Here is a 45074-nt window from a genome sequence, read left to right on the forward strand (position 1 = left end):
TGAGGGTGAGGCGAAGTGCCCGGCGATCACGGAGGGGTTCAGCGTCCGGGCCAGCGCCACCATGAGTAGCGCACAGCCGATCACCATGAACAGCGCGCGGTCCAGGCCGACCACTTCGGCCATCAGCCCGATCGTGGGTGCGCCGAACAAGAACGCCCCGTAGGCGATGGTGCTGACCACGGTGATGGCGCGGTTACCTCGCCCGGGCACCTCCCCGGCCGCGGAGAGGGCGGCGGGGAAGATCGTTGCGGTCCCCAGCCCCCACACCAGCCCACCGACGAGGGCCACGGGCAGGGAGGGCACCTGGGAGACCATCAGGATGCCGATGCTCGCCAGGATCCCGCCGCCCTGGACGACGCGCTGCCGGCCGAATCGGTTGATAGCGGGGCTTCCGAGCAGCCGCCCGGTCGTCATCGCCACGTTGAACACCATGAAGGCCAGAGCGCCGTAAGCCGGCGGGGCACCCTGCACATCGACGAGGAGCAGGGCGAGCCAGTCGTTGGCCGAACCCTCCGCCAGTGCGCCCCCCAGGCACACCACGCCGATGAGAATCTCCAGCCGGGTGACTCCGCGCCGTCCCGCAGTCCGTTCGCTCGCCTCGGACGGCTCCCTGCTGACCTCGCGGACCGGGGAAGGAGGCTGGCCCTGGAGGGTGGACGGCTCGTCGGGGCCTTCGGGCACGAAACGACGGACGGCGACCAGCCCGACGACCATGCCGCCCGCGGCGACGACCGGCAGCTGCACCAGGCCGATGCCGAGGTAGGCCGACAGCGCCCCCACGCCGGCGCCCGCCACGGTTCCGGCGGAGAACGCCGCGTGGAAGAACGGCATGAGCGAGCGGGACCGCACCTTCTCCACGTGGCTGCCCTGCACGTTCATGGCGACGTCCCAGACGCCGAAGGGCGCACCGGTGAGCACGAGCAGCCCACTGAGCATCCACGGTGAGCTCACCAGAGACAGCGAACCCCACCCCAGTGAGGCCAGCACGAGGGCGACACGGACGACCGCCCTGCTGCCGTAGCGGTCGACCAGCAGACCGGTGAAGGGCATGGCCAGCAACGAGCCCAGACCACCTCCGACCAGAGCCAGCCCCAGCTCTCCGATACTCGCCCCCACGGCGTCGCGCACTGCCGGGATCCGCGCCAACGCCTGCGACAGCACCAGTCCCGCTACCGCGAACACCACCATGACCGCGACGGGGGAGCCGCCAGCGGTCGTGGGTGCGGAAGCAGGTGCGGGGCGCACCGAGGCACCATGTCAGGTCCGAGGCACCGTGTCAGGTCCGAGGTCACGCTGAAAATCACTGGCTCACAGCCTGAGCCCAGGTCCATGCTTGTCCGGGTGGAGGACCAGACCGATACCCATCCCAAGACCAGCGGGCCCATCGAGACCACCGGACGACAGTGGCCCTACCGTCTCGTGGAGCTGACCGACGCCGACGCCCAACGCATGCTGGTGCTCGAGGAGCAGGTCTGGTTCGAGGTGACGCCAGGCGCCAGCGCCGCTGAGGTCATGGGGGCGTTCGACTATGCGCGCGGCCAGGGGGTCGAGGGCCCACCGGTGGCCACCCCCACGCCCGCGGGCACCGGGGTTCCCCCGCTGGTCGGCATGTACGGAGCCTTCGACATGCGTCTGACCGTGCCCGGGGCGTCCAGGCCGGTCCAGGTACCGACATCGGGGTTGAGCTGGGTCGCGGTTCATCCGGACCACCGCCGCCGCGGCATCCTGCGCGCCATGATGCGTGCCTACCTGCACCGGCTGCGCGACGAGGGGGCCGAGGCGGTCTCGGCGTTGTGGGCGGCGGATGTCGGCATCTACGGACGCTATGGCTACGGTCCGGCCTCCCTCCAGGTCAACCTCGTGTTCGGTGCCGGCGCCGAGCTCAACGTGCCGAACCGGGTCCGGTCGGCGGCGGACGACGTGGCGACGCACCTGATGAGCGCCGGGGACGATGAGACGGCCCGCGCGCTGCAGGCCGCGCACGAGCGCGCGGCGGCCGCCACCCTGGGTATCGCCGCACGGAACGCGCTCACCACGCGAGAGTTCTTCCGCGACTTCCCGGTGGCTCGCGGGGCCAGGGAGCGACGTCAGGTGCTGTTCGCCTCCCGGGACGGCCACCCCGTCGGCTACGCGACCCTGCAACGGGAGCAGAAGTGGGATGAGCACATGAACGCGACCGGCGAGATGATCGTCGGCGAGATGGCGGCGACGGACGCTCCGGCCCTGTACGCCTTGGCCCGGCGACTGCTCGACTTCGACCTCATCACCAAGGTCACCGTTCACGGGCGCAGCACCGACGACCCCCTGGTGTGGTGGGCCGGTGGTCCCCGAGCGGCCGCGACGCGGGTCCACGACGCGTTGTGGCTGCGCCTGGTCGACCTGCCGGCGGCGTTGGTGCAGCGCGGCTTCGCGGCGCCGACGGACGTGGTGCTCGAGGTGGCCGACGAGACCTGCCCCTGGAACGCCGGGCGGTGGCGGTTGACGGTGGACGACGCCGGAGCGGCGCGGTGCGTGCGCACCGAGGACCCGGCGGAGCTGAGCATGGGTGTCGAGGTGCTGGGCTCGAGCTACCTCGGCGGCCGGTCTCTTGCCTCGCAGGCAGCCGCCGGCACGGTGCTCGAGCACCGTGCCGGCGCGCTGCGCCGGCTCTCCCGGGCGATGCGCGCCGACGTCGAGCCCATGGGCACCAGCGGCTTCTGACGACGGCGGCGACCGACGTCGGCTCACCAGCGCAGCAGGTGGCGGCGAGCACCGGGACGTGTCGCCGCATCTGCACGCCCGTGGTGCCACGCGCCTCTAGCCTGGAGCAATGCCCCCCCTCCGCCGCACCGCCAGACGCCTGGCCCGGACGTTGCCGGAGCAACGCCGCCGGCAGCTTCGTCAAACCGCTCGCGCCGTCGAGCGGCGCCTTCCGCATCGGTCCCGGCAGGGCGTCACCTACGTCGTCTCACCCCACCCCGACGACGAGACGCTGCGCTTGTCGGGGTACCTCGGCCGCGTCCGCGAAGCCACCCGGCGCCGGCTGGTGCTGGTGGCCGTCACCGACGGCGGCGCCTCGGGCCGGGCGCGACGGATGGGCTGGTCACCGGAGTATGAGCAGGAGTTCCGCCGGGCCGAACAGGCTGCGGCCTGGTCGGCTTTGACCGGCGGCACCGGAGAGATCATCCGGCTGGGTCTGCGCGAAGGCGACCTCACCCCCGAGCGGGTCCGCGATGCGCTGGCGCCGCTCAACAGCAGGCGCGCATGGTTCTACGCCGCCGCGCACCAGGAGGACTACCACCCCGACCACCGAGCCGTGGCCGCCGGCCTGCGGCTACTGGAGCCGGCGCACGCGTACTTCTCGCTGTCCCCGCTGATGAAGGGTAAGGGCAGGGTCTACCGGCCACGCGAGAGCACCGCTGACTCGGTCTCGATCGCCGTGGCGGCGTACCGGCACTTCGGTCAGCTGTCCGTGCGCGCCGAGTTCCGCGCGCTGGCCGAGAAGGGATACCGCAGCAGGATCACCGAGCCGGCCCCTGAGACCGGAGTCATCCAGCACCCTCGGCCCCGGCGCCGGCGTCGGGCCCAAGCCGACGGCGCCGGAGGTGCACCGGGGTCAACCGCAGTCTTCGTGCTCGGCAACCAGAAGTCGGGGAGCACCGCGATCGGTGCCCTGCTGGCCGAGTGCATCGGTCAGACGTACGCCCACGACGTGCTCTATCGACACAAGCTGACGCTCAAGGACCTGCTCGAGGGCAACCCCGCGCTGCAGACCCTGGCGAACGAGCACCCCCGCTCCTTCGCCACGACCGTGCTCAAGGACAACGACTTCACCTTCCTGCATGCCTCGTTGGAGCGTGCCTTCCCCGACGCGAAGTACGTGTTCGTGGTGCGTGACCCGCGCCAGAACATCCGCAGCGTCCTGAACCGGTTGAAGCTGCCGGGGGACCTGGACGGCTTGTCGCCGGAACAGGAGGCACACCTGCGGGAGCGGCTTCCGGGGTGGCACACCATCCTCACCGGCTCGAGCTTCGGCGAGGGCGGAGGCCACTACATCGACGTTCTGGCCGACCGCTGGGTCCGGGCGAACAAGGTCTACCGCGAAGCTGCCGACCGGATGACCCTGGTGCGCTACGAGGATTTCGACGCGGCCAAGCGACCCGCCATCGAAGGGCTCGCCCTTGAGCTGGGATACCCGGTCCAACAGGACATCTCGGGCCAACAGGACCACCAGTACCAGCCGTTGGGCGACCGGTCCGTCACCCCGGAGGCGTTCTTCGGCCCGGAGAACCTGGAGCGGATCGAACGCCGCTGCTCAGCGGTGATGACCTCGTTCGGGTACCAGCCGACCGGCGATCCCGGCCCTTGACGGACCGGAGGCTGCTGGGCGGCGGTGGTCGCCCTCTGGTGCCTCCCTCACGGCATGCTCGCGTCGCCCCCGACCGCCCTCTGCCTCCAGGCTGTACGCACCCGGCGGTCCACCGCCGGGTCGACATGCACCTCGACGACCCGCAGACCCGCGTCGGCGGGCTGCAGCGCGGTGGCCAGCTCCTCAAGGCTGCCCGCCGCGACGTACGACACTCCATGCGCGGCGCACAACTGGCCGATGCGGGTGTGGGTGGCGGTGGCGAACAGCCTCTCGTAGTCCTCCGCGAGCTCCGGGCGACCGTACTCCAAGGTCGCGAAGATCCCCCCGCCGTTGTCGTTGCTGACCACGATGGTCAGGTCGCACCGGGGCTCCAGCGGGCCGATCATCAAGCCGTTGGCGTCGTGCTGGAAGGTCAGGTCCCCCATGAGGGCCACCACGCGACCGGACGAGGCCAGCGCAACCCCCGCCGCCGTGGAGACGGTGCCATCGATGCCGGCCAGGCCCCGGTTGCCGACCACGATGCGGCCGGCCCCTGCGCCCGGGTCCGCCAGGCTCACGTCGCGGGGCGCGTTCGACGAGCCCAGCACCAGGGTGTCCCCGTCGCTCATCGTGTTCAGCACGGTGGCGGCGACGGCGACTGAGGACACTTCGGACCCTGGTCCGCCGGCCAGGCGGGAGGCCAGGGCCCGACCCGCCTGCTGCCAGGCCTGCGCCCACCCGGGCTCGACCTGGGGGTGGCCATCCCGGATGAACTCGCTCCACGAGCGCACCCGGGAGGCCAGGTGCGTCGGGTCGGTCCACTGACGCGACGCGGTGACCTGCTCGTGCGTGACGTCGCTCCTCCGGCTCAGGTCGGTGACCTCGCGGTGCAGCGTGGGCCGGCCGACGGTGACGATCCGTTGCGGCGGCCACCGACGCATGAGCTCGGCGTCCGCCAGAAGCAGCGGACCGTGCGGCAGCACAGTGGTGCCGACGTCAGCGTCTGCTGGACGCGCCCCGAACGGCTCCGCGATGACCGGCCAGTCGTGGGCCGCGGCCAGCCGAAGGGCGGAGTCGGCCATCGCCGGGTCCGGCAGGTCACCCAGGACCATGAGCGTGCGGGTACGCGCGGGCTCCCGGTCGGTACTGAGCATGCGCGTCGGCGTCGGCGTCGGCGTCGGCTTTGGCACGCGGACCCAGGGCCGTCCCTCCCCGCGGCCTGCCAGCGCCTCGGGCCATTCGTCACCGGACTCGCCGCGCTCGACCGAGGGCGCCAACGGCTCGCGGAACGCGACGTTGAGATGGACCGGGCCCGGGTCCCCGTTCGCGCCCACCGCGGCCGCCCAGGCTCGACACACGGTGGTGCGCCACGATGCCTGCTCGCCTGCCCTTCCCTGGGCCGGGGGCTGGTCGTGCTCGAAACGCAGGGCCGCGGCGAAGATGCCCGGCTGCACCGTCGTCTGGTTCGCCCCGGTGCCCCGCAGCTCCGCCGGGCGGTCAGCCGACATCACCACCAGGGGCACCTGAGCGTGAGCCGCCTCCAACACGGCGGGATGCAGGTTGGCGACCGCAGTGCCCGAGGTGGTGATGAGCACCGCCGGCCGGCGGGAGACCTTGGCCAGTCCCAGGGCCAGGAAGCCGGCGCTGCGCTCGTCCACCCGCACGTGCAAGCGCACCCGGCCCGACCGTTCGGCAGCCCGCGCCGCGTAGGCCAGGGGTGCCGACCGCGACCCGGGGCACAGCACGACGTCGCGCACGCCGCACCGCAACGACTCGTCCACCAGCACGGTGGCCAGCGCGGTCGAGGGGTGCATCCCTCGATCCTGTCACCCGGCCCGGTGCGGGTGTGTCACGGTGGGGTCGTGCGCAGGCCCAACCACTGGCTCCTGGTCGCGCTGTTCGGTGGGTCGGGGACGCTGCACCTCGTGCGACCGCAGATCTTCGAGCCCATCATCCCGCCGGCGCTCAGCCCCTACGAGCGCGAGACGGTCGTCGGCTCCGGGATCGCCGAGCTCACCTGTGCGGCCGGGTTGGCCCTGCCGTGGACCCGGCGGCTCGCGGGGCTGGCCAGCGCCGGACTTCTGGTCGGGGTGCTCCCCTCGAACGTGCAGATGTCCCTGATGTGGGCGCGCCGACTGCAACGCCGTCCGGACCCCGCCACCGCCGCGATGTTCGCGGCGACCGTGGTCCGTGTGCCCCTGCAGTGGCCCCTGGTCATGATCGGCTGGCGCGCCTTCCGCTCGAGGGACGGCACACCCGTGGCTCGCCCACGCCGACTACGGTGAGCCCGTGTCCTCATCCTCGCCGCCGGCACCCGGGGCCGCCGGGCGCTCCTTGGCCGAGGACCTGCGAAGCCGCAGCGACGAGGAGCTCACCGGCCTGCTGATCGCGCGCCCCGACCTCGCACGACCGGCGCCGGGTGACCTGACGACGCTGGCCGCACGGGCGAACACCCGCGCCAGCACGGCACGCGCCCTGGACCGGCTCGACCTGGCCCACCTGCGCACCGTGGAGGCGGTGACGCTCGCCGCGCCGGCGAACGAGCAGCAGGTCGCGCGTCTGCTCGACGAGCGGGAGGGGTCGCCGCGTGTGACCGAGCTGCTCGAGGAGCTCCGGGCGCTGGCCCTGCTGTGGCGGGGCCCCGACGGACTGCACGTGGCGCGGGCTGCCGCCGAGGCCGTCGGCGACCCGGCCGGCCTCGGCCCCTGGCTGCCCGGCACCCCGGAGGGTGAGGACCTGCAGGTGCTCTTGGCTGATCTCGACCCCCAGTCCCGGTCGATCCTGGCCGCTCTCACCTGGGGGCCACCGACCGGTGTGCTCTCGGCTGACGACCACACGCCCCCCGGCTCGGTCGGCGCTGCCGGTCGGATGCTCCTGGAGGCAGGCCTGCTGCATCGCACCGACTCCTCCCACGTCGTGCTCCCACGTCAAGTGGGGCTGTGCCTGCGCGAGGGTCGGCTCTACCGCGACCCCAGCCTGCACCCCCCCGGTCTCGAAGAGACGAGCCCGCATGTCGACCCGGACGTGGCCGACGCCACGGTGGGCGGTCGTGCGGCGGAGCTGCTCGTGCTCGCCGCCGAGCTCGTCAACCTCTGGGGCTCCTCGCCACCCCGGGTCCTGCGCAGCGGCGGGGTCGCGGTGCGCGACCTGCGCGCGGTGGCCCGGCATCTGGAGGTCGACCTGGTGCAGGCGGCCTGGCTGGTCGAGGTGGCGCATGCCGCCGGTCTGTTCGCGCGTGGTGACACCACGGGAGGGCCACGAGGCGAGGCCGATGTGTGGATGCCGACCGGGGAGGCGGACGACTGGCTCGAGATGGCACCCGAGCAGGGGTGGCTGCGGCTGGCCGGGGCCTGGCTTCACATGCCCGCCGCGGCGTCGCTGGTCGGCGCCTCGGAGACGGGCCGCATCAACGCCCTGTCCACCCAGACGGGCTCACCGATGGCCCGGCAACGCCGGCTCGATGTGCTGGGCGTACTCGCCTCGCTGCCGGTCGGGTCCGCTCCCGACGACGAGGGCATTCTCGACCTGCTGCGGTGGCGCCACCCCCGGCGCCTGCGCCGGGCCGGTTCGGAGCGGCCCGAGAGCGCCGTGGACGTGATCCGGCGTGAGGCGGAGTGGGCTGCCCTCGTCGGCCGAGGCACGCTGAGCATCCCCGGACGGCATCTCATCGACGACCTGCATACCCACGCCGACCGCGAGACCGAGACCGGGGCCGCCGCGGCTCAGGCGATGGCCCGGCTCATTCCACCCGCGGTCGACCACGTGCTCGTGCAGGCGGACCTGACGGCGGTCGCACCAGGAAGGTTGGCGCCAGCGGCCCAGTCGCTCATGCGGCTGGTGGGGGACGTGGAGTCCCGAGGCGGCGCTACGGTGCACCGGATCTCCGAGGCCAGTGTCCGGCGCGCGCTGGATGCCGGGTGGTCGGCGGACCGCCTTCTCGCCGAGATCGCCCTGCTCAGCCGCACCGGCGTGCCTCAACCGCTGGAGTACCTGGTGCGAGACGTCGCCCGCCGACACGGCGTGGCCCGGGTCGGCTCCGCCGCCTCCTACGTCCGCTCGGACGACGAGGCCCTGCTCGACCGCGCGGCGTCCGACCGCGCCCTGGGCCTGCTGGCGTTGCGGCGGCTGGCCCCCACCGTCCTCGTCTCCCCGATGCCGGCGGCCACCGTCCTGGAGGTGCTGCGCGAGCAGGAGTACGCCCCCTTGGCCGAGGGGGTCGACGGGCAGGTTGCCCTGGCCGCGGGTCGGCACTACCGGACGACGCGTCGTCTCCCCGACCCCGTGCGCGTCACAGGCGTCGACGCCGAGGTCGCCGGCGCCGTCGTGGCCTCGATGCGTCGCGGCGAGCAGGAGCGCACGGCGCGGCCCCCGGAGGACCCGGATGGCCCGATCGTCTCGACCGACCCTGCGGTGACCGCGTCGGTGCTGCGCGAAGCCGCCGCGGGGGACCTGTCGGTCTGGGTCGGCTACGTCGACGAGGTGGGGAGCGTGCGACGCATGCTCATCCGGCCGCACCTCATCGAGGCGGGCCGGGTGCTGGCCACCGTCGGCGAGGCGAACCAGGCCCGGACGCTGCTGCTGCACCGGGTGACCGGTGCCCGCATCGCCGAGTAGGCGTCCCCACCACGCGCCGGTGCCCGCTGTCAGCGCCGGGCGAGGGGTCAGAAGATCCGGACCCGGTCGGCAGGCTCGAGCCACAGCGCGTCGCCCGGTGCCGACCCGAAGGCCTCGTGGAACGCGTCGACGTTACGCACCGTGTTCCCACGCAGGTCAGCCGGGGCGTGGGGGTCGGTCGCGATGAGGCGCCTGGCCTCTTCCACCCGTGCCTTGCTACGCCACACCTGAGCCCAGCCCAGGAAGAACCGCTGCTCCCCCGTCCAGCCGTCGACGACAGGAGCCCCATCTGCGGTCGCCAGCCGGTAGGCGGTGAAGGCCATCTCCAGCCCACACAGGTCGCCGATGTTCTCACCCACCGTCAGCCCGCCGTTGACGGTGATGTCCGGCACCTCGCGCGGAGACAGTCCCTCGAACTGTCGGATCAGCCGCTGAGCACGCTCCTCGAACGCGGTCCGGTCCTGCTCGGTCCACCAGTCGGTCAGCGACCCGTCTCCGGCGTAGCGGGACCCCTGGTCGTCGAAGCCGTGCCCGATCTCGTGCGCGATCACGCCACCGATCCCGCCGTAGTTGACCGCGTCGTCGGCGTCGACGGTGAAGAACGGGGGCTGCAGGATCGCCGCGGGGAACACGATCTCGTTGAGCATCGGGTGGTAGTAGGCGTTCACGGTCTGCGGCGTCATCAACCACTCCTCGCGGTCGATCGGTCCGCCGATCTTGCCCAGCTCGTAGTCGCTGTCGAAAGCGTGGCCCCGGCGGACGTTTCCCACCAGATCCGCCGGGTCGACGTCGTAGGCCCCGTAGTCGCGCCAGGTCGCCGGGTGTCCGATCTTGGGACGGAAGGCGTCGAGCTTCTCCACGGCGCGCTCGCGGGTCTGAGGTCCCATCCACTCCAGCTCGTTGATGCGCTGCCGGAAGGCCTCCACGACGTTGCCGACCAGGGCCTCCATCCGGGCCCGGGCGTGCGGTGGGTAGTGCTCGGCGACGTACATCCGACCGGCAGCCTCACCCAGCAGCTTCTCCACCAGGCCCACGCCCCGCTTCCAGCGCTGCCTGATCTCGGGCGTGCCGCTGAGCGCGGTGCCGTGGAAGGCGAAGTGCGCCTGCACGAAGGCCTCGGGCAGGTACGGCGCGGTGGCATCCAGCAACCGGACCGTCAGCCAGGCGCGCCAGTCGCCGACCGGTACCTCGGCGAGCGCGTCGCCGATGGCGCACAAGACGTCCGGCTGCCGGGCGACCACCACGTCGAAGGCGCCGTCCGGAGCACCCAGACCGGCAGCCCAGGCTGCCCAGTCCCACCCGGGAGCCCGCTGCGCGAGCTCGCTGGAGGTCAGCTTGGTGTACGACTTCACCGCATCGCGCGCCTCGACCCGGTCCCAGTGGTGTCCGGCGATGCGCTCCTCCACGGCGTAGACCCGCTCGACCGCACCCTCGCCCAGGTCCAGCCCGGCTTCTGCGATGGCCGTCGACGCGAGGTCCAGCAGCTGCCCCAGGTAGGCCCGATAGGCCTGGCGCGCCGCCTCGTGGGCCGCCTCGGTGTAGTACGACTCGTCCGGCAGGCCCAGACCGCCCTGGTGCAGGTACACGACGTAGTCCTCGGGACTGCCGGCGTCGGCGGTCACCCAGAGGTGAACGAGTCCGGTCGCCCCCTCCCGCTGGAGCCGGGCCGAGACCCGGCAGACCCCGCTGCTGTCGTCCACGGCCGCGATCGACCGCAGCGCCTCGACCACCGGGCTGGTGTCGAGGTTGTCGATGGCGGCCGTGTCCATGAAGCTGGCGTACAGCGCTCCCACCTTGCCCTCCGGGCTGTCCGCGCCGGGGTGGCCATCCGCGGCCCGCTCGATCAGCTCGCGGACGTTGGCTTCCGCGTTCTCCCGCAGCACGTCGAAAGCCCCGTACCGGCTCCGGTCCGACGGGATCTGCGTGGTCTCGACCCACGACCCGTTCACGTGACCGAAGAGGTCGTCCTGGGGACGGACGCCGGTCTTCATGCAGGAGCGGTCGATACCTGAGTCCATCCCCCCACCGTATGCGGTTTCCTCCGTGCCCGGTGCGGCACCGTCGGTGCTGTCGCACCGCATCGCGGGAGAGGGCTACCCACCTGTGTCGGCGAGCGCGCGGACCACCGCACTGGGGGAAGACCGGCCGAGGTGAGAGGACATCCACACGCTGGTCCGGACCAGGGCCTCCAGGTCGACTCCATGCTCGATACCGAGGCCCGTCAGCGCCCACACCAGGTCCTCGGTGGCGAGGTTACCGGTGGCCGACTGGGCATAGGGACAGCCCCCGAGGCCACCGGCGGAGGCGTCCACCGTGCTCACTCCGAGGTTCAGCGCAGCGAGGGTGTTGCTCAGTGCTTGGCCGTAGGTGTCGTGAAAGTGCACCGCGAGACGGTCCGCGCCCACCCCGACGCCGGCCAGCTCACCCAGCAGCGCCTCCACGTGCCCCGGCGTGCCGACCCCGATCGTGTCACCCAGACTCACCTGGTCACAGCCCAGGGCGAGCAGCTCCTCGCAGACCCGCGCGACCTGGGCCGTGGGCACGGGCCCTTCCCACGGGTCGCCGAAGCACATCGAGACGTAGCCACGCACCCACATGCCCTCCTGCCGCGCCCGTCGGACCACGGGGGCGAACATGGCCATCGACTCCGCCACCGAGCGGTTGAGGTTGCGCCGGGCGAAGGACTCGGTCGCGCTGGCGAAGATGGCCACCGCTCGCGCTCCGGCCGCCACCGCCCGGTCCAGCCCACGCTCGTTGGGCACCAGCACGACACGACCGGCAGGGTTCACCTCGGCCCCGAGCATCGCCAGCAGCTCCTCCGCGTCCCCGAGCTGGGGGACCCAGGAGCGTGGCACGAAGGAGGTCAGCTCCACGGTCTGCAGGCCGCAGGCCAGCAGCCGACCGACGAACTCCGCCTTGACCTCGACGGGAACCGTCACGGGCTCGTTCTGCAGGCCGTCCCTCGGCCCGACCTCGTAGACCACGACGCGCGAGGGCATCCCCTCGCGCGGCTCGACCATGGGCAGTGCCATGCGTTCACTGTGCCACCTTCGAGCCTGGACGCGGGCTGAGTGCTTTCTCAGCAGCCGGCCGGGTGGGCCGTGTTAGCGTCGCGCGTTCGCATGTTCCACGAGGGGATCCCATGAAGCACTCGTTCCTGACCCGTGCGGCCACTGCCGCCGCGCTCGCCGCCGTCACCCTCCTGGCGGCCTGCGGAGGCGACTCCGAGGACGCCCAGCCAAGCAGCGACGACGCCGCCACGAGCCAGGGACCCGAGGGTCAGCAGGCTCCGGAGGCCGACGTGGAGGACGTGCCGAAGGTGGTCGCCGAGGTGAACGACGAGGAGATCTCGCGCGAGGAGTTCGTGCAGGCCTACGAGGGCCAGTTCCAGCAGGCCGCGATGCAGTCGCAGCAGGCCGGCGGCGAGGTGGACCAGCAGGAGCTGAAGGAGGAGACCGCTCGCGATATGGTCAACAGCCTGCTCCTGGTCCAGGCGGCGCAGGACGAGGACATCTCGGTGACGGACAAGGAGATCCAGAACACGCTCGAGCGGCTGGCGACCGGCAACGGGATGGCCTCGGTCGAGGAGTTCATGGGGGTGCTCAAGGAGCAGGACTTCACCGAGAAGCAGGTCCGCCGCGAGGTCGAGAAGCAGCTGCTGGTGGAGAAGTACGTTGCCGCCGAAGGCAAGGTCGATGCCCCGTCGAAGAAGGAGCAGCAGGAGCTCTACGACAAGCTCACCGAGCAGCAGGAGGGCCAGGGCGAGGACGCCGCGGCCGCGTCCATCCCGCCGTTCGAGGACGTCCAGCCCCAGCTTCGCCAGCAGCTCGAGCAGGAGGCAGAGGCCGCCGCGGTGGACCGCCTGGTCAAGCAGCTACGCGACGAGGCCGACATCACGGTCAACTTGTGATCGAGCGCCGCCGCACGAGCTAGAGCGTGCGCAGGGTGACGGCGGTCCGCAGCGCGGCCAGCGCGGCCTCCTCGCCCTTGTCCTCCACCGAGCCCGACAGTCCGGCGCGCGCGAGCGCCTGCTCCTCGGTGTCACAGGTCAGCACCCCGAAGCCGATGGGCAGGCCGGTGTCCACCGAGACCTCGACCAGCCCCTGGGTCGCCGCCTGACAGACGTACTCGAAGTGCGGCGTACCTCCGCGGATCACCACGCCGAGGGCCACCAGGGCGTCGTAGCGCCCCGAGCGGGCCAGCCGGGCGCAGGCCACGGGCAGCTCGAAGCTGCCGGGGACCGTGATGCGAGTGATCCGGCTGGTGCCGGCGCGCTCCAGCGCACGGTCCGCCCCGGCGCGCAGGCCGTCCATCACCTGTTCGTGCCACAGCGCTGAGACCACGGCTATCCGCATCCCGGTGCCGTCGACGTCCAGTGCCGGTGCGCCCGCACCACTCATCGCCGACTCTCCTCACGTGGTTGCCCGGGATGGGCTTGGCAGTGTGCCACGAGCTCGGCGATGGACAACACAGGCAGGTGCGCCGTTCGGGCCAGCGCGTGCACCGCAGCGCCGCGCAGCATCTCGCCGGTGTCGTCGACGAGCTCGGCGATCGCCGCGACCGGCGTGACCCCCGCGATCCGGCACAGGTCCACCGCGGCCTCGGTGTGCCCCGGGCGTTCCAGCACGCCGCCGACGCGCGCGCGCAGCGGCACCACGTGTCCGGGCCGCGTCAGGTCGGCCGGGGTGGCGCTGGGGTCACCCAGCACGCGCACGGTGCGCGCCCGGTCGGTGGCGCTGATGCCCGTGCCCACACCGGCCGCCGCGTCGACGGTGATCGCGTAGGCCGTGCGGTAGCGGTCCTCGTTGTCCCGCGGGGCCACCATCAGGGGCAGGTCGAGCCGGTCCGCCCACTCCATCGGCATCGGGGCGCACACGTAGCCCGAGGTGTGCCGGATGGTCCAGCCCATCCAGGCCGCGGTGAGGGTCTGGGCGGCCAGGACGACGTCGCCTTCGTTCTCGCGGTGCGCGTCGTCGGTGACCAGCACGGGTCGTCCTGCGCGCAGGGTGCTGACGGCGACGTCCACCGTCTCACTCATCGTCCTCACCTCCGCGCGGGGTCAGCAGCCGCTCGACGTACTTGGCCAGGACGTCCACCTCGACGTTGACGCTGCGCCCGGTCGCCAGCGAACCCAGTGTGGTCATGGACAGCGTGGTCGGGATGAGCGACACCGAGAACGTGTCGTGCCCCAGGTGGCTCACGGTGAGGGAGACGCCGTCGAGGGTGACCGAGCCCTGGGCCACGAGATACCGGGCTACGGCCGCGGGCAAGGCGAAGGTGAGCACCTCCCATGCCTCGCCGGGCTCGCGTCGCAGCAGGCTCGTGGTGGTCTCGACATGGCCCTGCACGACGTGACCGCCGAAGCGGCCGTCGACACGCAGGGCTCGCTCCAGGTTCACGGGGCTTCCTGGCTCGAGGCCACCGATGCTGCTGTGCTGCAGCGTCTGAGCCATCACGTCCGTCTCGAAGGTGGCGCCGTCGCTCTGCGTGACCGTCAGGCACACCCCGTTGACGCTGATGGAGTCGCCATGGCTGACGTCCTGGGTGACCACCTCGCCCTCGATCTGCAGCCGGGCCGAGTCCCGAGCGTGGGTGATCTGCGTGACGACGCCGAGCTCTTCGACGATGCCGGTGAACATGCGCGTTCAGTCCCTTCCGGGTTGTCTGTGGGGACGGGCCGTGATGCGCACATCCGGCCCGACGCGGGCTACCTCGCTGACCTCCAGGCGGGCGATGTCGTCGATGGTGTCGATGCCGAGGTCAGCGACCGCAGCCGCTCCGGAGCCCAGCAGCGCGGGGGCCAGGTAGGTCACGACCTCGTCGACCAGGCCCGCGCGCCAGAACGCAGCGGCCAGCGTCGGCCCACCCTCCAGCAGCACCCGGCGCACCCCGCGGGAGTGCAGGGCGGCCATCACCTCGCTGGCCTCGTGGGTGCGCACGTGCAGCGCCGGCTCCAGGCGGGCGGCCGAGGGCAGGTCGCGCGTGCCGGCGACGACGCGCAGGGGCTGGTGGGGGTGCAGAGTGCCGTCGGAACGCCGCGCGGTCAGGCTGGGGTCGTCGGCCAGGACAGTGCCGGTGCCGACGAGGACCGCACCGCATCGTGCACGGAGCTCGTGACCGTCCGCGCGCGCCTCCGGGGAGGTCACCCAGGCGCTCGAGCCATCCGCGGCCGCCACCCTTCCGTCGAGGGTGGCGGCGATCTTCCAGGTGACCCAGGGCCGGCCGACCGCGACGGCGAAGGCCCAGTGGTGCACGATGTCGTCGGCCTCGGCCACCTCGACCTGCTCGGCAGCGACCCCCTGCGCGGTCAGCCACGCGGCACCACCGGCGGCTCGGGGGTCCGGGTCGGCGCGCGCGTAGACGACCCGTCGTACCCCGGCCTCGTACAGCGCGTGGGTACACGGTGGCGTGCGCCCGGTGTGGCCACACGGTTCCAGGGTGACGTAGGCGGTACCGCCCTCCGCCCGATCGCCGGCCTGGGCCAGCGCGACCACCTCCGCGTGTGGGCTCCCGGCGCCGTCATGGTGCCCGGTCCCCGCGACGTGGCCGGAGGAGTCGACGACGAGGCAGCCCACACGGGGGTTGGGGTCGACCTCCGGACCGCGCAGGGCCTCGGTGACGCAGCGTGCCAGCATCTCGAGGTCGGTCTCACGCACGGGGCCCCGGTGTGGGCTCGGCGAGGTCGGCATGGTGGTAGGTCGCGTCACGTCGTTCACCGCCTCCCGGTCTACGTCGGTCCATGCCGAGCTCCGGGGCGGGTGTGGCAGACGCCACGACGGTGGTCCGGCGGGTGAGCACCAACGACGGTCTACTCGCCGTCGGTGTCTCCCTGACCACCGGCCTGCTGGCCTGCAGGCGACGCGCTGCCTACCATCCGGACTTTCACCGTCGGTCCTGGATTTTCACCAGATCAACCGACCGCTGGCTGCGGCCGGGTCGCGGACTGTCACCGCCGGTTCGGAGTTGCACCGACCCCGGAGCGCGTACCGACGCACCATACCTCCGGGGAAGACATGGGCACCACCGACCTCTCGCACCGCGGCGGGGCAGCGAGACCGGGCAGCCCGCGGGACGGACTGCCACCGGGAATGCCCCCTCGCCACCCGGGCGTTGCCCTCGCGATGACCGGATCGTTGATCGTGCAGTCCGACAAGACGCTACTGCTCGAGGTGGACCACCCCGATGCCGAGCAGGCGCGGCGGGCGGTGGCGCCGTTCGCCGAGCTGGAGCGGGCCCCTGAGCACGTCCACACCTACCGGGTGACTCCGCTCGGACTCTGGAACGCGCGGGCGGCCGGCCATGATGCTGAGCAGGTGGTCGACGCACTGGTGCGGCACAGTCGCTACCCCGTGCCCCACGCCCTGCTGGTGGACGTGGCCGAGACGATGGACCGCTACGGGCGGCTGACGTTGACCAAGGCCGAGGACGGGACCCTCCTGCTGCGCACCACCGACCGGGCCGTGTTGACCGAGATCCTGCGGCACAAGAAGATCCGCCCACTCATCGGGGACCGGGTGGACGCCGACACCGTGGCGGTGCACCCGAGCGAGCGGGGCCACCTCAAGCAGGAGCTGCTCAAGGTGGGCTGGCCGGCCGAGGACCTCGCCGGGTACGTCGACGGGGAGGCGCACCCGATCGCGCTGGCTCAGCGCGACTGGTCGTTGCGGCCCTACCAGCAGCAGGCCGTCGACGGCTTCTGGGACGGCGGCTCGGGGGTGGTGGTGCTGCCGTGCGGCGCGGGCAAGACCCTGGTCGGGGCCGGTGCCATGGCCCGCTCGAGCAGCACGACCTTGATCCTGGTGACCAACACCGTGGCCGCACGGCAGTGGCGCGAGGAGCTGGTGAACCGCACCTCGCTGACGGAGGAGGAGATCGGCGAGTACAGCGGTGCCCGCAAAGATGTCCGACCGGTCACCATCGCCACCTACCAGGTGCTCACGCACAAGCGCAAAGGTGTCTACCCGCACCTGGACCTGCTCGACGCCCGTGACTGGGGGCTCATCCTCTACGACGAGGTGCACCTGCTGCCGGCACCGATCTTCCGGATGACTGCTGACCTGCAGGCGCGGCGCCGGCTGGGACTGACGGCGACTCTGGTGCGCGAGGACGGGCGCGAGTCCGACGTGTTCTCCCTTATCGGGCCCAAGCGCTTCGACGCGCCGTGGAAGGACATCGAGGCCCAGGGGTACATCGCCCCGGCGGACTGCGTGGAGGTCCGGGTGAGCCTGAGCGAGTCCATGCGCATGGCCTACGCCGTGTCCGAGCCCGACGAGCGCTACCGGTTCGCCTCCTGTGCCGCCGAGAAGGAGGGCGTCGTCACCGAGCTGGTGCGCCGGCACTCCGGGCAGCAGACCTTGGTCATCGGGCAGTACCTCGACCAGCTGGAGACGCTGGCCGAGCGTCTGGAGGCGCCGCTGATCACCGGCAGCACCACTGTGGCCGCCCGCCAGCGGCTGTTCGGGCAGTTCCGCGACGGCACGCTACCGCTGCTGGTGGTCAGCAAGGTGGCCAACTTCTCGATCGACCTCCCCGAGGCCTCGGTGGCCATCCAGGTTTCGGGCACCTTCGGCTCCCGGCAGGAGGAGGCGCAGCGACTGGGCCGGCTGCTCCGTCCCAAGGGCGATGGCCGGACCGCGCACTTCTACAGCGTCGTGGCTCGGGACACCGTGGACGCGGACTTCGCGGCCCACCGGCAGCGGTTCCTGTCCGAGCAGGGCTACGGCTACCGGATCGTCGATGCCAGCGACCTCGACGGGTTGGAGGACCTGGACGACGTCGCCTCGACCCCGTAGCCCCTGCCTGCACCCCCAGCCACTTGACGCCACCTCCAGCCTCGAACTCGAGGCTGGAGGTGGCTCCGAGGGCTGGGAGTGCAGACTCGCTGCCCCACACCCGAGGCGCCTTCACAGTAGACTCTCAGGCGGCTCCCAGTTTGACTGAGGACAATGATCACCATGAGCACGCCAGAGGCCACTCTTCTCATCGTCGAGGACGAGACCAACATCCGTGACCTGCTCTCGACCAGCCTGAAGTTCGCCGGGTTCGAGGTCCACGCCGCCCCCGACGGTGCCACCGCCCTGGAGCTGGCCCAGGAGCACGACCCCGACCTTGCGGTGATGGACGTGATGCTGCCCGACATGGACGGGTTCGCGGTGACGCGGCGGCTGCGCGACCTCGGGCGCGAGCTTCCCATCCTGTTCCTCACCGCCCGGGACTCCCTGGACGACAAGGTCACCGGGCTGACCGTCGGTGGGGACGACTACGTGACCAAGCCGTTCAGCCTGGAGGAGGTCGTGGCCCGGATACGCGCCGTGCTGCGCCGCACCCAGGACGGGGAGCCCGAGGACGACATGACCCTGCAGGTCGCTGATCTCGAGCTGGATGAGGACAGCCACGAGGTACGCCGGGCCGGCAAGGTCATCGAGGTCTCCCCCACCGAGTTCAAGCTGTTGCGCTACCTCATGGTCAACAGCGGGCGTGTGCTGTCCAAGGCGCAGATCCTGGACCACGTCTGGGACTATGACTTCCGCGGCGAGATGGGCATCGTGGAGTCCTACATCTCCTACCTGCGACGCAAGATCGACCGCGACGGCGAGCCGCTGATCCACACCAAACGGGGCGTGGGATACGTCCTGCGCGCGCCGCGCAACTGAGAACGGTGAGCGTCGTCCGCTCTCTCAAGCAGACGGCATACCAGCGGCTGCACGCCCTGTCGCTGACCAAGCGCCTGGTTGCGGTGGTCGTGCTGATGGTGCTCGTGGCCTACCTGGTCACGACCTCGGTGACGATCATGCTGCTCCGCGGCTACCTGACCCAGCGGATGGACGCCGACCTGCAGCAGTACATCGAGCCGCTGGGGAGGCAGGCCTACCAGCAGGCCGTCGAGGGAGAGCCGTTCGCGACCCGCACGGTGCCCCCGAACAACTACTACGTCGTGCTGACCCTGCAGGCCGAGGACTCCACTCCCTTCCCCTTCGTCACCGAGGCGACGAACATGGATCACCCGGACCTGGGCCGGGTGGAGCTCGATGACCCCAGCCTGGCTCGTGGCCCGTTCACCGCGGAGTCGCAGAGCGGCGCCACCCAGTGGCGGGTCCTGACCGCGCGGCTGTCCAACGACGAGGGCACCGTGGCCATCGCCGCGCCGATGAGCCCGATCGAGAACACGGTGAGCCAGCTCTGGGTCCTCACCTTCGTGGTCGGAGCGGGCACTCTCGCCGCGGTCTCGGTGCTGGGATGGATGGCGGTGCGGCGCGCCTTCCGGCCGTTGTCGCGCATCGAGGACACCGCCTCGGCGATCGCCGCCGGTGATCTCGGGCGACGCGTCCCGACCCCCGGCGCCAAGGACGAGGTCGCGTCGCTGTCCGACTCGCTCAACATCATGCTCGCCGACATCGAGCAGGCTTTCGCCGTCCGGAAGGCATCCGAGGCACGGATGCGCCAGTTCGTGGCGGACGCCTCGCACGAGCTGCGCACCCCGCTGGCCACGGTCCAAGGCTATGCCGAGCTCTACCGCGTCGGCGCTGTCACCGACCCCGAAGACGTGGCCGCCGCCATGCGACGGATCGAGGGCGAGGCGAACCGGATGACGCGGATGGTCGAGTCGCTGTTGCTGCTCACCCGGTGGGACAGCACCGGTCGGATGGAGCAGGAGCCGGTCGACCTGACCGTCCTGTGCTCCGACGTCGTCCAGGATGCCGTGGTGCGAGCCCCCGAACGCACGGTCACCCTCGTGCCCTTCGGTGCCCAGCGCGTGCCACCGGTCACCTCCGGCGACGACGGAGCCTTGCGACAGGTCCTGACCAACCTGGTGGCCAACGCGACGACGCACACACCGGCGGGCACCGGCATCGAGGTAGCACTCGGCGTGGCCGAGGACCGGTGCGTGGTGGAGGTGCGTGACCACGGGGAGGGCATCGACCCCGCGGTTGCCGACCGGGTCTTCGAGCGGTTCTACCGGGCGGACGCCGGCCGAAGCCGCGAACGCGGCGGGACGGGCCTCGGGCTCGCGATCGTCGCCACCATCGTGGCCCGACATGCCGGCTCGGTGCGGCACTACCCCACCGAAGGCGGGGGGGCCACCTTCCGCGTGGAGCTTCCCCTGGTGACCGACTCCGCGGAGCCGCCGGCCGATCCCGACGGCGTCGGCCCGCATGCCGAGACAGGCCCGCGATCACCACAGACCCCCAAGAACAGCCGCGGTCTGCCGGCCCGGCCCTCGCGGGCTTCGCGCCGATGAGGACCGAGCGCCGCGTTCAGGCGATCCACAGCCGGCGGACAGTCGATGTCGAGACAGAGGGTGTCTGATAGGAGCCGTGTCCCACCTCACCGATCCCGAACCGGAGAAGCGCATGCCAGCGACCTCGACCCCGCCACGGACCAGCCTGTTGCAGCTCGGTGCCGTCGGCCTGCTCTCTGCCATCCTGGCCACCGGGGGCACCTACGGCATCCTCAGCGCCGGTCAGGACGGGCGCGAGGTGACCTCGGCCGGCGAGCCGGAGCGAGCGGAGCCCGACACCAACGCCACGACCGCCTCCTACCAGGACTCGGAGGCGTGGAGCGGGGTGGCCGCGCAGGTGACGCCGAGTGTGGTCTCGATCGAGGTGCAGACGGCTGCGGGCGGCGGCGAGGGCTCCGGTGTCGTCTGGGACGGCGACGGGCACATCGTGACCAACGCGCACGTCGTGGCCGGCGGCGAGCGGGTGCAGGTCACCCTGAGCGACGGGCGCAGCTACGCGGCCGAGATCACGGGCACGGATGCCTCGACCGACCTGGCGGTGCTGCGGCTGCAGGATGGTCCCTCGGACCTGCGCCCGATCAGTATCGGCGACGACGCCGACCTCGGTGTCGGCGACCCGGTGATGGCGATCGGCAACCCGCTGGGCCTGTCCGGGACCGTCACCACGGGCATCGTCAGCGCCCTCGACCGCCCGGTCAGCACCCAGCCACTGGAGCGGGGCGACCCCACCAGCGCGGCCGTCACCAACGCCATCCAGACCAGTGCCGCCATCAATCCGGGCAACTCCGGGGGCGCCCTGGTGGACGCTCGGGGCCGCCTGGTCGGCATCAACTCCTCCATCGCCTCGCTGCCCACTGCCACGGGCCAGCAGAGCGGGAGCATCGGCATCGGGTTCGCCATTCCGATGTCCTCGGCGACCGGCATCGTCGAGCAGCTCATCGAGAACGGGGTGGCCGAGCACGCCTTCCTCGGGGTGGGACTGACCGCCGGCGAGGCCCAGGTGGACGGCGCGACCCTGGCCGGCGCGCAGGTCACGCAGGTGGAGCCGGACTCGCCGGCCGCCGGCGCCGAGCTCGCCAGGGGTGACCTGATCGTCGCCATCGATGGAGAGCGGATCAGCAGCCCCACCGCTCTGGTCGCCCAGGTGAGAGGGCGGCGCACAGGTGCCGAGACCGAGATCGAGTACGTGCGCGACGGGTCGCGTGGGTCGGTGACCGTCACCCTGGACACGCGACCGGACGACAACCCCTGAGGCTTCGTCGACGACGGTGCTGTTGACGCCACCGCGAGGGCAACGCATGATCGCCTGACACGTGTTGATCCCACTTCAGGAGCCTTGATGCACCCCACCCACCTGCCCTTGCGCCTGGCCACCGGCGCGTTCATCCTCAACTCCGGCATCACCAAGCTGGGTGCCGACGAGGAGACCGCGGCCGGGATCCACGGGATGGCCAGCACCGCGTATCCGATGTTCAAGGAGATCAAGCCGAAGGACTTCACCGAGCTGCTGGCCTACGGCGAGATCGCCCTGGGCACCGCCCTGCTCCTGCCCACCGTGCCCTCCGCGGCGGCCGGGACCGCAGTGGCCGGCTTCGGGACAGCGCTTCTCGGGATGTACTGGCAGGTCCCCGGGATGCGCATGGAGAACAGCATCCGGCCCACCCCTGACGGTCTGCTTCTGGCCAAGGACACCTGGCTCGTCGCTGCCGGTGTGACCCTGACCCTGCAGAGCGCGCTCGGAGCAGCCAAGTCCGCGGCGAAGAGCGCCACCGGCTCGGCCAAGGGCCTGGCCAGCGACATCTCCAGCAGCACCAAGGACGCTCTCTCCTTCGGCTGACGGTCCGTGGCCCCGGGGGCCCGGGTGCCCCGAGGCCCGGGTGCCCGCCGGCCGTTGAGCCGCCTGCCGTACTCTCGAGATGACCGGCGAGGAAGGCAGGTATGGACGCGGACAAGCTGAGGCCTCGGGCGACGGGTCTGATCACTGCCGTCTGGGCGGCGCAAGCCGTCATCGCTCCGGCGTGGGTCGCCAGCAGCCTGGTGGAGGGTGCGACCTCCTGGGTCTGGCCGTTCGGGCTCGCCTGGCTCATGGTGGGAGTCGTGCTGGCCGTACGCGCCCGGCTGCGGTGGGTCCGCACTGACGACCACGGCATTGCCGTGCGCTCCGGCTTCGGCCCACCGTGGTCGTGGGCGTGGGCCGATATCGCTGACGTCACGGCTGACCCACCTGGGCCCCTGGTCACCCACCTCGCGGTCGTGAGCCACGCCGGGCGGGTCGCCGAGACGCCGTTGGCCAAGGGCGATACGCGCCTGCACCAGCGCTGGACGAAGCACGTGTCGGCGCAGACCCAGACCGAGGTATGACTCGCGCCGCGCCCTGGGCGGTGGAGCAGGCTCGCGAGCACTTCATGGCCGACATCGCGGCACTGGCTCCCGGTGCGGACGCCCCGCTGCGTGAGGCCGAAGCACAGCGGGTCATCCGGGCGTGGACCGAGCCCCACCGCGCCTACCACTCGTTGCAGCACGTGGCGGAGATGTTGACTGCCGTCGCCGAGGTCACTCGACGACCGCCGAGGCTGCCCGCGCGGCCGCTGGGGTGCGTGCGGATCGCCGTCTGGTATCACGACCTCGCCTACGACCCGCGGGCCACACCCGGCAGCAACGAGCACCGCAGCGCCGCGATGGCGCGGGACCACCTGCACCGGCTCGGTGTCGGTGCCGAGGACGTCGACCTCGTCGAGAGGCTGGTCCTGATGACCGTCGACCACGAGCCCCCTGGCCCGGCCGCCGATGGAGCCGGGGCGGGTCAGGATGGACTGCTCATGGATGTCTTCCACGATGCCGACCTGTGGATCCTGTCCGCCCCGCCGCAGCGCTACGCCCAGTACGCCCGCCAGGTTCGCCAGGAGTACGAGCACGTGCCGCGCGAGCTGTTCGCTCATGGCCGCGCTCGTGTACTGCGCTCCTTCGCCGGCCGCGAGGACCTGTACCGCACCGAGCACGCCCGTCGGTGCTGGAGCGCCACCGCCCGGCGCAACATCGAGGGGGAGCTGGCCACCCTCTCGGGCGGGTGAACGCACCGACGACTCACGGCGAGATCTCCTCGAGCCAGGCCTGGACCAGCAGCCACCAGGGCTCGTGGCCGCACCGGCTGCGAGCGTCGGCGAACGCCACCCAGTGCGCCTCGAGCACGTCGTCCTCCCGTGGCCCTACCGGCTCGACCGGGCGCAGCGGTGCGGCGAAGACGGCGATGTAGTTCGGGCGGTCGTCGCTCCAGATGCCGATGGCCTGCCCGGGTGGGATCGTGATGCGCTCGTACCCCACGGGTCGCAGGTCGTGGGGCGAGGCCACGAGCCCGGTCTCCTCGGTCAGCTCCCGCACCGCGGCCTGCCTCACCGTCTCCGACGGCTCGCGCTTGCCCCCCGGTGGCGACCAGCCCACGCGAGAGTCGTTGCGTACCAAGACCATCCGGGTCCCGTCACTGACCAGGACGACAGCCGCACCGCTGCCTTCAGGTGGTTCGAGCGGGGAGGCGACCACGTCGAGCAGGTGTGGCGCCCCCACGGCGAGCAGCGCATCGGCGTAGCGAGCCAGCGGCCTCTCCCCCTTGCGCTTGCGAAAGCGCAGGCCGCTGCGGGCGAGGCGGCGAGCCAGGTCCCGCCCGGTGGTCTGCTCGGCCCCGGCCGCCACCACGTCGGCATACCGGTGGGCAGGGATGTCGTAATGGTCCCCCTCGAACGAGCGAGGCGGGATCCCGGCACGGCTTGCGAAGGCGTGCAGCTCCTCGAAGGAGGTGTCGCTGATGACGTGAGACCAGACGGTGCCGTGCGCCGGCCAAGCCGGCGGATCGACCCAGACCGTCACGGTGGTCGAGCCTATCCGTCCGACGTCTCGGTTGGGGCGGAGACGAGCGCACCCCCAGCCACTTCTTCGACTTCGAGCCGCGAGTTCGCGGCTCGAAGCGAAGAGAAGTGGCTGGGGGTGCGGGGAAGAGGGTGAGGCTAGAAGTCCATGCCTCCCATGCCACCCATGCCACCGTCGCCGGCCGGAGCCGCCGGGGCCTTCTCCGGCTTGTCGGCGATCACGGCCTCCGTGGTCAGGAACAGCGCGGCGATGCTCGCGGCGTTCTGCAGCGCGGACCGGGTCACCTTGACCGGGTCGGCGACACCGAAGCCGAGCATGTCTCCGTACTCGCCCGTGGCCGCGTTGAGACCATGGCCGGCGGGCAGGTTGCGCACCTTCTCCGCGACGACGCCGCCCTCGAGGCCGCCGTTGACGGCGATCTGCTTCAGGGGCGACTCCACGGCCACCTTGACCAGCTTCGCGCCCGTCGCCTCGTCGCCGCTCAGCGACAGCGACTCGAACGCCGTGGCAGCCTGGATGAGCGCGACGCCGCCACCGGCGACGATGCCCTCCTCCACCGCGGCCTTGGCGTTGCGCACCGCGTCCTCGATGCGGTGCTTGCGCTCCTTGAGCTCGACCTCGGTGGCCGCACCGGCCTTGATGACCGCCACGCCGCCGGCCAGCTTGGCCAGCCGCTCCTGCAGCTTCTCGCGGTCGTAGTCCGAGTCGGAGCCGTCGATCTCCTTGCGGATCTGGTTCACGCGACCCGAGATCTGGTCAGCGTCACCGGCGCCCTCGACGATGGTCGTCTCGTCCTTGGTCGAGACGACCTTGCGGGCCCGGCCCAGCATGTCGAGCTCGGCGGTCTCCAGCTTCAGGCCGACCTCCTCGCTGATGACCTGGCCGCCGGTCAGCACGGCGATGTCGCCGAGCATGGCCTTGCGACGGTCACCGAAGCCGGGCGCCTTCACGGCGAGCACCTTGATGTGGCCACGCAGCTTGTTCAGCACCATCGTCGCCAGGGCTTCGCCCTCGACGTCCTCGGCGATGATGGCCAGTGGCTTGCCGGCCTGGATGACCTTGTCCAAGATCGGCACTACGTCCTTGATGGCGCCGATCTTGGAGTTCATGATCAGCACGTATGGGTCATCGACGACCGCTTCCATGCGGTCGGTGTCGGTGACGAAGTACGGCGAGATGTAGCCCTTGTCGAAGCGCATCCCCTCGGTGAGCTCGAGCTCCAAGCCGAAGGTGTTGGACTCCTCGACGGTGATGACACCCTCGTTGCCGACCTTGTCCATCGCCTCGGCGATCATCTGGCCGATCTCGGGGTCGGCGGCGGAGATCGACGCGGACTGCGCGATCTGCTCCTTGGTCTCCACGTCGGTGGCCATGCTCAGCAGCTGGTCACTGACCGCGTTCACGGCCGCCTCGATGCCGCGCTTGAGGGACATCGGGTTGGCGCCGGCCGCGACGTTGCGCAGACCTTCGCGCACCATGGCCTGAGCCAGCACGGTGGCCGTCGTCGTGCCGTCGCCGGCCACGTCGTCGGTCTTCTTGGCGACCTCCTTGACCAGCTCGGCGCCGATCTTCTCGTAGGGGTCCTCGAGCTCGATCTCCTTGGCGATGGAGACACCGTCGTTGGTGATCGTGGGGGCTCCCCACTTCTTCTCCAGCACGACGTTGCGCCCACGCGGGCCCAGGGTCACCCGCACGGCGTCAGCCAGGGTGTTCATCCCCTTCTCGAGCCCGCGCCGGGCCTCTTCGTCGAATGCAATGGTCTTGGACATTCGGGTGGTTCCTCCCACACGTCAGGCGTTCGGATGACCGTCTCTCGCCCGCGACGGACGGGTCGTCGCCTCGCGGCTCACGTCGCCACGCGGCGCTCGACCCTCGAGAAGATCGGTCGGCGTTCGTTGTCACTCTCATACTGCGAGTGCTAGGACCATGATTAGCACTCGGCACCTATGAGTGCAAATAGACACCCGGTCGGTCTGGGGCGCCTCTACCCGGGGCGCCGCTCACCCCGTCGCGGCCGTCTCCAGCGCGCGCATCGCCGCGGCGCGCAGCGTCTCCTCCTGCAGCCCGAGGCCTCGAGCGCATTCGACCAGGCCGTCGAGCTCGCGGCCACGGTGGAGCAGCCGTTCGGTGAGGCAGGTCGCCAGGTGCCCGAGCTGCTCCACCTGCGCACTCACGAAGGCGGGGTCGACGACATCCCCGTGACCGGGGACGGCGACCGTCCCCTCTCGCACCTGCTCCCGGCGGCTGAGCTCGTGCATGGACGCAGCCCACTCCAGCGGGTAGCTGTCCTCCATGGCCGGGTCGGCCCCGTGCTCGAGCATGTCGCCCCAGAAGGTCACGCCCGCGTCGGGCACCGCCACGGCGAGGTCATGGTCGGTATGCGCGCGCCCGCCGAAGAGCAGGTGAACGGTACGCCCGCCGAGGTCGACCGCGGTGTCGCTGTCGATGAGGTAGAAGGGCAGCACGACCTCGGTCTGCTCGAGGTCCACCGCCTCCTGCGCGCGGTCGACCGACTGCAGGTGCGCGATGGCCTGAGCGCGCTGGTGCTCGGCGGTCGACCGGAGCCCGTCGGCCGCGCCGACATGCCCGTAGATCTGGGAGTCACGAAAGGCTGCGTTGCCGAAGCAGTGGTCGTAGTGGGCGTGGGTGTTGACCACGACGGGCTCGAGGCGGGTGACCTCGCGCACTGCCGCCGCCAGCTCTGCGCCACGAGCCGTCGTGCTGTTGGTATCGACGACCAGCGCCCGCTGCTCACCCACCACCAGGCCACAGTTGAGATCCAGCTCGGCGTGCCGACGTACGAGCACCGCAGGCCCGACTTCGTGCCAGCGCTCGCGAGACATAACGACGACTGTAGGCCGAATCGGCGCTCCTCGTCGGCGAAACCGGCAATCAGGCTGGTGACAGGCCTGTTGGCCCCGCGTTTGGGGTAGCGCTTTCATTCGTGCCCGGTTACCGTACCTTCCGGCACGTCAACGTCGACCCCGGAGGCCCCATGCCCCAGTTCCCTCACCGAATACTGCTGGCGGTGGATGGTTCCCAAGAAGCCACCATGGCCATGCACCACGTTCTCGACCTACATGGTTACACCCAGACCGAGGTCCACGTGGTGCACGTGGGCCTCGTCTCCGGGTGGACCAACCCGCGCACCCTGAACCAGGACCAGCTCGACCGCCTCCGCCAAGAGGCCCAGCACGTGCTGGACGACCAGGTGCACCAGATGGAAGAAGCCGGCCTCACGCCGACCATGACCTACGTGCGGCTCGGCCGCGCGACCGACGAGATCCTGCGGCTGCGCGACGAGATCGACGCCGATCTCATCGTCCTCGGAAGCCGCGGGCTCAACACGTTCCAGCGCGTCCTGCTGGGCAGTGACGCCGAGGGCGTGGTGCGCCACGCACCCTGCCCCGTTCTCGTGGTGCGGAGGGACAAGTGATGATGACGCCACAGACCCAGATCATGGTGCCCGCTCAGGGAGGCGGCGGGATGCCCGACTTCGAAGTGGGGCCGATCGACCTCACCGTCATCCTCGTCTACCTGCTGCTCAGCCGGATCATCCCGCTCGTCGTCTCAGCCCGGCAGAAGAAGAAGGCCGCGGCGCTGGCGAAGGAGTCGGGTAAGGAGAGCAGCGAGACCGAGCAGTACTTCCTCGGTGGCCGGAACTTCATCTGGCCCTTCGTCGGGCTGTCGCTGGTGGCCACCAACATGTCCGGTGCCACGTTCGTCGGTCTGGCCGGTGGTGCCTACAACCAGGGCATCTCGATCTTCGCCTACGAGTGGATGACCACGGTCATCCTGTCGATCTTCATCTTCTTCATCCTTCCCTTCTACCTGCGCTCCGGAGTGTTCACGCTGCCGGAGTTCCTGGAGAAGCGGTTCGACCGGCGCTCGCGGATGGCGTTCGCCGGCTTCAACCTGTTCGCCAACATGTTCATCGACATGGCCGCGGCGCTGTTCGCCGGTGCAGTCGTCATCCAGACGCTGTACCCGGAGATCCCGATCATCGTCTCGGTGGCTGCTCTGGCCATCCTGGCCGCGATCTACACCGTCATCGGCGGTCTGGGTGCGGTCATGGTCTCGGACAGCATCCAGGCGACGGTCACCATCGTGGGCGGGCTGATCGTCTTCATCGCCACCTGGCGGGCCATCCCGTCCTGGGACGAGATGGCGCAGACCGCAGGCGACGACAAGATGAGCCTGATCCTGCCGGCCGACAACGCGGACCTGCCGTGGCCGGGACTGATCACCGGTGTGCTGGTCATCGGTCTGTACTACTGGACCACCAACCAGCTCGTCGTGCAGCGGACCCTGGGCGCGAAGAGCCTGGACCACGGCCGCTGGGGAGCCCTCATGGCCGGGTTCATCAAGCTGGCGTTCCTGTTCCTGTTCATCTTCCCCGGTGTCATGGCGCTGTCGCTGTACCCGAACCTGGAGAACCCGGACACCGTCTTCCCGACCCTGGTCTTCGACCTGGTGCCGGTCGGTATCCGCGGGCTGATCCTGGCGGCGGTCATCGCGGCCATCACCTCGACGGTGGACTCGATCCTGAACTCCGCGTCGACGATCGTGACCATGGACTTCGTCAAGACATACCGTCCGAAGACCTCGGACCGGTCCCTGGTGCTCATCGGCCGGATCGCCACGGTGGTCGCGCTGGTCGTGGCCATCGTCTGGGCGCCCTTCATCGCTCAGTTCGACACGTTGTACGGGTACCTGCAGTCGGTGCTGTCGTTCCTGGTGCCGCCGGTGGTCGCGGTCTTCCTCATGGGCATCGCGTTCAAGCGGGTCACCGCCACGGCGGCGTTCCTCACGCTGGCCATCCTGCAACCCCTGGGAGTGGTGGCGTTCTACTTCACCCAGGTGGCTCCCTCCGAGCCGACCATCCAGTTCCTCTACGCGTCCGGCATCGGGTTCGTGACGGCCATCGTCATGCTCGTGGTCGTGAGCCTCCTCGGCGATACACCCGACCTGGAGAAGACGGACGAGCTCACCTGGAAGAAGAAGTACTGGAAGGAGGAGTCGGAGGAGCTCGAGGGCACTCCGTTCCTGGCCAACTACCGCGTGTTGACCGTCATCATGCTGGTCCTGACCATCGCACTGGTGGTCTGGTTCGCCTGACAGTCGTCCTGCACGACACGGGGCCCGCAGCGCACCAGCGCTGCGGGCCCCTTCGTGTGCGTTGCGTCTCGTTAGGACAGGTTGACGATCTCGCCGTCGTCGTCGAGGTCGATGGCGTGGGCCGCGGGGTGGCGCGACAGCCCCGGCATCGTGCGCATCGTCCCTGCGATGGGGTAGACGAAGCCGGCCCCGGCGGAGACCCGCACCTCGCGCACCGGCATCCGCCATCCGGTCGGGGCGCCGGTCAAGGACGCGTCGGAGCTGAGCGAGAGGTGGGTCTTGGCGATACAGACCGGCAGCGTGCCGAAGCCGGCCGCTTCGTAGGCGGCCAGCTGCTTGGCCGCCTCCGCCGACGGGTCGATGCCGTCGGCCCCGTACACCCGCCGGGCCACCGTCTCGATCTTCTCGTGCAGCGAGGCGTCCAGGTCGTAGAGCGGACGGAAGTCGCTCGGCTCCTCGGCCGCGTCCCGCACGGCTTCGGCCAGCTCGACCGCTCCGGCTCCGCCGTCGCTGAAGTGCGTGGCCACCGCCACCCGGGCGCCGGCCTCCTCGGCGATACGCCGGATGGTCTCGTGCTCGCTGGCGTGGTCGGTGGGGAAGGAGTTGATCGCCACGACCGGCGAGACCCCGTGCAGCCGGATGTTCTCGATCTGCTTGACCAGGTTGGGCGCACCCGCCTCGACGTCGTCGGTGTTCTCGGCCAGCAGCTCGTCGGGCAGCGGCTTGCCGGGGACGATGCGGAACTTGCCGGAGTGAGCCTTGAGCGCCCGGGTGGTGACGACCACCACGGCGGCGTCCGGAGACTGGCCCGAGGCACGGCACTTGATGTTGAAGAACCGCTCCGCGCCCATGTCGGCGCCGAACCCGGCCTCGGTCACCACGTAGTCGCCGCCGCGCAGCCCGACGAGGTCGGCCACCACCGAGGAGTTGCCGGTGGCGATGTTGCCGAACGGGCCGCAGTGGATCAGCGCCGGGGTGCCTTCCAAGGTCTGCAGCAGGTTGGGCTTGAGCGCCTCGCGCAGGATCACGGCCATCGAGCCGGCGCCCTGGAGCTGCTCGGCGGTCACCGGCGCCCCGGATCGGGTGAAGCCCACGACGATCCGGCCCAAGCGGCTGCGCAGGTCGTCCAGGTCACTGGCGAGCGACAGCAGCGCCATGACCTCGCTCGCGGCGGTGATGTCGAAGGAGGACTGCCGGGTCACCCCGTCGGCGCGACCGCCCAGCCCGATCACGACCTGGCGCAGGGCCCGGTCGTTGACGTCGAGCACGCGCGGCCAGGTGATCGAGCGGGGGTCGATGTCCAGCTCGTTGCCGTGGTGCAGGTGGTTGTCCAGCAAGGCGGCAAGCAGGTTGTGGGCCGCGGTGACCGCGTGGAAGTCCCCGGTCAGGTGCAGGTTGAGCGTCTCCATCGGGACGACCTGGCTCATGCCGCCACCGGCGGCCCCGCCCTTGATCCCGAACGTCGGGCCCATGGAAGGCTGACGCAGGGTCAGCACCGCCTGCTTGCCCAGCTTGCCGAGCCCCTGGGCCAAGCCCACGGAGGTGGTGGTCTTGCCCTCCCCCAGCGGCGTCGGAGTGATCGCGCTGACGACCACGTACTTCGCCTTGGGCCGGTCAGCCATCGAGTCGATGGCCTCCAACCCGACTTTCATGACGTTCTTGCCGTAGGGCTCCAGGTACTCCTGGGGAATTCCCATGTCGGCCGCGACATCGCCGATGGGCCGCAGTGTCGCGGCACGCGCAATGTCCAAGTCAGAGGCCATAGCCGTTTCCTACTCTCAGTCGAATCCGAGGCGGCGTGCCGATCTGGCACGCTGACGACTGGACCTCATTCGCCGCAGACGTTTCACCAACATCGGATTGTGGGCCAACGCCGCTTCGCTGTCTAGGAGCCGGTTAAGCCGCTGGTAGTAGCGGGTCGAGCTCATCGAGAACTCCTCCCTGATGCTCGACTCCTTCGCGCCCTGGTGTCGCCACCAATGGGCCTCGAAGTCCAGGATCGCGGCGTCCTCGGCGTCCAGTGACGCCGCCTTGTCTGCTGGGTCGATACGCTGAGCGGCGCTCATTCGAGACGTTCCTTTCGGGCCTGCCAGATGCTCGGCTACGTGGAGTCTACGCACCGAATCACAAGGGTGTCATTCACGTTCCGACACGGCTGCGGACCCCTTCGGCGGACTACTTGGCACGGCCTGCGCAGCTGTCATGCAGGACACCTAGAGTGGACCAGGTGACGACCGCACCGGCTCCGTTGAGCGAGCTGGTGCATCCGTCCTGGGCGAAGGCGCTCGTCGGCGTCGCCGACACCGTGGCGGGTCTGGGCGGCTTCCTCCGGGATGAGGTGGCGGCCGGCCGCGGCTATCTCCCACCGGGCCCTCAGGTGCTCCGCGTGTTCGAGCGGCCGATGGACGAAGTGCGTGTCCTCATCGTCGGCCAGGACCCCTATCCCACGCCCGGCCACGCGGTCGGGCTGAGCTTCTCCGTGGCGCCGGAGGTCCGGCCGGTCCCGAAGAGCCTGGCCAACATCTTCACCGAGCTGACCGACGACCTAGGGCTGTCTCGGCCCTCCACCGGCGACCTCAGCCCTTGGGCCGAGCAGGGAGTGATGCTGCTCAACCGAGTCCTGACCGTGCGGGCCGGGTCCCCGGCCAGTCACCGGGGCCGTGGCTGGGAGACCGTGACGGGCGCCGCGATCGAGGCCTTGGTGCGGCGGGGCGGGCCGCTGGTCGCGATCCTGTGGGGCCGGGACGCGCGAAGCCTGGCCCCCGTCCTCGGCGACGTACCCACCGTCCAGAGCGCCCATCCCTCACCGCTGTCGGCGCGCAACGGCTTCTTCGGCTCGGCCCCGTTCAGCCGGGCCAACGCTCAGCTCCAGGCGCAGGGCGCCGCCCCGATCGACTGGAGGTTGCCGTGACCGAGGTCGGCGACGTGATGTCCGTCCCCTCCCCCCAGCGCACGGGCAGCATCCGTCCCCAGGCTCGCACCTGGAGGCGCTACGTCGCGGTCGGCGACAGCTTCAGCGAGGGCATGTCCGACCGTGACCCCGAGACCGTGGACGGATACATCGGGTGGGCGGACCGGCTGGCCTCCCTCCTGGCCTCGCACGCCGAGGGCTTCGCCTACGCCAACCTCGCGGTGCGCGGCCGCAAGCTGGACGCCATCGCCGGGCAGCAGGTCCCCGCTGCGGTGGACCTCGACCCCGACCTGGTGAGCCTGGTCGGGGGAGGCAACGACATCCTGCGCCCACGCGCCGACCTGGACGCGCTCGCCGGGCAGCTGGAGCGGGCCGTGATGTCGGTCCGGGCCACCGGTGCTGACGTGATGCTGGCCACGCCGTCCGACCCCGCTGAGGCACCCGTCATCCACCACCTCCGCGGCCGGATGGCCACGTACACCGCGCACATCTGGAAGATCGCCGGCCGGCACGGATGCTATGTGTTGAACCAATGGTCGTTCGACTTCCTCAAGGACTGGCGGATGTGGGCCGACGACCGCATCCACATGTCGACCGAGGGGCACCGAAGGGTCGCCCTCGCCGCCTACGCGACGCTGGGCCACGACCCGGCCGACGCCGACTGGCACGTGCCGCTGCCTCATCCGCCCCGACCGGGCCGGCTGGACATGCTGCGGGACAACGCGCAGTGGGCCCGCGAGCACGCCGGGCCCTGGGTGCAGCGGCGGGTCCAGGGTCGCTCCTCAGGGGACCACGTCCAGCCCAAGCGCCCTGCGCTCGAGCCCCTGGAGACCCGCGGGGGCCCTGGATAGCCAGCACACCCGCCGTGATGATGGCGGCACTTGCGTCTGTATTGTTCTCCAAATGACGCAGATGCGGGTTTCGGAGGCAGCGCAGCTGCTCGGGGTCTCCTCCGACACCGTGCGCCGGGCTATCGACGCGGGTCGGCTGGAGGCGGCCTCGGCGGGGCCAGGTCCCACGACGGTGCGAGGGGTCGACGTCGCCGCCCTGGCGGCTGAGCTGCACCCCGCGCCCCCTGTCGGCACCGTGGGCTCGAGCTCCTCGCGCAACCAGATGAGGGGCATCGTCACGCGGGTGCTGACCGACAGCGTGATGGCGCAGGTGGACATCCAGGCCGGCCCGTTCCGCCTGGTCTCCCTGCTCAGCCGTGAGGCTGTCGAGGAGATGGGCCTCCAGGTGGGCAGTGTGGCCGTGGCTTCCATCAAGGCCACCCATGTGACCGTCGGCACGCCGCCGTGAGACAGCGCTCGCCGGCGATGTCGCGGACCCGGGCCCTCGCCGCGGCCGCCACCACCGCCGTCACGGCCAGCACGGTCGCCGCCTGCTCCGTGACGGGCACGGCCGCCGAGTCCGAGCCGGTCACGATCTTGGCGGCCGCGTCGCTGGCCGGTGTCATGCCGGAGCTGGTGCGCGCCAGTGAGGAGCGGCATCCCGATCGCGACTACGAGGTCTCCTATGCCGGGTCGTCGGCCATCGTCCAGCAGCTGAACGCCGGGGCGCCCGCTGACGCCGTGGTGCTGGCCGGCGAGACCCCCCTCACCGGGCTCGACTCGTCGGTGGACCGCGGCCGGGTCCGCATCGTGGCGACGAACACCCTGGCCGTCACGCTCGCGAGGGAGAACCCGGGCGAGGTGAAGGCACTGGAGGACCTCGCCCGCAAGGACGTCACGGTGGTGCTGTGCGCCGAGCAGGTCCCCTGTGGACAGGCCGCGCAGCAGGTCTTCGAGCGAGCCGACCTCGCCGTGAACGTGGCCTCCTACGAGCCGGACGTCCGCGCCACCCTGTCGAAGGTGACCTCCGGGGAAGCGGACGCGGCCCTGGTCTACGTGACCGACGCCGCTACCACCGATCTGCCCGTCCTCGAGCTGCCTGCCGATGTGGACGTCCGCAACCGCTACCCCGCCTTCAGCGTCAACGGCAGTGTGGCCGGCGGCGAGCTGGTCTCCGAGCTACGGTCCGCTTCCAGCCGCGCCCTGTGGCGCGAGGCAGGGTTCGGGCTTCCGTGAGCCCGCGAGCGCTGCGGCGGGACGCCGATCCCGGGCGAGCGCGGCAGCCCGAGGCCGGTCGGCGCTGGCCGATTCTCGTGCCCGCCGCGGCGGCCGTCGCCCTGCTCGCCCTCCCGCTGCTGGCGCTGCTGCTCCGCGTGGACTGGGCGGGGTTGCCCCGCGACATCGCGACGCCGCTCGCACGGCAGGCTCTCGCGCTGTCCGCTCTGACCACGTCGGTGACCCTGGTCGTGGTCATGCTGCTGGGAACTCCGCTCGCCTGGGTGCTGGCGCGGGGGTCGCATCCCACGGTGCCGTGGCTGCGAGCGTTGGTCACGGTGCCTCTCGTGCTCCCGCCGGTGGTCGGCGGAGTGGCGCTGCTGGCCGCGTGGGGCCGCCAGGGGGTGTTCGGCGCCGTCCTCGACGACACGCTGGGGGTCACGATCCCGTTCACCACGGTGGCGGTCATCGTGGCCGAGACCTTCGTCGCGCTGCCCTTCTACGTCATCGCGGTGGAAGGATCGATGCGAGGGCTGGACCAGCGCCTCGACGGCATCGCGGCCACCCTGGGCGCCTCGCCGCTGCGGACCTTCACTCGCGTCGTCATCCCGCTGGTGGGGCCCGGGATGGCCGCCGGAGCCGCACTGGCGTGGGCCAGAGCCCTGGGTGAGTTCGGGGCCACCATCACCTTCGCGGGCAACTTCCCGGGTCGCACCCAGACGGTGCCCCTAGGGGTCTTCGCGGCTCTGGAGCAGGACCCGGACGCGGCGCTGGCCCTGTCCGTCCTCATGCTCGCGGTCTGCCTCGTCGTCCTGGGCGCTCTGCGGACCCGGTGGCTGACGTGAGCGAGGCGCCGGCAGCGGGCCTGACCGCGCATGTCCAGGTGTCACGCGGAGCGTTCGGTCTCGAGGCGCGTCTACACGCCCCGCCCGGGAGCGTCACCGCGGTCCTCGGGCCGAACGGCTCGGGCAAGTCCACCCTGCTGGGCAGCCTCGCGGGGCTGCTACCCCCACAGCGCGGGAAAGTGGTCCACCGGCGTGAGCATCGCGCTGCGTCGTGGTGGGACGACCCGGATGCCGGGTGGCACCTGTCCCCCGCAGACCGGCACGTCGGGCTGGTGCTGGCCGACCCGCTGCTGTTCGGTCACCTCAGCGTGGCCGACAATGTGGCCTTCGGACCACGCTCGCGTGGGGCTTCGCGAAGCCAGGCCCGCGCGCGCGCCCTCGAGGAGCTCGAACGCGTCGGCGTCGGGTCGCTCGCCGAATCCTCCCCCCGGGAGGTCTCGACGGGGCAGGCCCAGCGCGTCGCTCTGGCCCGGGCCCTGGCCACCGACCCCGACGTGCTCCTGCTCGACGAGCCGCTGTCCGCCCTCGACCCCGCGACACGCAGCCACACCCGGGCCGAGCTGCACCATCGGCTCGGCGGCTTCGACGGTGTCACCGTGCTGGTCACCCACGACCCGCTGGACGCTCTCACCCTCGCCGACGAACTGGTGTTCCTCGAGGACGGCCAGGTCGTGCAGCACGGCAGCCCGACCGCCGTCATCACCCGTCCCCGAACCCCCTACGTCGCGGGCATCGTGGGGGTCAACCTGCTTTCGGGCCGCATGCGCGTCGGTGACCGGGTCCAGGTCGAGGTGCCTGGGGGTTCGGTTGTCACTGCCGAGGATCCCGCCCACAGCCGCGACGGCACCCAGGTATGGCTCACCATCGACCCGGCCGCGGTGGCCCTGTACACCTCACCACCGGCCGGTTCCACCCGGAACGTCTGGCCGGCCACGGTCCGCGACGTCACCATCGCCGGCCAGCGGGCGCGTGTGCGCCTCGAAGGCCCCGTGGCATTGACCGCGGAGGTGACCACCGCCTCCGTTGCCGAGCTGGGGTTGGTGGCGGGCAAGCCCTTGCACGCCGGGGTCAAGGCCACCGAGGTCGTCACCTACCCTGCCTGACGAACGGCGTCCCAGTGACGACACCCTCCTGTGCAGGAGGCACCACACCCTGGTCCACCACCACGACCCCACCGCCACCACCACCGACCACGGCGTGCGATGGCACCTGTGACCACCACGCCCCACACCCGGGCCCGACGGTCACCCCGACCTGCCGACCGTCGGGCGACGGACGGGCTCGCCGCAGCCTCGTTGCTGACCGCACGACGACTGCGAGCCTGAGGGCTAGCCTGGGTGGATGCGGGATGACGACATCCTCCTCGTCGACCTCGCCGGCGTGCTGTTCACGTTCGAGCACGATGTGCGTCTTCCGGTGCTGGGCGAACTCCTTGGTATGCCTCCGCAGCTGGTAGACGCCATGTTCTGGGCCTCGGGGTTCACTGACGACTGTGACGCCGGGCGCTACCCGGACGCTGCCGCCGTGCGCCAGGAGATCAGGCACCGGACCGGCTACACCGGCACGGACGCTGACCTGGACCACGCGTGGTGCAGCTGCTACGCGGTCGACCCCGAGGTGCTCAGCATGCTCACCGCCCGTCAGGACGATCTGCACATGGTGGCGTTCACCAACAATGGCCCGCTGGAGGAAGAGGTGCTGGTGCGACGGCACCCGGAAGCCTTCGCACCCTTCGACGAGCTGCTCTTCTGCCACCGGCTGAGCGCGAACAAGCCGGACGCCGCGGTCTACCGGGAGGTGCAACAGCGCCTCGACCGCGCGGCCGAACGCCTGCTCTTCGTCGATGACGGGGAGGACAACGTCGCCGCGGCCCGCGCGCAGGGCTGGACGGCAGTGCACTTCTCGGGGCCGGAGGACCTCGCCGCGCTGCTGGCCGCAGGGGACTCGGGCCGCTGACGCGGCGGGCTGCGGACCCCAAGTGGAGCCGCCTAGCGGAATCGAACCGCTGACCTATTCATTACGAGTGAATCGCTCTACCGACTGAGCTAAGGCGGCGTTTGCGCCGAGGGCGCCACGGCAGGCTAACCGACCCTCGGCGCGCGGGGCGAATCAGCACTCCTTCCCGTCCTGCGGCACCTTCCCGTCCAGCAGGTAGGCGTCCACGGTGTCGTCGATGCACGTGTTCGAGCGGCCGTACGCGGTGTGGCCTTCGCCGTCGTAGGTCAGCAGCACACCGGACTCCAGCGTCTCGGCCAGGGTCTCGGCCCACTCGTACGGGGTGGCCGGGTCTCCGGTCGTGCCGATGACGAGGATGGGCGCGGCGCCGGCCGCCTCATAGCTCTCCAGAGTCTGGGTCGCCTCTTCGGGCCACTCGGCGCAGGTCCCTTCGCCGGCGAAGTAGCGGGCGAAGTTCGGAGCGGCCCTCTCGACCTCGGCCAGCATCTCCTCTTCGTCTTGCCCGCTTTCCTGTTCCGGGTCGTCCAGGCAGTTGACTGCGTAGACCGCCTGAAAGAGGTTTCCGTCGTAGTTGCCCTCGTCGTCCCGGTTGACGTACAAGTTCGCGAGGACCTGCATGGTGCTGCCGTCGCCTTCGAAGGCGCGTTCGAACGCCTCCGTCAGCACGCTCCACGCGCTCTCGTTGTACAGCGCCGCCACGATGGCGTAAAACGCCCAGCCCTCGGTGAGCTCGGTGTTCGCGTCCCCGCTCACCGGGAGCGGATCGGCGTCGACCTCGTCCAGGAACTCGGTTATCCGCTCCAGTCCCGCGTCGACGTCGCCGCCCAGTGGGCAGTCACCGCTGTCGACACAGTCCCTGACGTAGCTGCGCGCCGCCTGCTCGAACCCCTCGGCCTGGTCCAGCCGGCGCTCCTGGTCGGTCAGCTCGGGAGCAATCGCCCCGTCCAGCACGAACCGACCGACTCTGTCCGGGAAAAGCTCGGCGTACGTGGTGCCGAGGAACGTACCGTAGGACTTCCCGAGGTAGTCCATCGTCGACTCGCCCAACACCGCTCGCAGCACGTCCATGTCCTTCGCGGCCTCCACCGTCGACACATGGCCGAGCAGCTCGGGAGCCGCTTCCTCGCACGCGCTGACGAACTCGCCGACGAGCTCATCACTGGCCTCCTCCTCGGCCGCGTCGTCCGGGCTCGGGTCGGCCCCCACGAACTCGTCCATCTCCTCGTCGTCGAAGCACACGATGGGCGCGGACTCCGCGACGCCGCGAGGGTCGAAGCCGATGATGTCGTAGACCTCGGCGACCGTCGGCGAGACGATCAGCTCCGACTGCCGCGCGTAGTCCACCCCCGAGGCGCCCGGCCCCCCGGGGTTGACCAGCAAGCTGCCCTGTCGAGCGTCGGCGTCCTCCGCGGGGACGCGGATCACGGCAAGCTCGATCGACCCCTCCCCCGGGTTCTCGTAGTCGATGGGGACCGTGAGCCGTCCACACTCGCCCCCCTCGCAGTCGCTCCATGAGATCTCCTGGGAGTAGAACTCCTCGAGAGGTCCTGGCCCATCCTGACTCGCCGAGGACCCGGAATCCTGGTTGCTGGAGCTCGAGCCTTCGCCGGAGTCAGGGCTCTCGGCGCTGGGCGCGCTGTCACACGCCGACAGGACGAGCATCGCCACCAGGGTCACCAGCGCCACGACACGACCTCCGAGCATGCCTCGTTCGCCTGCTGCCGCAGCTCGTGTCACCACGCCGTCCTTCCGTCCGGTTATGCTCGGGCACCCATTGGAGCACGGGGGAGAATCAACGCCACCATCATCGCCTCGATGACCAACAGGGGGGCGCCGTTGGCCACCAGCCGGTCCCGGGCCAGAGCGATGGCCTCCAAGGCGCCAAGCAGCTCCTCGGGGCTCATGCTTCGGGCCACGTCGCGGACCATGTCCAGCTCGCTGGCGTTGACCGCCTCGACGTGGGCCCCGGAGCCCAGCACCAGGGCGTCGCGGTAGACCGACGACAGGTCGGTCAGCGCCGCGTCGATGCTGTCGTGCTGGCGGCGACGAGCCACCCGCTTCTGCTCGTCCTCGACCTGCTTGAGGTGGGCTCTCACCTCTGGCGGCTGGGTGCGCGCGGCCGGGTCCGCGCCTAGCTGGCGCAGCACCTCAGCGCGCGCCTGAGCGGCGTCCTCTCCGGTGACCGCCTCCGCCGCTGTGGCCGCTTCCTGCACCACCGAGGCGGCGGCCGCCAGCGCCTGGCCCACTCCGGTCAGGGTCATCGGTATACCGGTGACCCAACGGCGGCGGGAGCGCGCCGCCTCGTCCGTGGCCAAGCGCTTGGCCACCCCTACGTGGCTCTGCGCCGCCCGCGCCGCGTAGTGCGCCATCGACGGCTCGATCCCGTCGCGCCGGACCAACAGCTCGGCCACCGCGTCCAGCGCCGGCGTGCCCAGCCTCAGATGGCGACACCGGCTGCGGACGGTCACGATGAGGTCATCCAACGTGGGAGCACAGAGCAGCCATACGGTGCGCGGAGGTGGCTCCTCCAGGGTCTTCAACAACGCGTCCGCGGCCTGCTCGTTCAGCCGGTCCGCGTCCTCGACCACCAGGATCCGCCAGCGCCCGGACACGGGGCGGGATGCCGCAGCCAGCGCCAGCTCCCGCGCGCGCTCCACGCGGATGAAGGTCTCCGACGTCGCCACCACGGTGACGTCCGGGTGGCTGCCGACCATCGTGGTGTGGCAGGGCGGACAGACCCCGCACCCGGGGTTCTCCCGGTCTTGGCACTGCAGCGCCGCGGCGAAGGCGCGTGCGGCGATCGAGCGACCAGAACCCGGCGGCCCGGTGAACAGCCAGGAGTGCGTCATCGACTCAGGTCGTGCGACCGCCGAGGTCAGCACCGCGCGCACTCGCTCCTGGCCCACCAGCTCGTCGAAGACGCTCACGGCCCGCCGCCCTCGTGCAGTCCCAGCAGGTCGACGGTGCGGGCGCGCACGATCTTGTGGACCGACTCGGCGGCGCCGGCGGCGTCGACCGTCATGTACCTCCCCGGGTGGGCTGCCGCCAGGTCCAGGAACGCCTGCCGAACGTGCTCGTGAAAGACCTCGTCCTCGGCTTCCATGCGATCGGCCTCGCCGTCGCGTCGGGAGTGGCCACGGGCCGGGTCCACGTCGAGCAGTACCGTCAGGTCCGGCCACAGCGTGCCGGTGGCCCACATCGACAGGGAGCGAATGTCGCTGGCGTCGAGGTCGCGCGCCACGCCCTGGTAAGCCACGGAGGAGTCCACGTACCGGTCGCACAGCACGACTGCTCCCCGCTCGAGCGCGGGGCGCACCACGGTGGCGACGTGATGCGCCCGGTCAGCAGCGAACAGCAGCGCCTCGGCCCGCGGGTCGACATGCTCGCCGTGCAGGAGCACCTCGCGGATCGCCGCGCCCACCGGTGTCCCACCCGGCTCGCGGGTGGGAACAACATCGTGTCCCGCGTCGACGAGGCAGTCGGCCAACAGCCGCAGCTGGGTGGACTTGCCCGCGCCGTCCCCTCCTTCGAAGGCGATGAACGTCCCGGCGTACCCATGCCCCTCGGGCGACGGCGGGGGCACGAGGGGCATGGGTACGCAGCGTAAAGGACGGGGCTGTCAGCCCTCCTGCCGCTCGGCGTTGGCCTGGACCGCGTCGCGGACGTAGACAGCCAGACCCTCGGTGTGGTTCTCATAGCCGGCCCTGAACCGCGGGTCGTCCACATACATCTGGGCGATGTCCGCGTGCATCCGCGGAGGGCAGTCGTAGAACCACGTGGTGATGTGCTGGCGCGCCTGCTCGGCGACGTCCATGGCCGCCTCCCCGGTCGCAGGCTCGCCGGAGGTGAGCAACGCCGCGTAGGCGTCGTTGATCTCGTCGGTCTCGTCTTTGACCTGCTGCCACTGCTCCTTGCTGTAGTGCTTCGTGCGCTGCGCGGACTGTGCCCAGGCGTCGGTGTCTCCCCAACGCTGCTCCGCCTCGTCGGCGTACTCGTCGCTGAAGGTCTCGCCGAAGATCTCGCGCTGCTCTTCCCGGGTGATCTGGTATCCGTTCATCTCTGCCTCCATGGCTCGATCCAGTGCGTCGGCCAGCGAGCCGAGCTCGCTGAGCCGCTGACTGACCGCTTCGCGTTGGCGCCGCAGGTGGCTCAGCGGGTCGGCGCCGGCCTCCAGCACCGAGGCCACCTCGTCCAGCCCGAAGCCGAGCCGTCGGTAGGCGACCACGTGGCGCAGCCGCACCAGGTCAGCCTCGGTGTAGAGCCGGTACCCGGCGACGCTGCGTTCCGACGGCCTGAGCAGCCCGACGTCGTCGTAATGGTGCAGCGTGCGCACTGTGACTCCGAGCTCGCTGGCTACCTGTCCCACGGTGAGCATCCGCATTCCTTGCCTGTGCTGGTGTTCCCGCGTGGCGATCATGACTCCACGATGAGCGCTCACGCGGCGTGAGGGTCAAGCCTGCAGCGAGTCGACCTCGGTGCGGCTTGCTGCGTCGAGCCGATCACGACGGCCCATCACGTCAGCGTGCCCTGCCCACGCAGCGACTCGAAGATCAGGGCACTCTCGGCGTGCAACACCCCGGGACGGCTCGTGAGGTGGTCCAGCACGAAGTCGCGCAGCGCGTCGGCCGACTCCGCCGCGACGAGCACGAAGTAGTCGTTGGCCCCGGCCACGTGGTAGGCCGCGCGTACCCCCGGCAGGGTCGGCACCTCGTCGCGGAACTGCTCGAAGTGGCTGCGCCGGTGGCCACCGAAACGGACGGCGATCATGGCTTCGACCGGTCGACCCACGGCGTGCGGGTCGATGTCGGCGTGGATACCGCGGACGACACCACGTTCGCGCAACGAGCGCACTCGCACCAGACACGTGGACTCCGCGATCCCTGCCTCACGGGCCAGCGTGGCGTTCGAGGTTCGACCGTCCGCCTCGAGCAACCGCACCAGGGCGCGGTCGGTGTCGTCCAACGGCGGTACTTCGGGCTTCGGGCTGTTCCTCGCCATGTCCGGCAGGGTATCGCCTCGGCAACGAAGATTCTGCGATTTTCAAAGAATCCCGGATCCGGTCAGATACGCGACGCCGACGCATCCGGCGCAGGCGAGGCCGGACAGGAGCACCCCGGCCAGGGCACCGCCCAGGTGTGCCGACCACTGCCGCCGCAGACTGTCCGGGCCGTACAGGAAGGCCGTGGTCAGTCGCTCTCGGCGCACGGCAGCGGCCTCGATGAGCTGGTCGTCGTAGTCGTAGGCCACTGTCGCCGCCCTTGCGGATCGCTGGTGCACTCGGCCCTCACACTCTAGTCCCAGCACGGACGGCAGGGTCTGGGGCTGGGGATGACGTACGTCGCCGGCTCGGTGGTCGGCCCGTTCAACGACCATCCGCTGATGATGCGGGGCGGGTCCGGTCAGGACGGGGTCATGGTCATACGCCAGACCCCGTAGGGCAGCCTCATGACCGCTTGGCGCTGGCCGTCTTCGTGGTCGCGGCCTTCTTCGGGGCTGCCTTCGTCGTGCTGCCCTTCTTCGTGGTCGTCTTCTTGCGGGTCGTCTTCTTCCGCGTGGTCGGCCCCTTGGCCCGCTTCTCGGCCAGCAGCTCGAACCCGCGCTCGGCGGTGACGGTGTCAGGGTCGTCGTCCTTGCGCAGCGTGGCGTTGACCTCGCCGTCGGTCACGTAGGGGCCGAACCGGCCGTCCTTGACCACCACGGGCTTGCCTGAGACAGGGTCCTCACCCAGCTCCTTCAACGGCGGGGAGGCCGCCCGGCCGCGCTGCTTGGGCTGGGCGTAGAGAGCGAGCGCCTCCTGCAGCGTGATGTCGAAGATCTGGTCCTCCGTGGCCAGCGAACGTGAGTCGGTTCCCTTCTTCAGGTAGGGCCCGTAGCGACCGTTCTGGGCGGTGATGTCCTCACCGGACTCCGGGTCGGCCCCCACGACCCGCGGAAGGCTGAGCAGGCGCAACGCCGTATCCAGCTCGATGGTGGCCAGGTCCATGTCGGTGAACAGACTGGCGGTACGTGGTTTGGGCTTGGCGGCCTTCTTCGCGCCCTTCTTCGGCGTCGAGCCCTCAGCGCCGGCCTGTGCCGCGGACGCCTCGTCCTCGGGGATCACCTCGCTCACGTACGGCCCGTACCGGCCCGCCTTGGCCACGATGTCGCGGCCGGTGCTCGGGTCCTGTCCGAGGACGCGGCCGTCCTCAGACGCGGTCTCCAGCAGCTCGCGGCCCTTCTCGGGCGTCATCTCGTCCGGCGCGATGTCGTCGGTGATACTGGCGCGCTTCGGGTCGCCCTCGGCGCCCGCGTCCTCCACGTAGGGGCCGTAGCGCCCGACGCGCACGACGATGCCCTCCCCGATCTCCACGGTCGAGACGCCACGTGCGTCGATCTCACCCAGGTCCGCGACCAGCCCGCGCAAGCCCTCGCTGTGGGTCGCCTCGTCGCCGAAGTAGAAGCGCTGCAGCCAGGTCACCCGGTTCTCGTCGCCGCGCGCGATGCGGTCCAGGTCCTCCTCCATCGAGGCGGTGAAGTCGTAGTCCACCAACCGCGGGAAGTGCAGCTCCAGCAGCCGGGTCACGGCGAAAGCGAGCCAGGTGGGGATGAGCGCCGACCCTCGGGTGTGCACGTAGCCGCGGTCCTGGATCGTGCCGACCGTGGCCGCGTAGGTCGAAGGGCGACCGATTCCCTTCTCCTCCAGGGCCTTGACCAGCGTGGCTTCGGTGTAGCGAGCCGGCGGGTTGGTCTGGTGACCCAGTGCCTCGGCACCGAGAGTGTGCAGGTCGAGGTCTTCGGACAGCTTGGGCAGCCGCCGCTGGGCGTTCGCTTCCTGAGGGCCGTGACGGTCCTCGTCCCGGCCCTCCTCGTACGCGGCGAGGAAACCGCGGAACGTGATCACCGTGCCGCTGGCGGAGAACTCGGCATCCCGGCAGACGGTGCCGCCGGCGCCCACGCCCTCGGGGAGAGTGGCCCCCAGCTTCACGCTGGCGGTCGACCCGGTCGCGTCGGCCATCTGTGAGGCCACCGTCCGCTTCCAGATCAGCTCGTACAGCGCGTACTCCTGGCCCTTGAGCTCGCCCGCCACCTGGGCCGGGGTACGGAAGGCGTCTCCGGCGGGGCGGATCGCCTCGTGGGCCTCCTGGGCGTTCTTCGCCTTCTTGCCGTAGGCGCGCGGAGCCTCCGGTACGTACTCCGAGCCGTACATGTCCCGGGCCTGCGAGCGGGCAGCGGCGACCGCGGACGAGGACAGCGTCGTGGAGTCGGTGCGCATGTAGGTGATGTACCCGTTCTCGTACAGCCGCTGCGCGGTGCGCATGGCGCTCTGGCTGTTCAGCCGGAGCTTGCGGCTGGCCTCCTGCTGCAGAGTCGAGGTCGTGAACGGCGCGGAGGGGCGTCGGGTGTACGGCTTCTCGGACACCTCGCGCACGACGACCTCGGCCTGCGGCATCGCTTCGGCGATCGCCGTGGCCAGGTCGGCGTCGAGCTGGCGGACGTTGGACCCCTTCACGGCCCCCCGGTCGTCGAAGTCGCGACCCGAGGCGACCTTGGCGCCGTCGAGCCCGGTGAGTCGAGCCGTGAAGGCGTCGGAGGCCTGGCCACGGCCGGCGGACGGGGCGAACTCGCCTTCGACGTCCCAGTACGCGGCGGACCGGAAGGCCATCCGCTCTCGCTCGCGCTCGACGACCATTCGGGTGGCCACCGACTGCACCCGACCGGCTGATAGACCCTGCTTGACCTTGCGCCACAGCACGGGGGACACCTCGTAGCCGTAGAGACGGTCCAGCACCCGCCGGGTCTCCTGGGCGTCCACCATGCGGATGTCGATGTCGCGGGTCTCGCGAGCGGCACGCTGGATGGCCTCCTTGGTGATCTCGTGGAAGACCATGCGCTTGACCGGGACCTTGGGCTTGAGCACTTCCAGGAGGTGCCAGGCGATGGCTTCGCCCTCGCGGTCCTCATCGGTGGCGAGCAACAGCTCGTCGGCGTCCTTCAGTGCGCGCTTGAGCTCGGTGACCTTCTTCTTCTTGTCGCCGTCGACCACGTAGTAGGGCTCGAACCCGTCCTCGATGTTGATCGCGAACCGGCCGTAGGGGCCCTTCTTCATGTCCGCCGGCAGCTCGCTAGGGTTCGGGAGGTCCCGGATGTGCCCGACGCTGGCGTCCACCTGGAAGCCGCT

General features: G+C 70.7%; 40 protein-coding genes, 1 tRNA gene, 1 pseudogene and 1 riboswitch. Of the genes and pseudogenes, 21 read left to right on the forward strand and 21 right to left on the reverse strand.

The features are described from left to right. The coding region (locus VJ976_RS07140; RefSeq protein WP_324099432.1) for an MFS transporter at positions 1–1245 on the reverse strand (1245 nt) is incomplete at its 3' end. A 96-nt stretch (positions 1246–1341) separates the two neighbouring features. Here VJ976_RS07140 and VJ976_RS07145 point away from each other — a divergent pair. Both VJ976_RS07145 and VJ976_RS07150 read left to right on the forward strand, forming a co-directional pair. Beyond that, a complete protein-coding gene (locus VJ976_RS07145; protein ID WP_324099433.1) occupies positions 1342–2700 on the forward strand; it encodes a GNAT family N-acetyltransferase in 1359 nt (452 codons plus the stop codon). Between the two features lie 109 nt (positions 2701–2809). After that, complete coding sequence (locus VJ976_RS07150; protein WP_324099434.1) at positions 2810–4348, forward strand: PIG-L family deacetylase; 1539 nt, start codon at positions 2810–2812, stop codon at positions 4346–4348. A 47-nt stretch (positions 4349–4395) separates the two neighbouring features. Here VJ976_RS07150 and menD read toward each other — a convergent pair whose 3' ends face one another. Next, complete coding sequence (menD, locus tag VJ976_RS07155; protein WP_324099435.1) at positions 4396–6141, reverse strand: 2-succinyl-5-enolpyruvyl-6-hydroxy-3-cyclohexene-1-carboxylic-acid synthase; 1746 nt, start codon at positions 6139–6141, stop codon at positions 4396–4398. Between the two features lie 48 nt (positions 6142–6189). Here menD and VJ976_RS07160 point away from each other — a divergent pair, with 48 nt between their 5' ends. Beyond that, on the forward strand, positions 6190–6612 hold the full coding sequence (locus VJ976_RS07160) for a DoxX family protein (RefSeq protein ID WP_324099436.1): 423 nt from the start codon (positions 6190–6192) through the stop codon (positions 6610–6612). Positions 6613–6616: 4 nt separating this feature from the next. Beyond that, entirely contained in the window at positions 6617–8941 is a 2325-nt protein-coding gene (locus VJ976_RS07165; protein ID WP_324099437.1) for a helicase-associated domain-containing protein, read from the forward strand. 47 nt (positions 8942–8988) lie between these two features. Here the strand turns inward: VJ976_RS07165 and VJ976_RS07170 are convergent, their stop codons facing one another. Then, a complete protein-coding gene (locus VJ976_RS07170) occupies positions 8989–10959 on the reverse strand; it encodes a M13 family metallopeptidase (protein ID WP_324099438.1) in 1971 nt (656 codons plus the stop codon). Between the two features lie 75 nt (positions 10960–11034). Then, on the reverse strand, positions 11035–11973 hold the full coding sequence (locus VJ976_RS07175; protein WP_324099439.1) for a hydroxymethylglutaryl-CoA lyase: 939 nt from the start codon (positions 11971–11973) through the stop codon (positions 11035–11037). Positions 11974–12083: 110 nt separating this feature from the next. Between VJ976_RS07175 and VJ976_RS07180 the strand changes: the two genes are divergently transcribed. Then, entirely contained in the window at positions 12084–12851 is a 768-nt protein-coding gene (locus VJ976_RS07180) for a SurA N-terminal domain-containing protein (RefSeq protein WP_324099440.1), read from the forward strand. A gap of 19 nt (positions 12852–12870) precedes the next feature. On the opposite strand, the gene ribH is transcribed toward VJ976_RS07180, so the two are convergent. The 4 genes and pseudogenes from ribH to ribD form a co-directional block, all read right to left on the reverse strand. Beyond that, on the reverse strand, positions 12871–13341 hold the full coding sequence (gene ribH / locus VJ976_RS07185; RefSeq protein ID WP_324099441.1) for a 6,7-dimethyl-8-ribityllumazine synthase: 471 nt from the start codon (positions 13339–13341) through the stop codon (positions 12871–12873). A gap of 29 nt (positions 13342–13370) precedes the next feature. Continuing rightward, positions 13371–13979 (reverse strand): annotated as a pseudogene (gene ribB / locus VJ976_RS07190) (3,4-dihydroxy-2-butanone-4-phosphate synthase); the annotation flags it as partial. Then, positions 13972–14580 (reverse strand): riboflavin synthase, encoded by a 609-nt coding sequence (locus VJ976_RS07195; RefSeq protein ID WP_324099442.1) that lies wholly within the window; start codon positions 14578–14580, stop codon positions 13972–13974. The pseudogene ribB and the gene VJ976_RS07195, both read right to left, overlap by 8 nt. Positions 14581–14586: 6 nt before the next feature. Further along, positions 14587–15648, reverse strand: a complete 1062-nt coding sequence (gene ribD, locus VJ976_RS07200) for a bifunctional diaminohydroxyphosphoribosylaminopyrimidine deaminase/5-amino-6-(5-phosphoribosylamino)uracil reductase RibD (RefSeq protein WP_324099443.1) — start codon at positions 15646–15648, stop codon at positions 14587–14589. A 149-nt stretch (positions 15649–15797) separates the two neighbouring features. Beyond that, a riboswitch (FMN riboswitch) is annotated at positions 15798–15928 on the reverse strand. Between the two features lie 134 nt (positions 15929–16062). Between ribD and VJ976_RS07205 the strand changes: the two genes are divergently transcribed. From VJ976_RS07205 to VJ976_RS07235, 7 genes are all read left to right on the forward strand, one after another. Further along, positions 16063–17733: a DNA repair helicase XPB gene (locus VJ976_RS07205; RefSeq protein WP_324099444.1), complete on the forward strand. Its 1671-nt coding sequence runs from the start codon at positions 16063–16065 to the stop codon at positions 17731–17733. 153 nt (positions 17734–17886) lie between these two features. Beyond that, the gene (locus VJ976_RS07210) at positions 17887–18594 is read left to right on the forward strand and encodes a response regulator transcription factor (protein WP_324099445.1); all 708 of its coding nucleotides are present in this window, start codon (positions 17887–17889) and stop codon (positions 18592–18594) included. 5 nt (positions 18595–18599) lie between these two features. Beyond that, positions 18600–20180, forward strand: a complete 1581-nt coding sequence (locus VJ976_RS07215; protein ID WP_324099446.1) for a HAMP domain-containing sensor histidine kinase — start codon at positions 18600–18602, stop codon at positions 20178–20180. A gap of 76 nt (positions 20181–20256) precedes the next feature. Continuing rightward, on the forward strand, positions 20257–21432 hold the full coding sequence (locus VJ976_RS07220) for a S1C family serine protease (protein WP_324099447.1): 1176 nt from the start codon (positions 20257–20259) through the stop codon (positions 21430–21432). Positions 21433–21519: 87 nt separating this feature from the next. Continuing rightward, complete coding sequence (locus VJ976_RS07225) at positions 21520–22017, forward strand: hypothetical protein (RefSeq protein WP_324099448.1); 498 nt, start codon at positions 21520–21522, stop codon at positions 22015–22017. 101 nt (positions 22018–22118) lie between these two features. Continuing rightward, complete coding sequence (locus tag VJ976_RS07230; protein ID WP_324099449.1) at positions 22119–22541, forward strand: hypothetical protein; 423 nt, start codon at positions 22119–22121, stop codon at positions 22539–22541. Then, positions 22538–23251, forward strand: coding sequence for a hypothetical protein (locus tag VJ976_RS07235; RefSeq protein WP_324099450.1), 714 nt, complete (start codon positions 22538–22540; stop codon positions 23249–23251). Before VJ976_RS07230 ends, VJ976_RS07235 begins: the two co-directional genes overlap by 4 nt. 13 nt (positions 23252–23264) lie before the next feature. Here the strand turns inward: VJ976_RS07235 and VJ976_RS07240 are convergent, their stop codons facing one another. The 3 genes from VJ976_RS07240 to VJ976_RS07250 all read right to left on the reverse strand — a co-directional run bounded on the left by VJ976_RS07240 (position 23265) and on the right by VJ976_RS07250 (position 26884). Continuing rightward, on the reverse strand, positions 23265–24041 hold the full coding sequence (locus VJ976_RS07240; RefSeq protein WP_324099451.1) for a DUF4031 domain-containing protein: 777 nt from the start codon (positions 24039–24041) through the stop codon (positions 23265–23267). A gap of 137 nt (positions 24042–24178) precedes the next feature. Then, the gene (gene groL, locus VJ976_RS07245; RefSeq protein WP_324099452.1) at positions 24179–25810 is read right to left on the reverse strand and encodes a chaperonin GroEL; all 1632 of its coding nucleotides are present in this window, start codon (positions 25808–25810) and stop codon (positions 24179–24181) included. Positions 25811–26041: 231 nt separating this feature from the next. After that, entirely contained in the window at positions 26042–26884 is an 843-nt protein-coding gene (locus VJ976_RS07250; protein WP_324099453.1) for an MBL fold metallo-hydrolase, read from the reverse strand. A gap of 152 nt (positions 26885–27036) precedes the next feature. On the opposite strand from VJ976_RS07250, the gene VJ976_RS07255 reads away from it, so the two are divergent. Continuing rightward, a complete protein-coding gene (locus VJ976_RS07255) occupies positions 27037–27477 on the forward strand; it encodes a universal stress protein (RefSeq protein ID WP_324099454.1) in 441 nt (146 codons plus the stop codon). Beyond that, entirely contained in the window at positions 27477–29159 is a 1683-nt protein-coding gene (locus VJ976_RS07260) for a sodium:solute symporter (protein WP_324099455.1), read from the forward strand. The genes VJ976_RS07255 and VJ976_RS07260 overlap by 1 nt, the downstream gene beginning before the upstream one ends. Positions 29160–29230: 71 nt before the next feature. On the opposite strand, the gene VJ976_RS07265 is transcribed toward VJ976_RS07260, so the two are convergent. Together VJ976_RS07265 and VJ976_RS07270 are read right to left on the reverse strand one after the other, a co-directional pair. After that, a complete protein-coding gene (locus VJ976_RS07265) occupies positions 29231–30922 on the reverse strand; it encodes a formate--tetrahydrofolate ligase (protein ID WP_324099456.1) in 1692 nt (563 codons plus the stop codon). A 15-nt stretch (positions 30923–30937) separates the two neighbouring features. Beyond that, on the reverse strand, positions 30938–31225 hold the full coding sequence (locus VJ976_RS07270; RefSeq protein WP_324099457.1) for a DUF3263 domain-containing protein: 288 nt from the start codon (positions 31223–31225) through the stop codon (positions 30938–30940). A gap of 161 nt (positions 31226–31386) precedes the next feature. Here VJ976_RS07270 and VJ976_RS07275 point away from each other — a divergent pair, with 161 nt between their 5' ends. The 7 genes from VJ976_RS07275 to VJ976_RS07305 all read left to right on the forward strand — a co-directional run bounded on the left by VJ976_RS07275 (position 31387) and on the right by VJ976_RS07305 (position 36916). Further along, positions 31387–32070 (forward strand): uracil-DNA glycosylase, encoded by a 684-nt coding sequence (locus VJ976_RS07275; protein ID WP_324099458.1) that lies wholly within the window; start codon positions 31387–31389, stop codon positions 32068–32070. Next, positions 32067–32921 (forward strand): SGNH/GDSL hydrolase family protein, encoded by an 855-nt coding sequence (locus VJ976_RS07280; RefSeq protein WP_324099459.1) that lies wholly within the window; start codon positions 32067–32069, stop codon positions 32919–32921. The genes VJ976_RS07275 and VJ976_RS07280 overlap by 4 nt, the downstream gene beginning before the upstream one ends. 52 nt (positions 32922–32973) lie before the next feature. Beyond that, the gene (locus VJ976_RS07285; RefSeq protein WP_324099460.1) at positions 32974–33369 is read left to right on the forward strand and encodes a TOBE domain-containing protein; all 396 of its coding nucleotides are present in this window, start codon (positions 32974–32976) and stop codon (positions 33367–33369) included. Next, positions 33366–34136, forward strand: a complete 771-nt coding sequence (gene modA, locus VJ976_RS07290; protein WP_324099461.1) for a molybdate ABC transporter substrate-binding protein — start codon at positions 33366–33368, stop codon at positions 34134–34136. The genes VJ976_RS07285 and modA overlap by 4 nt, the downstream gene beginning before the upstream one ends. Next, entirely contained in the window at positions 34133–34960 is an 828-nt protein-coding gene (locus VJ976_RS07295; protein ID WP_324099462.1) for an ABC transporter permease, read from the forward strand. The genes modA and VJ976_RS07295 overlap by 4 nt, the downstream gene beginning before the upstream one ends. Next, positions 34957–36063, forward strand: coding sequence for an ABC transporter ATP-binding protein (locus VJ976_RS07300; protein ID WP_324099463.1), 1107 nt, complete (start codon positions 34957–34959; stop codon positions 36061–36063). Before VJ976_RS07295 ends, VJ976_RS07300 begins: the two co-directional genes overlap by 4 nt. A 238-nt stretch (positions 36064–36301) precedes the next feature. Then, the gene (locus VJ976_RS07305) at positions 36302–36916 is read left to right on the forward strand and encodes an HAD-IA family hydrolase (protein ID WP_324099464.1); all 615 of its coding nucleotides are present in this window, start codon (positions 36302–36304) and stop codon (positions 36914–36916) included. Positions 36917–36939: 23 nt separating this feature from the next. On the opposite strand, the gene VJ976_RS07310 is transcribed toward VJ976_RS07305, so the two are convergent. From VJ976_RS07310 to topA, 8 genes are all read right to left on the reverse strand, one after another. After that, positions 36940–37015, reverse strand: a tRNA-Thr gene (locus VJ976_RS07310). A 54-nt stretch (positions 37016–37069) separates the two neighbouring features. Continuing rightward, positions 37070–38602, reverse strand: coding sequence for an alpha/beta hydrolase (locus VJ976_RS07315; protein WP_324099465.1), 1533 nt, complete (start codon positions 38600–38602; stop codon positions 37070–37072). Positions 38603–38673: 71 nt separating this feature from the next. Next, complete coding sequence (locus VJ976_RS07320) at positions 38674–39843, reverse strand: DNA polymerase III subunit delta' (protein WP_324099466.1); 1170 nt, start codon at positions 39841–39843, stop codon at positions 38674–38676. Beyond that, positions 39840–40508, reverse strand: coding sequence for a dTMP kinase (tmk, locus tag VJ976_RS07325; RefSeq protein ID WP_324099467.1), 669 nt, complete (start codon positions 40506–40508; stop codon positions 39840–39842). Before tmk ends, VJ976_RS07320 begins: the two co-directional genes overlap by 4 nt. 27 nt (positions 40509–40535) lie before the next feature. After that, positions 40536–41333 (reverse strand): MerR family transcriptional regulator, encoded by a 798-nt coding sequence (locus tag VJ976_RS07330; RefSeq protein WP_324099468.1) that lies wholly within the window; start codon positions 41331–41333, stop codon positions 40536–40538. A 95-nt stretch (positions 41334–41428) separates the two neighbouring features. Further along, complete coding sequence (locus VJ976_RS07335; protein WP_324099469.1) at positions 41429–41914, reverse strand: Lrp/AsnC family transcriptional regulator; 486 nt, start codon at positions 41912–41914, stop codon at positions 41429–41431. Positions 41915–41956: 42 nt separating this feature from the next. Beyond that, positions 41957–42193: a hypothetical protein gene (locus tag VJ976_RS07340; protein WP_324099470.1), complete on the reverse strand. Its 237-nt coding sequence runs from the start codon at positions 42191–42193 to the stop codon at positions 41957–41959. 166 nt (positions 42194–42359) lie between these two features. After that, positions 42360–45074: type I DNA topoisomerase (gene topA, locus VJ976_RS07345; protein WP_324099471.1), on the reverse strand; the 2715-nt coding region annotated here is incomplete at its 5' end.

This window comes from Ornithinimicrobium sp. (genome assembly GCF_035267225.1).
GTDB lineage: Bacteria > Actinomycetota > Actinomycetes > Actinomycetales > Dermatophilaceae > Ornithinicoccus.

Excerpts from the sequence above, each read along its gene's own strand:
- VJ976_RS07205 (WP_324099444.1), top strand. The coding sequence starts at position 16,063 with ATGACCGGATCGTTGATCGTGCAGTCCGACAAGACGCTACTGCTCGAG.
- VJ976_RS07150 (WP_324099434.1), top strand. The coding sequence starts at position 2,810 with ATGCCCCCCCTCCGCCGCACCGCCAGACGCCTGGCCCGGACGTTGCCG.
- VJ976_RS07195 (WP_324099442.1), bottom strand. The coding sequence starts at position 14,580 with ATGTTCACCGGCATCGTCGAAGAGCTCGGCGTCGTCACGCAGATCACC.
- groL (WP_324099452.1), bottom strand. The coding sequence starts at position 25,810 with ATGTCCAAGACCATTGCATTCGACGAAGAGGCCCGGCGCGGGCTCGAG.
- VJ976_RS07265 (WP_324099456.1), bottom strand. The coding sequence starts at position 30,922 with ATGGCCTCTGACTTGGACATTGCGCGTGCCGCGACACTGCGGCCCATC.
- tmk (WP_324099467.1), bottom strand. The coding sequence starts at position 40,508 with ATGCCCCTCGTGCCCCCGCCGTCGCCCGAGGGGCATGGGTACGCCGGG.
- VJ976_RS07330 (WP_324099468.1), bottom strand. The coding sequence starts at position 41,333 with ATGATCGCCACGCGGGAACACCAGCACAGGCAAGGAATGCGGATGCTC.
- VJ976_RS07285 (WP_324099460.1), top strand. The coding sequence starts at position 32,974 with ATGACGCAGATGCGGGTTTCGGAGGCAGCGCAGCTGCTCGGGGTCTCC.
- VJ976_RS07210 (WP_324099445.1), top strand. The coding sequence starts at position 17,887 with ATGATCACCATGAGCACGCCAGAGGCCACTCTTCTCATCGTCGAGGAC.
- VJ976_RS07260 (WP_324099455.1), top strand. The coding sequence starts at position 27,477 with ATGATGACGCCACAGACCCAGATCATGGTGCCCGCTCAGGGAGGCGGC.
- VJ976_RS07180 (WP_324099440.1), top strand. The coding sequence starts at position 12,084 with ATGAAGCACTCGTTCCTGACCCGTGCGGCCACTGCCGCCGCGCTCGCC.
- menD (WP_324099435.1), bottom strand. The coding sequence starts at position 6,141 with ATGCACCCCTCGACCGCGCTGGCCACCGTGCTGGTGGACGAGTCGTTG.
- VJ976_RS07255 (WP_324099454.1), top strand. The coding sequence starts at position 27,037 with ATGCCCCAGTTCCCTCACCGAATACTGCTGGCGGTGGATGGTTCCCAA.
- ribH (WP_324099441.1), bottom strand. The coding sequence starts at position 13,341 with ATGAGTGGTGCGGGCGCACCGGCACTGGACGTCGACGGCACCGGGATG.
- VJ976_RS07230 (WP_324099449.1), top strand. The coding sequence starts at position 22,119 with ATGGACGCGGACAAGCTGAGGCCTCGGGCGACGGGTCTGATCACTGCC.
- VJ976_RS07335 (WP_324099469.1), bottom strand. The coding sequence starts at position 41,914 with ATGGCGAGGAACAGCCCGAAGCCCGAAGTACCGCCGTTGGACGACACC.
- VJ976_RS07170 (WP_324099438.1), bottom strand. The coding sequence starts at position 10,959 with ATGGACTCAGGTATCGACCGCTCCTGCATGAAGACCGGCGTCCGTCCC.
- VJ976_RS07235 (WP_324099450.1), top strand. The coding sequence starts at position 22,538 with ATGACTCGCGCCGCGCCCTGGGCGGTGGAGCAGGCTCGCGAGCACTTC.
- VJ976_RS07305 (WP_324099464.1), top strand. The coding sequence starts at position 36,302 with ATGCGGGATGACGACATCCTCCTCGTCGACCTCGCCGGCGTGCTGTTC.
- VJ976_RS07270 (WP_324099457.1), bottom strand. The coding sequence starts at position 31,225 with ATGAGCGCCGCTCAGCGTATCGACCCAGCAGACAAGGCGGCGTCACTG.
- VJ976_RS07225 (WP_324099448.1), top strand. The coding sequence starts at position 21,520 with ATGCACCCCACCCACCTGCCCTTGCGCCTGGCCACCGGCGCGTTCATC.
- VJ976_RS07175 (WP_324099439.1), bottom strand. The coding sequence starts at position 11,973 with ATGGCACTGCCCATGGTCGAGCCGCGCGAGGGGATGCCCTCGCGCGTC.
- VJ976_RS07250 (WP_324099453.1), bottom strand. The coding sequence starts at position 26,884 with ATGTCTCGCGAGCGCTGGCACGAAGTCGGGCCTGCGGTGCTCGTACGT.